51 protein-coding genes, 4 tRNA genes and 1 pseudogene (2 of these 56 running past the window's edge) are annotated in these 57,671 nt (G+C 69.3%); 33 read left to right on the top strand and 23 right to left on the bottom strand.

From position 1 onward, the window contains the following. Window positions 1-1,694, top strand: partial view of an FtsX-like permease family protein gene (locus F4559_RS20225; RefSeq protein ID WP_312865732.1) — the 3' portion only. It extends 832 nt beyond the left edge of the window; only the last 1,694 of its 2,526 coding nucleotides appear in the window; its start codon lies off the left edge, out of view; it ends in the stop codon at window positions 1,692-1,694. Between the two features lie 6 nt (window positions 1,695-1,700). Here the strand turns inward: F4559_RS20225 and F4559_RS20230 are convergent, their stop codons facing one another. Then, window positions 1,701-1,904 carry a hypothetical protein gene (locus F4559_RS20230; protein WP_184670961.1) on the bottom strand — a complete coding sequence of 68 codons (204 nt, stop codon included), beginning with the start codon at window positions 1,902-1,904 and terminating at the stop codon, window positions 1,701-1,703. 352 nt (window positions 1,905-2,256) lie between these two features. Here F4559_RS20230 and F4559_RS20235 point away from each other — a divergent pair, with 352 nt between their 5' ends. Continuing rightward, window positions 2,257-2,913 (top strand): response regulator, encoded by a 657-nt coding sequence (locus F4559_RS20235; protein WP_184670963.1) that lies wholly within the window; start codon window positions 2,257-2,259, stop codon window positions 2,911-2,913. 80 nt (window positions 2,914-2,993) lie between these two features. Here F4559_RS20235 and F4559_RS20240 read toward each other — a convergent pair whose 3' ends face one another. The 3 genes from F4559_RS20240 to F4559_RS35280 form a co-directional block, all read right to left on the bottom strand. Next, on the bottom strand, window positions 2,994-3,731 hold the full coding sequence (locus F4559_RS20240; protein WP_184670966.1) for a phosphatase PAP2 family protein: 738 nt from the start codon (window positions 3,729-3,731) through the stop codon (window positions 2,994-2,996). A 207-nt stretch (window positions 3,732-3,938) separates the two neighbouring features. Continuing rightward, a complete protein-coding gene (locus F4559_RS20245; protein WP_184670968.1) occupies window positions 3,939-4,436 on the bottom strand; it encodes a LuxR C-terminal-related transcriptional regulator in 498 nt (165 codons plus the stop codon). Next, a complete protein-coding gene (locus tag F4559_RS35280) occupies window positions 4,421-4,600 on the bottom strand; it encodes a histidine kinase (protein WP_246445276.1) in 180 nt (59 codons plus the stop codon). The genes F4559_RS20245 and F4559_RS35280 overlap by 16 nt, the downstream gene beginning before the upstream one ends. On the opposite strand from F4559_RS35280, the gene F4559_RS35285 reads away from it, so the two are divergent. From F4559_RS35285 to F4559_RS20275, 5 genes are all read left to right on the top strand, one after another. After that, on the top strand, window positions 4,592-5,470 hold the full coding sequence (locus F4559_RS35285) for a hypothetical protein (protein ID WP_184670971.1): 879 nt from the start codon (window positions 4,592-4,594) through the stop codon (window positions 5,468-5,470). The two genes, F4559_RS35280 and F4559_RS35285, sit on opposite strands and share 9 nt — an antisense overlap. A 497-nt stretch (window positions 5,471-5,967) precedes the next feature. Next, window positions 5,968-6,858, top strand: coding sequence for a 5'-methylthioadenosine/S-adenosylhomocysteine nucleosidase family protein (locus tag F4559_RS20260; RefSeq protein WP_312865733.1), 891 nt, complete (start codon window positions 5,968-5,970; stop codon window positions 6,856-6,858). Then, entirely contained in the window at window positions 6,855-8,942 is a 2,088-nt protein-coding gene (locus tag F4559_RS20265) for a hypothetical protein (protein ID WP_184670973.1), read from the top strand. Before F4559_RS20260 ends, F4559_RS20265 begins: the two co-directional genes overlap by 4 nt. A 69-nt stretch (window positions 8,943-9,011) precedes the next feature. Next, the gene (locus F4559_RS20270) at window positions 9,012-9,485 is read left to right on the top strand and encodes an NUDIX domain-containing protein (RefSeq protein WP_184670975.1); all 474 of its coding nucleotides are present in this window, start codon (window positions 9,012-9,014) and stop codon (window positions 9,483-9,485) included. Then, window positions 9,482-11,383: a hypothetical protein gene (locus F4559_RS20275; RefSeq protein WP_184670977.1), complete on the top strand. Its 1,902-nt coding sequence runs from the start codon at window positions 9,482-9,484 to the stop codon at window positions 11,381-11,383. The genes F4559_RS20270 and F4559_RS20275 overlap by 4 nt, the downstream gene beginning before the upstream one ends. A gap of 268 nt (window positions 11,384-11,651) precedes the next feature. On the opposite strand, the gene F4559_RS20280 is transcribed toward F4559_RS20275, so the two are convergent. Then, window positions 11,652-12,092, bottom strand: a complete 441-nt coding sequence (locus F4559_RS20280) for an RICIN domain-containing protein (protein WP_312865734.1) — start codon at window positions 12,090-12,092, stop codon at window positions 11,652-11,654. A 94-nt stretch (window positions 12,093-12,186) separates the two neighbouring features. Between F4559_RS20280 and F4559_RS20285 the strand changes: the two genes are divergently transcribed. The 3 genes from F4559_RS20285 to F4559_RS20295 all read left to right on the top strand — a co-directional run bounded on the left by F4559_RS20285 (window position 12,187) and on the right by F4559_RS20295 (window position 16,922). Next, on the top strand, window positions 12,187-14,928 hold the full coding sequence (locus tag F4559_RS20285) for an AfsR/SARP family transcriptional regulator (RefSeq protein WP_184670979.1): 2,742 nt from the start codon (window positions 12,187-12,189) through the stop codon (window positions 14,926-14,928). A 252-nt stretch (window positions 14,929-15,180) separates the two neighbouring features. Beyond that, window positions 15,181-16,119, top strand: coding sequence for an RICIN domain-containing protein (locus F4559_RS20290; RefSeq protein ID WP_184670981.1), 939 nt, complete (start codon window positions 15,181-15,183; stop codon window positions 16,117-16,119). A gap of 296 nt (window positions 16,120-16,415) precedes the next feature. Continuing rightward, window positions 16,416-16,922, top strand: coding sequence for an RICIN domain-containing protein (locus F4559_RS20295; protein WP_184670983.1), 507 nt, complete (start codon window positions 16,416-16,418; stop codon window positions 16,920-16,922). Window positions 16,923-17,040: 118 nt separating this feature from the next. Here F4559_RS20295 and F4559_RS20300 read toward each other — a convergent pair whose 3' ends face one another. Beyond that, entirely contained in the window at window positions 17,041-17,607 is a 567-nt protein-coding gene (locus F4559_RS20300; RefSeq protein ID WP_184670985.1) for a hypothetical protein, read from the bottom strand. A gap of 36 nt (window positions 17,608-17,643) precedes the next feature. Here F4559_RS20300 and F4559_RS20305 point away from each other — a divergent pair, with 36 nt between their 5' ends. Together F4559_RS20305 and F4559_RS20310 are read left to right on the top strand one after the other, a co-directional pair. Then, window positions 17,644-18,708, top strand: coding sequence for an AraC family transcriptional regulator (locus F4559_RS20305; protein ID WP_184670987.1), 1,065 nt, complete (start codon window positions 17,644-17,646; stop codon window positions 18,706-18,708). A gap of 116 nt (window positions 18,709-18,824) precedes the next feature. Further along, entirely contained in the window at window positions 18,825-19,430 is a 606-nt protein-coding gene (locus F4559_RS20310; RefSeq protein WP_184670989.1) for a hypothetical protein, read from the top strand. Between the two features lie 27 nt (window positions 19,431-19,457). On the opposite strand, the gene F4559_RS20315 is transcribed toward F4559_RS20310, so the two are convergent. Then, entirely contained in the window at window positions 19,458-19,814 is a 357-nt protein-coding gene (locus F4559_RS20315) for a toxin-antitoxin system YwqK family antitoxin (RefSeq protein ID WP_184670991.1), read from the bottom strand. Window positions 19,815-20,133: 319 nt separating this feature from the next. Between F4559_RS20315 and F4559_RS36910 the strand changes: the two genes are divergently transcribed. The 4 genes from F4559_RS36910 (at window position 20,134) to F4559_RS20335 (ending at window position 23,312) form a co-directional block, all read left to right on the top strand. Beyond that, window positions 20,134-21,054, top strand: coding sequence for a hypothetical protein (locus F4559_RS36910; protein ID WP_184670993.1), 921 nt, complete (start codon window positions 20,134-20,136; stop codon window positions 21,052-21,054). Continuing rightward, window positions 21,051-21,473, top strand: a complete 423-nt coding sequence (locus F4559_RS20325) for a hypothetical protein (RefSeq protein WP_184670995.1) — start codon at window positions 21,051-21,053, stop codon at window positions 21,471-21,473. The genes F4559_RS36910 and F4559_RS20325 overlap by 4 nt, the downstream gene beginning before the upstream one ends. A gap of 573 nt (window positions 21,474-22,046) precedes the next feature. Further along, window positions 22,047-22,661 carry a M23 family metallopeptidase gene (locus F4559_RS20330; RefSeq protein ID WP_184670997.1) on the top strand — a complete coding sequence of 205 codons (615 nt, stop codon included), beginning with the start codon at window positions 22,047-22,049 and terminating at the stop codon, window positions 22,659-22,661. 66 nt (window positions 22,662-22,727) lie between these two features. Continuing rightward, the gene (locus F4559_RS20335; RefSeq protein WP_184670999.1) at window positions 22,728-23,312 is read left to right on the top strand and encodes a VldE C-terminal domain-containing protein; all 585 of its coding nucleotides are present in this window, start codon (window positions 22,728-22,730) and stop codon (window positions 23,310-23,312) included. Window positions 23,313-23,370: 58 nt separating this feature from the next. Here F4559_RS20335 and F4559_RS20340 read toward each other — a convergent pair whose 3' ends face one another. Together F4559_RS20340 and F4559_RS20345 are read right to left on the bottom strand one after the other, a co-directional pair. Next, window positions 23,371-24,183, bottom strand: coding sequence for a MauE/DoxX family redox-associated membrane protein (locus F4559_RS20340; RefSeq protein ID WP_184671001.1), 813 nt, complete (start codon window positions 24,181-24,183; stop codon window positions 23,371-23,373). A 5-nt stretch (window positions 24,184-24,188) separates the two neighbouring features. Further along, window positions 24,189-25,178 (bottom strand): twin-arginine translocation signal domain-containing protein, encoded by a 990-nt coding sequence (locus F4559_RS20345; RefSeq protein WP_184671003.1) that lies wholly within the window; start codon window positions 25,176-25,178, stop codon window positions 24,189-24,191. Window positions 25,179-25,517: 339 nt separating this feature from the next. Between F4559_RS20345 and F4559_RS20350 the strand changes: the two genes are divergently transcribed. Beyond that, window positions 25,518-26,561 carry a Vgb family protein gene (locus F4559_RS20350; protein WP_184671005.1) on the top strand — a complete coding sequence of 348 codons (1,044 nt, stop codon included), beginning with the start codon at window positions 25,518-25,520 and terminating at the stop codon, window positions 26,559-26,561. A 262-nt stretch (window positions 26,562-26,823) separates the two neighbouring features. On the opposite strand, the gene F4559_RS20355 is transcribed toward F4559_RS20350, so the two are convergent. Both F4559_RS20355 and F4559_RS20360 read right to left on the bottom strand, forming a co-directional pair. Continuing rightward, window positions 26,824-28,695, bottom strand: coding sequence for an AfsR/SARP family transcriptional regulator (locus tag F4559_RS20355; protein ID WP_184671007.1), 1,872 nt, complete (start codon window positions 28,693-28,695; stop codon window positions 26,824-26,826). 259 nt (window positions 28,696-28,954) lie between these two features. Then, window positions 28,955-31,717 (bottom strand): AfsR/SARP family transcriptional regulator, encoded by a 2,763-nt coding sequence (locus tag F4559_RS20360; RefSeq protein WP_184671009.1) that lies wholly within the window; start codon window positions 31,715-31,717, stop codon window positions 28,955-28,957. Window positions 31,718-31,948: 231 nt separating this feature from the next. Here F4559_RS20360 and F4559_RS20365 point away from each other — a divergent pair. From F4559_RS20365 to F4559_RS20375, 4 genes and pseudogenes are all read left to right on the top strand, one after another. Next, window positions 31,949-33,147, top strand: a protein-coding gene (locus F4559_RS20365; RefSeq protein WP_184671011.1) for an IS3 family transposase whose coding sequence is annotated in 2 segments (ribosomal slippage) — window positions 31,949-32,237 and window positions 32,237-33,147 — 1,200 coding nt in all. Because the reading frame shifts where the segments join, the coding sequence is not laid out codon by codon here. 20 nt (window positions 33,148-33,167) lie between these two features. Continuing rightward, on the top strand, window positions 33,168-33,422 hold the full coding sequence (locus F4559_RS34530; RefSeq protein ID WP_221447302.1) for a hypothetical protein: 255 nt from the start codon (window positions 33,168-33,170) through the stop codon (window positions 33,420-33,422). A gap of 59 nt (window positions 33,423-33,481) precedes the next feature. Then, window positions 33,482-33,889: an integrase core domain-containing protein gene (locus F4559_RS34535; RefSeq protein ID WP_221447303.1), complete on the top strand. Its 408-nt coding sequence runs from the start codon at window positions 33,482-33,484 to the stop codon at window positions 33,887-33,889. A 33-nt stretch (window positions 33,890-33,922) separates the two neighbouring features. Next, window positions 33,923-34,225, top strand: a pseudogene (locus F4559_RS20375) (LOG family protein); the annotation flags it as partial. Between the two features lie 195 nt (window positions 34,226-34,420). Here F4559_RS20375 and F4559_RS20380 read toward each other — a convergent pair. From F4559_RS20380 to F4559_RS20395, 4 genes are all read right to left on the bottom strand, one after another. Beyond that, window positions 34,421-34,495: transfer RNA gene (locus tag F4559_RS20380), tRNA-Val, on the bottom strand. 1 nt (window position 34,496) lies between these two features. Further along, window positions 34,497-34,568 (bottom strand) — tRNA-Cys (locus F4559_RS20385). Between the two features lie 59 nt (window positions 34,569-34,627). After that, window positions 34,628-34,700 (bottom strand) — tRNA-Gly (locus F4559_RS20390). Between the two features lie 141 nt (window positions 34,701-34,841). Further along, window positions 34,842-35,267, bottom strand: a complete 426-nt coding sequence (locus tag F4559_RS20395) for an SsgA family sporulation/cell division regulator (RefSeq protein ID WP_184671013.1) — start codon at window positions 35,265-35,267, stop codon at window positions 34,842-34,844. Between the two features lie 243 nt (window positions 35,268-35,510). Between F4559_RS20395 and F4559_RS20400 the strand changes: the two genes are divergently transcribed. From F4559_RS20400 to F4559_RS20415, 4 genes are all read left to right on the top strand, one after another. Further along, window positions 35,511-36,158 carry an RNA polymerase sigma factor gene (locus F4559_RS20400; RefSeq protein WP_184671015.1) on the top strand — a complete coding sequence of 216 codons (648 nt, stop codon included), beginning with the start codon at window positions 35,511-35,513 and terminating at the stop codon, window positions 36,156-36,158. After that, window positions 36,155-36,931 (top strand): anti-sigma factor, encoded by a 777-nt coding sequence (locus F4559_RS20405; RefSeq protein WP_184671017.1) that lies wholly within the window; start codon window positions 36,155-36,157, stop codon window positions 36,929-36,931. Before F4559_RS20400 ends, F4559_RS20405 begins: the two co-directional genes overlap by 4 nt. A 14-nt stretch (window positions 36,932-36,945) precedes the next feature. Further along, the gene (locus tag F4559_RS20410) at window positions 36,946-37,362 is read left to right on the top strand and encodes a TIGR02611 family protein (protein ID WP_184671019.1); all 417 of its coding nucleotides are present in this window, start codon (window positions 36,946-36,948) and stop codon (window positions 37,360-37,362) included. Between the two features lie 56 nt (window positions 37,363-37,418). Further along, window positions 37,419-37,490: transfer RNA gene (locus F4559_RS20415), tRNA-Val, on the top strand. A gap of 116 nt (window positions 37,491-37,606) precedes the next feature. Here the strand turns inward: F4559_RS20415 and F4559_RS35300 are convergent. Next, window positions 37,607-38,677, bottom strand: a complete 1,071-nt coding sequence (locus F4559_RS35300) for a site-specific integrase (RefSeq protein WP_221447304.1) — start codon at window positions 38,675-38,677, stop codon at window positions 37,607-37,609. A 141-nt stretch (window positions 38,678-38,818) separates the two neighbouring features. Beyond that, window positions 38,819-39,106: a helix-turn-helix domain-containing protein gene (locus tag F4559_RS34540; protein ID WP_221447305.1), complete on the bottom strand. Its 288-nt coding sequence runs from the start codon at window positions 39,104-39,106 to the stop codon at window positions 38,819-38,821. 899 nt (window positions 39,107-40,005) lie between these two features. On the opposite strand from F4559_RS34540, the gene F4559_RS20430 reads away from it, so the two are divergent. The 4 genes from F4559_RS20430 to F4559_RS20445 all read left to right on the top strand — a co-directional run bounded on the left by F4559_RS20430 (window position 40,006) and on the right by F4559_RS20445 (window position 44,840). Beyond that, complete coding sequence (locus tag F4559_RS20430) at window positions 40,006-42,216, top strand: argonaute/piwi family protein (RefSeq protein ID WP_184671023.1); 2,211 nt, start codon at window positions 40,006-40,008, stop codon at window positions 42,214-42,216. Continuing rightward, window positions 42,213-43,490, top strand: coding sequence for a PD-(D/E)XK nuclease domain-containing protein (locus F4559_RS36455; protein ID WP_184671025.1), 1,278 nt, complete (start codon window positions 42,213-42,215; stop codon window positions 43,488-43,490). Before F4559_RS20430 ends, F4559_RS36455 begins: the two co-directional genes overlap by 4 nt. Window positions 43,491-43,634: 144 nt before the next feature. Further along, window positions 43,635-43,814: a hypothetical protein gene (locus F4559_RS20440; protein ID WP_184671027.1), complete on the top strand. Its 180-nt coding sequence runs from the start codon at window positions 43,635-43,637 to the stop codon at window positions 43,812-43,814. 174 nt (window positions 43,815-43,988) lie between these two features. After that, window positions 43,989-44,840, top strand: coding sequence for a hypothetical protein (locus tag F4559_RS20445; protein ID WP_184671028.1), 852 nt, complete (start codon window positions 43,989-43,991; stop codon window positions 44,838-44,840). Between the two features lie 275 nt (window positions 44,841-45,115). Here F4559_RS20445 and F4559_RS20450 read toward each other — a convergent pair whose 3' ends face one another. Continuing rightward, a complete protein-coding gene (locus F4559_RS20450; RefSeq protein WP_184671029.1) occupies window positions 45,116-45,310 on the bottom strand; it encodes a hypothetical protein in 195 nt (64 codons plus the stop codon). 419 nt (window positions 45,311-45,729) lie between these two features. On the opposite strand from F4559_RS20450, the gene F4559_RS36030 reads away from it, so the two are divergent. After that, window positions 45,730-45,852: a hypothetical protein gene (locus tag F4559_RS36030; protein ID WP_281386338.1), complete on the top strand. Its 123-nt coding sequence runs from the start codon at window positions 45,730-45,732 to the stop codon at window positions 45,850-45,852. 92 nt (window positions 45,853-45,944) lie between these two features. On the opposite strand, the gene F4559_RS20455 is transcribed toward F4559_RS36030, so the two are convergent. From F4559_RS20455 to F4559_RS20475, 5 genes are all read right to left on the bottom strand, one after another. After that, window positions 45,945-48,740, bottom strand: a complete 2,796-nt coding sequence (locus F4559_RS20455) for an RNaseH domain-containing protein (protein WP_184671031.1) — start codon at window positions 48,738-48,740, stop codon at window positions 45,945-45,947. 26 nt (window positions 48,741-48,766) lie between these two features. Continuing rightward, window positions 48,767-52,021: an ATP-dependent DNA helicase gene (locus F4559_RS20460; protein ID WP_221447306.1), complete on the bottom strand. Its 3,255-nt coding sequence runs from the start codon at window positions 52,019-52,021 to the stop codon at window positions 48,767-48,769. A 32-nt stretch (window positions 52,022-52,053) separates the two neighbouring features. Then, entirely contained in the window at window positions 52,054-53,298 is a 1,245-nt protein-coding gene (locus tag F4559_RS36460; RefSeq protein WP_221447307.1) for a restriction endonuclease-related protein, read from the bottom strand. 96 nt (window positions 53,299-53,394) lie between these two features. Next, window positions 53,395-54,063, bottom strand: coding sequence for a hypothetical protein (locus F4559_RS20470; RefSeq protein ID WP_184671034.1), 669 nt, complete (start codon window positions 54,061-54,063; stop codon window positions 53,395-53,397). A gap of 236 nt (window positions 54,064-54,299) precedes the next feature. After that, window positions 54,300-54,608, bottom strand: coding sequence for a hypothetical protein (locus F4559_RS20475; protein ID WP_184671036.1), 309 nt, complete (start codon window positions 54,606-54,608; stop codon window positions 54,300-54,302). Window positions 54,609-55,108: 500 nt separating this feature from the next. Here F4559_RS20475 and F4559_RS20480 point away from each other — a divergent pair, with 500 nt between their 5' ends. The 3 genes from F4559_RS20480 to F4559_RS20490 all read left to right on the top strand — a co-directional run. Then, window positions 55,109-56,377 carry a sigma-70 family RNA polymerase sigma factor gene (locus F4559_RS20480; protein WP_246445278.1) on the top strand — a complete coding sequence of 423 codons (1,269 nt, stop codon included), beginning with the start codon at window positions 55,109-55,111 and terminating at the stop codon, window positions 56,375-56,377. Window positions 56,378-56,629: 252 nt separating this feature from the next. Further along, window positions 56,630-57,496 (top strand): SAM-dependent methyltransferase, encoded by an 867-nt coding sequence (locus F4559_RS20485; protein WP_184671037.1) that lies wholly within the window; start codon window positions 56,630-56,632, stop codon window positions 57,494-57,496. Next, window positions 57,493-57,671 carry the beginning of a helix-turn-helix domain-containing protein gene (locus tag F4559_RS20490; protein WP_184671038.1) on the top strand. The gene runs 1,936 nt beyond the window's last position, so the window shows 179 of its 2,115 coding nt (coding positions 1-179); its start codon is at window positions 57,493-57,495; the stop codon falls past the right edge of the window. Before F4559_RS20485 ends, F4559_RS20490 begins: the two co-directional genes overlap by 4 nt.

Below are 57,671 nucleotides of genomic sequence, written 5' to 3' on the forward strand. Positions count from 1 at the left end.
CCGTCTTCGTGGTGGCCGGGACGCTCGCGTTGTCGATCGACCAGCGGCGACGCGAACTGGCGCTGCTGCGCGCGATCGCGGCCACGCCACGCCAGATCGGCCGGCTGATCGGCCTGGAGACCAGGGTCGTGGCGTCGGCCGCCGCCGCGCTGGGCGCCGCGGCCGGTGTCCTGGTCGCCGACCGGCTGCGGGACGGGTTCGCCGCCATCGGCGTCATCCCGCACGACCTCGCGCTCGCCGTCGGCCCGATCCCGCTCGTCGCCGCGTTCCTGCTGGGTCTGGGCGCGGCACAGCTCGCCGCCCGGGTCGCGGCCCGGCGGCCGGCCCGCATCCCGCCGACGGAGGCGCTGGTCGAGGCGGCCGTGGAACCGCGCGAGCCGGGCCGGTGGCGGGGTGTCACGGGGGCGGGGTTCCTGGTGTTCGGCGCGGCGCTCGCCGTCGTGCCGCTGTTCGCCCGCACCGAGGCGGCGCTGGCCATGACGGGCATGTCGGTGCTGTTGATGGTCGTCGGGGTGGGCGTGCTGGGTCCGCGCGTGGCGCAGCCGCTGGTCGGGCTGGTGGCCAGGCCGTTGGCCGCGTTCGGCATCGGCGGCTACCTGGCCGCGCACAACAGCCGGGCCAACGCCCGACGCCTGTCGGCCGCGCTCACGCCGTTGATGCTGTCCATCGCGTTCGCCGTGGTGAACTTCTACAGCCAGACCACGATCGGGACGGCGACCCGTCAGGAGGCCGACGCCGTCACGACGGCCGACCAGGTGCTCTCCGCTCCCGGCGGCCTGTCGCCGGAGGTCGCCGACGCGGCACGCCGGATCCCGGGCGTGGGTGCCGTCACGCCCCTGGTGCGCACGAACGTGATCACGGTAAGCGGGACGGGTGAGGCCGTGCACGTGACCCGGTCACCGGCGTCGGGCGTGGACTCGGTGTCCGGCAACCTGGACTTCGGCGTGGTGACCGGGTCGTTGGACGACCTGCGCGGCGACACGGTGGCCGTGGACGGAGAGTCGGGCGACGACGTGGGCGACGAGGTCGAGCTGTACCTGGACGACGGCACGCGGACCACGCTGCGGGTCGTGGCCACCTACGAACGCGGTCTCGCGTTCGGCAGGTACCTGCTCCCGGCCGACCTGGCCCGTGCGCACTCGTCGACGCGAACGGACACCTCGGTCCTGGTCCGCCTGTCCCCCGACGCCGACCACACGGCGACGACCCCGGCACTGGCCGCGCTGTCGGACCGCTACCCCGGCCTCACCGTCACCGACCGCTCGCAGCTCGCCCCGGCGGAACGCGCGGAGCAGCGGACGCAGTTCTGGGTCAACGTCCTGGCCATGGGCGTGATCCTCGGCTACATCGCGATCGCCGTCGCCAACACGCTCGTGCTCACCACGGCCCAACGCCGACGCGAGTTCGCACTGCTGCGCCTGATCGGCGCCACCCGACGACAGGTGGTGCGCACGATGCGGGCGGAGGCACTGCTGCTGGTCGGCATCGCGGTCGCGGCGGGCACGCTGCTCCCGGCCGTGCCCCTGGTCCTGCTGTCGATCGGCCTGACGGGCAGCCCGCTGGTGGCCGGACCACTCCCGGTGTACCTGGGCGTCGTCGGTTTCACGGCCCTGCTGGGCTTCCTGGCGATCGGCCTGCCGACCCGCCTGTCCCTGCGCGCCCGCCCGATCGACGCCATCGGCGTCCGGGAATGACCCGGCTCACGGACACTTCGACACGTCCGCGAGCCGGCGCCACCACAGGCCGGCGCCGCCTTCGATGCCGGGGTGCTCGGCCCGGAAGTTCTCCCGGTCGACGTCGAGCACGAAATCCCGGGTGAAGTCGTCGGCCTGGTGGCCCGTCTCGGGACGGATCAGGTCGCGGACGAGGTCGAGCGACACGCGGGTGTGTTCGGCGAGCAGCACGACGTCGTACAGGTCCCTGCCCTGCGGGGGTACAGGTTGAACACCAGGTCCACCGGTCCCCCGCACGGTCGTCGGCGGCGGGCAACAGCACCTTCACGTGGTGCTCGAAGTACAGCTCGTCGGAAGCGTCCGGTTCGGACGCGGGCACGCCCTCGCTCCACGGCGCGGCCTCGACCCCGACCCGCAGCGCGCGCGACCCCTCGGCGGCCAGGTCGTCCCGCCACCCGTCGGCGAGCCGGCGCAGGTCCTCCCCCGCCGACGCGACGAACCCATGACCGGCGCGGTGCCGCGAGCGCACGATCGTCGTCCGGGCCCACCACTAACATCGAAGAGGAGATCCCGAGGAGCCTTGATGATCCGTGTTGTGCTGGCCGACGACGAGGCGATGGTGCGGGCCGGGGTGAAGGCGATCCTGCTGGCGGATCCCGGGATCGAGGTCGTGGCCGAGGCGGGCGACGGGCACGAGGCGGTCGAACTGGTGCGGGAGCACCGCCCGGATGTCGCGGTCGTGGACATCCGCATGCCCGGACTGGACGGCTTCGACACGACCGAGGCCATTCGCCGGGCATGCGAGGGGACCGCCGTCATCATGCTCACCACGTTCCCCGAGAACGCGTACGTCACCAAGGCGTTGCGGGCGGGTGCCAACGGCTTCCTGCTCAAGTCGGGGGATCCCCGCGAACTGCTCACGGGCGTGCGTGCCGTGTCGGAAGGGGCCGCCTACCTGTCGCCCAAGGTGGCGGCCAGGGTGATCGACACGCTCGGGAGCGACCGGATGGCGCGCAGCGGCGAGGCGCGCGAGCAGGTCGACGGGCTGAGCCCGCGGGAACGGCAGGTGCTCGCCCTGCTCGGCGCCGGCCGCTCGAACCAGGAGATCGGCCGGGAACTCCACCTCGTCGAGGGAACGGTCAAGAGCTACGTCAGCGCGATCCTCGGTCGACTCGGCGTCCGCAACCGCGTCCAGGCCGCGATCATCGCCTTCGAGGCCGGCCTCGTGACGAGGGACTGACAGGCGGGGTCGTCCACCGGCTCGTCGGTTCTCTCCGAGCAGTGCACCCGGAACGAGTGGATTTCGCACCACCCGACCGCTCAGCGCCCACCGCCCTGACGGGGCTCGCGAAGAGTCGGACCGTCGATCGCACCCCGATCACCGGGGCGGCCAAGGTCCCGCTGCCGGGGCAACCGCCGGGTGGGCTCCTCACCGACGGGCGGCACGGCGAACAACAGCCTGCCCACGAAATCCCGCCGCGCACCGAGCTTGCCCACCAACGAAAACGCACGCTTCTCCAACGCCTTGATCGAGACCAAAGCGACCCCGGCGCCGAACAACAGACCCACCAACACGTCGTGCGGATAATGCACACCGACGAAAACCCGGGAGAACGCCATCAGCAGGGCGATCGCCACGACCCAGGGCAGCACCCGCCGCCACGCGACGGCCAGCCCCACCGCGGCGGCACCGGCGATAGCGGAGTGGTTGCTCGGAAACGACCAGTCGCCGATCTCCGGGCACTCGGCGATGATCGCGTCGACCGGCAGACCACGACAGGGCCGATCCTCGTGGATCACAAGCTTGAGCAGTTCGCTCGACACATACGCACCGACCGTGACCACAGGCGCCAGCAACGCCCGCGTCACGGCACGCACGCGACCGGTCGCCCTGGCCCGCCACCACGCCACCAAAAAGAACACCCCGAACAACAGCAGTCCGACCTCGGTATAAAGCTCCCCAAGCCCCTGGAACCACCCCGGAGTGGCACGCGCGAATCCAATGATGCCGTCATACAGCCCACTCCCCGAATCCGCGACCCGGATCAACCGCGTCATCTTCTTCCCCTCCCCCAGCCCTTGCGGGCACCCTCGGCGTGATCGCCAAGTTAGGGAGCGGAAAGGTCGCACCGCTGCGCACGATCGGCAACGATCAGGGCTTACTTCCGTTGGCGGAACCCCATCACTTTAGTAAGTTTCACCAGGTCGGAGTCGCCCGCCGACAATTCCCCCGATATCGACGACGCCACGGGACGACCCCGGACGTCACGACCGGTGGTCCAGGTAGAGCAGGACGGCCAGGACGCGACGGTGGTCCTCGTCGGAGTCGGCCAGGCCGAGCTTGGCCAGGATCGAGCCGATGCGGGTCTCCACGGTGCGGTCGGTGAGGCGTAACCGGCGGGAGGTGCCCACCTTCGTTCGTCCCTCCGCCATCAGTGCGAGCACTTCCCGTTCCCGGGTGGTGAGCCTGGACAGCGGATCGTCGCGCGGGCGCTTGGTCAGCGGTCGCGACAGGATCTCGGGATCGAGTGCCGATCCGCCGGCGGCCACCCGGTGCGACGCGTCGAGGAAGTCCTCCACGTCGAACGCGCGGTCCTCGAGCAGGTAGCCGAATCGGCCGGAGGTCACCAGTTCGACGGAGTGCCGGGTCTCGGTGTGCGGGGAGAGCAGGACGATGCCCAGTCGGGGGTGGCGCCGCCGGGGGTGGCGCCGTCGGATGTGCCGCGCGGCGCGGGCGCCGTCGTCGGTCAGGCCCGGCGGCATTCGGATTCGGCGACCGACTGGTCCAGCGGCCCGTCGACGGTCCCGTCGTCCAGGTGGCGCTGGGCGACCCGCAACGCCACGCCGAGCGACACCAGTCGCTGCTGGGCCCCGTCGTGGAGGTCGCGTTCGAGGCGACGCCGCTCCCGGTAGCCGGCGTGGAGCAACCGGCTCTGGCCGCCCGGATCTCGTCCAGGGCACGGTTGACCTCGCTGCACAGCCGGACGACTTCCACGAGCAGCGCGCCGGCGGCGGCCACTTCGGACAGCAGGCCCCGGCTGCCGCCGCCGATCACCCCGTCGATGTCCTGCCCACCCAGGCGGACGGCCGCGATGTGCTCGTCGAACGGTTCGACGGGACGGCCGGCCGCGTCGAAGTGGCCGTCCTGTCCCGGCAACCGTCGCACGTCCGTCGGGCGGCTGATCAAGGTGCCCGACGGAACACCTGTCACGGTGCGCGTACTGGGAGACGAAGTCGACTTCGGCGGAACCCTCCGCGTACCGACGGCCGCGATCGTCGGCGACCTGCCCGACCCGTCCGTGGTCCGATCGCCCCGACTGGACGACACCGGCCCCGTGATCGTCGCACCGGACGCGTGGCACGCCGCCTTCTACCCGGACGCGATCCCCACCCCGGTCGACGACCCGCTCACCGGCGGGCTCGCCCTGCTCGACCGGGAACGACCGGCGGCGGGCGCCGACGTCCGACGCGTCGTCAGCCAGGTCGCCCCGGTGCGCGAGTCGTACGGCACGGTTTCCGCGTTCCGCGGCCTGGTCCTGTGCCGACCCGGCACTCCCGAGGAGATCGCCCGGACGCTGTGCGTCGGGGCAGCGCGCACCAGGTTCGACACGATCACCGACCTGTTCGCGATCCCGGACGCGTACGGGGACCTGTTCGTGGCGATCAACGAACTCCACCTGACAGGTGGAAACCGAGCCGAGGCCACCAGGTCGCTGGACGTCCTGCGCCACGACACCACCACTGCGCACGCGGACCGACTCCTGGCAGGCCTCGCCGACGCCCTGGCCAACCGCTAGGTCCGGAGGCCAGGACGGGTACGTTCGGCTTGGTCGCGTCGCGTACCGGACTGTCGGTGCGCGACGCACGCACATCGTGGCCTCGCCCTCGCCGGCGGCCCACAGGTCGGCTGGTTCCGGACGTCCCCGCCGCCGTCCGCGTCCGCCGCGGACTCCCCTCGGCCGACGCGACCCCGGGATGTCGCCTCCGGCATTCCCGGAAAGGGGCGCCCTCCCCCGGACGCCCGCCCGCTGCCGCCGATGCCGCGCGCCCCGGCAGGTGACTTCCGGCCATCGGGACAAGTGGCCGCCCCCAACGTGTTCCGATTTGATGTCAGGCTGACAATAAGCTAGTGTGCCGGTCGCGCCCCTCGACGAGGTCGGGGCGTTCACGATCCCCGGGGAGCCGTGCCCACCACACGTGCTCCGGGAGGTTCGGGGCCTCCACCGCACCCGACCGGGCCGCGTCCGCGACGCCCGGTCGACCGTCCTTGGAACCGAGGGAAGCGGTAGTGGCCGTGACTGATGTCGACGGATCGATGAAGGTGTTCCTGACCGCGCTGGAGTGCGAGCGGGACGCCGTGCTCGCGCACCTGGTCGACGTGGAGACCCGTTCCCACGGGAACGGGACGGTGTTCGACGTGGGCCGATCGCCGTCGTGCCCGGGATTCTCGATCGCCGTGGGGTGCACCGGGACGGGCAACCTCAGGTCGGGGACCTTGACCGAGCGCGCACTCGCGATGTTCTCGCCGTCCTTCACGGTGTTCGTGGGCATCGCGGGCGGGTTGAAGGACCACTTGGAACTGGGCGATGTCGTCGCGGCGTCCAAGACCTACGCCGTACACGGCGGTCGCAGCCAGGACGACGGTTTCCGCGCCCGGCCGCAGTCGTGGGAGGTGCCGCACGTGGTCGAGCAGGTAGCGCGGCGGATCAAGCCCGCGCACTGGCACGGCCTGTTGTCGGACGAGGGCCGGGCGCTCGCGCCGCGCGCGTACCTCGCACCGATCGCATCGGGTGAGGTCGTGCTCAACTCGCGCACGTCGCCGCTGGCCCTTCAGATCGACCGGAACTACAACGACGCGGCGGCGGTCGAGATGGAGAGCGCCGGTTTCGCGAGCGCGGCCCATGCCAACCGCGGTGCCCTGGTCGCCACGGTCCGGGGCATCAGCGACCACGCGGACGGGGACAAGGAGCAGGCCGACGGCCAAGGTTCCCAGGAAACCGCCGCCGCCAACGCTGCGGCGTACGCGCTCGCCCTGACGGCCGCGCTGCACGTCAGCGAGGGCCATGCCGCCGAGTCCGCGCGCCGACGCCCCGAGTTGCCCGGCATCCGCAACACCAACGTGGCCAAGGGTCGCGCGCGGGTGGGTCAGCAGATCGGCGTCGTCCTGGACGGGTGGCCCAGGTGAACGTCGACAACACCAACTCGGCTTCCGACCAGGCGTGGGTCGGTCAGCAGATCGGCGCCAACTTCGGAACGACCGTGTTCCACCAAGGGCACGCGACCTACCGGCTGTCCGGCGACGACCGGCAGGAACGAATCGACGTAGCGATCAAGCAGGTCAAGGCCGGCATGCCCAGGCTGGCCGAGGAGGCATTGCGCCGGGTGATGCGCGATGGTCCGGTCACCGCCCGGGTGGCGTTCTACTATGCCCTCTCGCTGCTTGGCGACCGGGCGTACACCGAACTCGACAGCTCGGTGGACAGGGAGTTCCGGATGGCATGCGAGTCGGCGCGGAAAGCCCCTTCCGACCCGTGGACCGGCGCTCTGGCAGTGGTCGAGGAACTGATGGACGTGGTGTCCGCGCACCCCGGCGAGCGCCCGGTCGAGGCAGCGGCGGTCGAGCAGGTGCTCGACCGGCTGAAGTCCCTCGACGGGGAGATCCGGCTGGAGATCATGCTGAACGTCGACCGGATCGTCAGCGGCGCACTCCAGGACGCGCTGTACGAGGCCAACGCCAGGCTGGTCGTCGAGACACGGATGGATGGCGGGCGCGGGCAGCGCGCGTGGAAGTTCTTCGAGCCCGACCCCACCGAACCCCGGCTGCTGGACTGGGGCGTGGACAGGGTGCCCGGCGGGTGGCGACCGGTGGTGGCGGTCGTCGCGGCCCTGCTCGGACTGGTGGCGATGGCGGTCGCATCCGACGACTGGACGACGTGGCTCGCGCTGCCACTCCTCGCCGGCGGCGGGTACTTGGCGTTCGGCGCCGCGCTGGAACGAGGCATGTGCAACGCCAGGATGAAAAGGGCAGACCGGGAGCACGGTGTGCCCGCCGCGCCCGCGCCGCCGATGTCACCCGGACACTGGGTGTCCACCGCGTTCGTGGTCGAAGTGCATCGTCTGGTCGAGGAAGCTTTCCAGGCCGAACGACCACACGTCGTGGGCGACTGGATCTCGGCGACCTACGGTGTATGCGAGGAGCTGAAGCGGCGGTTCGTGCACCTGTACGGCAACGCGCAGCGCACACCGGCCGAGTTCCGCTGGCTGATCCGGTGGCACGTTCGGCAGGTCGCGGAGCGGTGGCGCTCAGGCGACTTCTACGCGTACCGACAGGCGCTGGCCGTGCCGAGAACCGTTGGACTCCGCTTCGGAAGCGGCGTGGCGACCGTGGCCGTCGGCCTCGTAGTGCTGTTGTGCGGCGACGGAGCTATCGCCGCACCGATGCTCGGCCTCGCTGGTTTCCTCGGTGGCACGTGGTTCGTCGCACGATCGGTCGCACCCAAGGACGCGGCCATCGCCCGCGACGAGGCACTGCGACTCCACCGGGCCGAACACGAGGAGTTCGAGCGGTGGCGCGCGGTGTTGGCGGACCGGCCGGAGGATGTCGAGATGGGGCGGTGGCTCGAACTCGACGCCGCATACTTCCGCGCTGTCGCGCTGCGCCGTTTCCTGTTGTCACCGAAAGACCTGGTGGAACACGTCGTGTTGACCGAGGGTGCGCCGGGCGCGGATCGGGCGCGGGTGCGCGGCGGTCCCACTCGATACTCGGCCTATCAGGTGCTGATCTTCCTGCTGACCAAGGGAGGAGTGCGGGAACTGGAGGTGCGCTTGGACTTCCTCGACGGCGTCGCGCACGACGAGCAGCGCAAGTCGTTCCGCTACGAGGCGCTCGCCTCGGCCCGAGTAGAAGAGGTGGGCGCGCGGACGGCGGCCGACGGCGAGGACGCGCGCGCCGGCGTGCCGGTCGCGTTCGACCGGCACCGGTTGCACCGGCGCAGATTCGTCCTGTCCCTGTTGGACGGTCATCCGATCTCGATGCTGGCGGAGTACTTCCGGGGTCCGTCGGCGACCGGTGTCGAGAGTGAGTTCGAGCTCTCGCGCCTCGCGCTGGGCAGCTCGGGCATCGAGGGTGCGCTGTACGTCCTCGAGTCGGTCGCTGCCGAAGGCCCGGCGTGGATCGGACGCGAGGAGGACCGACGTCGGCGTCGGCAGGACGTGTGGCGGCAGGGCAGGCCGTCGGGAGCTACGCCGGGCATCTCGGCACCAGGCTGACGATCCGGCTCTACCGAGCTTTGTCGCGATGCCGATTCGACTTCGACCGAAGGACCGAGGGTGGGAAACGTGGCGGACAGGGGTGGGCCGGAGCGGCTCACGGCGGACGTGGTGTTGTTCACGCAGCAAGGTGGGGTGTGGTCGGTGCTGACGGTCGAACGGGCGAAGGAGCCGTTCCTCGCGGCGTTGGCGTTGCCGGGCGGTTTCGTCGAGCCGGGCGAACGGGTCCCGGAGGCGGCCGTGCGGGAACTCGCGGAGGAGACCGGGATCGTGGTCCCGACCCGAAGGCTGCGCCGGTTGGGTCTCTACCGGAAGAGGGGACGCGACCCGCGCGGTCCGGTGGCGACCGTGGCGTTCCACTCCTACTCGCCCGGTGCGCCCGAGGCCACCGGCGGCAGCGACGCCCGCGCCGCCGGATGGATTCCGGTGACCGACCTGCTTTCCGAGGCTATGCGGGTCGCCTTCGACCACCGCGACATCGTCCGCGACGCGGTCATCAGGCGCTTCGGTCGTGTGCCGCAGCCGGTCGGGGCGGTGCTGTGACCGACGTGGAGAACCGCAACGTCGCATCCGGCGACGCGCACGTCGACCAGCAGATCGGCGTCCAGATCGGCGACACGGCGTTCCACAACCAGTTCACCTACCACGTGAACGAGGGTGACCCGCCGGAGCGTCGGCACGAGGTGGCGCTGAACTTCCTCGCCGGCGGCGCACCCCGGCTCGCCGAGCCGTTGTTGCACGACCTGGTGCGCGAAGGGCACCTCACCACCGAACGGGCGTACTACTACATCCTGTCCGCGCTCTCCGACCGGTCCTACGCGGATGTCGACTCGCGGTTGGCGGGCGAACTCGTGATGGTGCGGCAGATGTGCGGGACGCGGCCACGCGACCGGTGGAGTGACGCGCTGGACGTAGTGTGGAACCTGGTACGCGACGCACGGCGACAGGTCGAGGGCGGCGCGGACGAGCCGGCCGATTCCGGGTTCGAGCGGTTGCCGGCCGAACGCCGGGCGGAACTGTCCCTGTACCTGGGCATGATGCTGGACAGCGCGACGCAAGGTCGGCTCGACGCCGACCGCGACCGGATGATCGCGGCGGCCAGGGTTACGCCCGACCGGGTCGAGCGCGCCTGGAAGTTCTTCGAGGCGGACCCCGAGCCTCCCCGTCAGGACGCGCCCGTGGCGCCGACCACGAGGGCGTGGGACTGGACGCTGTCCCTGCTGGGCTGTGTCGGAGTGCTGCTCGGCCTGGTCCGGCTGGTCGACGACCCGTTCCGACTCGGCCTGCCGCTCGTGCTCGTCGGCGGGTACCTGCTGGTGTGGCATGGCGTGCGCGTCGAGGCGCACCGGATCAAGCTCGCCCTGGTCGACGTCGACTTGGCCGAGCGGGTCCACGACGCGTACGAGGCGAAGATGGCCAAGCTGGTCGACGGGAGGTTCCGCGAGGTCGCGGGAGAGGGATTCGACCGTGTCAGGGCGCGGTTGGCGGCGCGGTTCGTCCGGCAGTACCGGGGTCGCGCGGTGAAACCGTCGGCGCTGCGGTGGTTGGCGACGTGGCACGCGCGACGCGCGGTGGCCAGCGAGGAGCGGGTGCGACTCCCGCACCGACACGCGGTCCTGCGTGCGCTGGGCTTCCTGGTGGTCGTGGCCGGTGGCTACGCGCTGGTGGTGGAGGGCGAGTACGCGGCGCTCGCGTTGATCGGCGTGTGCGGGTGGCCGGTCGCGGTCCGGGTCCCGCGTGTCCTGGCGCCGAGACGGGCGAACGCCGAGACGCGGGCCGACGCGGAGGTACTGCTCGCGGAAGAGTGGCAGGAGCACGCGCGGTGGTCGGAGGTCCTCGCGGACCGGCCGACGGACGCGGAGATGGCGCGGTGGTCGGCGCTGGACAAGGCCTACCTGAAGGCGGACGCGATGCGGCGTGCCAGCTTGACGGCACGGGACCTGGTCCAGCACGTGGTCATGACGGAGGCGGCGCCCTTCGCCCGACGCGGATGGGTCCGACACGGTCCACCGCGTTACGAGGCCTACCGGGTACGGATCTTCCTCCTCACCGACGGCGGTGTCCGCACCGCGCAGGCGCACCTGAACGCGTTGACCGGCGAGGTCCACAACGAGAACCGGGACCTGTTCAGCTACCACTCCCTGGCGTCGGCGGGCGTCGCGGAGAAAGGGGTGCGCACGTCGACGGCGTCCGGGCCGGTCGAACGCCTGCGCCGGCGCGAGTTCCACCTGACCCTGGTCAACGGCGAGCGGGTGACGGTGGTGACCGAGCACTTCAAAGACCACGGTCCCGAGGAGTCGGACCTGGAGGAGTTGGCCTACCAGACCTCCGGAATGGAAACCGCCCTCCCAGTGCTGGAGGCGGTGGCCGCGGAACGCGATAATTGGATCACCCGCGACCGCGAACGCCGCCGCCGCTGGTCGCTGCGCTGGGACGACTGACACCCGGCCGCGAGGCAAAACCCGGCCGACAGCCTCGCCGGCGACGCATGACCCCACCCTCGACCATGCGTGGTTCGGCAACCGCCTCCGCCCCGAAGGCTCGACCACCGCCGTCGGCACGCATCCGCTCGACGACCACCGATCCGACCGACGTGGCCGATTCCGGACAGATGTCCACAGTGGCCGGTCACGGACCCGCCGATTCCCCGGGGAGTAGGGAATCGGCGGGTTGCGTCGCGCTACCGGACCTCGCCGCGGTGCGGCGGAGTCACTTCCACAGCTGGTAGCTCAAGCCGTTGCAGCCGACCGTGCGGATGCCGTAGGTGCTGTTGTCCAGGCAGCGGTGGTCCCACATGCTCACCAGCTCCCAGTTGCCGTTGCCCCAGTCGTTCATGTCCCAGCGCTGCCAGGCACCGTCGTTGCAGCCGAAGGCACGAACGCCGTACTCGCTGTTGTCCAGGCACAACTTGGTGGCCACGTTCATGAACCGGTAGGTCCCGTCGCTGTAGCGCTTGTACTCCCACAGCTGGTAGGGCCCGCCGTTCCACGGGCGGGTGTGGACCCCGTTGGTGGGGTTGTAGTCGAGGTAGCCGCTGTCCCATTGGCTCTGCCAGTGCCAGGCATCGGCCGCCGACGCCTGCGGGGCCATCACGCCCAGCATGCCCAGCACGACTGCGGCGAACACCGCCGCGACTCGTCCGAACTTCACCAGTCCCCCTCATGAGGTGCGTTTTCCGTTGCCAGGGCGACATTGCCGGCCACACCTGGCACAGACCTGTCACGGCGTGATGGATACTCGACCCATGGGGGCGGTGCGGTTCCGGTTGCTCGGCGAGGTCCGGACGTCGACGGCGGACGGGTTCTCCCCGATCCGGCACGCGCGGGTGCGATGCGTGCTCGCGGCGTTGTTGGTGGACGCGAACCGGGTGGTGGACGTCGACGTGCTGGCCGACCGGGTGTGGGGCGAGCGGTTGCCGAAGCGACCCCGGGACGCGGTCTACAGCTACGTGTCACGGCTCCGGCAGGCACTCGTGGACGTGCCGGGTGCCGGACTGGGCAAGCGGTCCGGCGGGTACGTGCTCGACGTCGACCCGCGGGCGGTGGACCTGCACCGGTTCCGGGAACTGGTGGCGCGCGGCGGTGACGACCGGGACCGCGCGGCCTCGCTCGGGTCGGCGTTGGACCTCGTGGTCGGCACACCGCTGACCGGTATCGACTCGCCGTGGGCCACGTCGGTGCGCGAGGCGGTGGAGAGCGAGGTGTTCGCGGCACGCCTGGACGGGCACGAGGTCGGGTTGCGGCTGGGCCAGCACGTGCAGGCGGTGACGCCCGTGACCGCGTTGGCCGCCGAACACCCGCTGGACGAGCGGGTGGCCCGACTGGCGCTGCTCGCGTTGGCGGGAAGCGGGCTGTACGCCGAAGCGTTGGCGCACTACGAGGCGTTGCGACAGCGGCTCGCCGACGAGTTGGGCGTCGACCCGAACCCGGAACTGCGGGAGATCCACCGGCGGGTGCTCGCCGAAGACCGGGCATCCGCCGCGTCGCACCCGGTACCCCGGCAACTGCCCGCCGCGCCGCGCTGGTTCACCGGCCGCGTGGACGAGTCCGCCGCGTTGGACGGCCTGGCCGAGCGCCCGGGAACGGCGGTGGTCTCCGGCAGCGGCGGCATCGGCAAGACCACACTCGCGTTGCGCTGGGCGCACCGGCACGCCGAGCGCTTCCCCGACGGCCTGCTGTCCGTGAACCTGCGTGGGTTCGACCCCTCGGGCAGCCCGGTGCCGCCGACGACCGCACTGCTCGGCTTCCTCGAAGCGTTAGGGGTAGAACGCGACGCCGTACCGGCCGATCCCGACGCGCGGGCCGCGTTGTTCCGCAGCCTCACCACCGGCCGCCGGGTCCTCGTCGTGCTCGACAACGCCGCCGACGCCGACCAGGTGACGCCGCTGCTGCCCGGCAGCGGGTGCGTCACGCTCGTCACCAGCCGACACCGCCTGCCCGCGCTGGTCGCCGCGCACGGGGCGATCCCGGTGCGACTGGAGGCGTTGCCGGCCGCCGACGCCCGCGTGCTGCTGGCCGAGCGGGTCGGGGCCGCACGCGTCGCCGCCGAACCCGCCGCCGTCGACGACCTGGTCGGGCACTGCGGGGGCCTGCCGCTCGCGCTGGGCATCGTGGCCGGCCGGGCCCAGGAGCACCCGACGTTCCCGCTGGCCGCTTTCGCCGCCCAGCTGCACGACGTGACGACCAGGCTCAGCGAGCTGGACGACGACCCGGTGGTGGGCGTGCGGACGGTCCTGTCGTGGTCGACCGGGGCGCTGGACGAAGAGCAGGCCCGGATGTTCGCCCTGCTCGGCACCACGCCCGGACCCGACTGCAGCGTCGTGGCCGCGGCTTGTCTCGCCGACCTGCCGCTTTCCCGGGCCATGGTAGTGCTGCGCGCATTGGAACGGGTCTCGCTGACGCAGGAGCACCGGGCAGGCCGCTACCGCATGGACGACCTGGTCCGCCTGCACGCCGCCGAGCAGGACCTCCAGCCACGCGAGCGGGACGACGCCGTGCGCCGCGTGGTGGACCTGCACACGCACACCGCGGCGGCGGCCACCGCACGGGTGTGGCCGTTCCGCCGGGCCAGTCCGCTCGGCCCCGTCACACCGGGCCCGCACACCTGGGAGCCCGAGGATCCGGACTCCGCGATGGCTTGGTTCCACGACGAGCGCGCGTGCTTGGCCGCGACCGTTCGGGCGGCGGCGGACCTCGGGCTGCACGGCCGGGTGTGGCAGCTGGCACGGCACCTTACGCCCCTCTACGACCGGGCGGGCTTTCTCCAGGACGTGGTCGACGCGTGGCGGCTCGCGGTGCCGGCTTCCCATGCCCTCGGCCGTGACGACCTGCTGGCCGACGCCCTGCTGGCGTTGGGCTACGCCCAGGGCCAGCTCGGCCGGCTGGACGACGGGCTGGACCACCTGCACCGCGCGCTCGCCCTCGCGCGACGGGTCGGGGACGAGATGGTCGAGGCCATCGCCGAGAACTCCCTGTCGATCCTGGTCGAGTGGAGCGGCGACCTCGCCGGGGCGATGCGGCACGCGAAACGTTCGCACGAACTGCTGAGCAGGCAGGGCAACGAGGTGTTCGAAGCGCAGTCACTCAGTCAGCTCGGCTGGTTGGCGGCACGCCTGGGCGACCACGGGATCGCACTCGACGCGTGCCGGACCGCCGTAGCGGTGTTCCGGTCCCGAGGCGACCGGGACAGTCAGGCCATCTCCACCAGCGCACTCGGCTACGTCGCCCACGCGACCGGCCGCCTCGACGACGCGCGCGCCCTCTACCAGGAGGCGTGCGACCTGCTCCGCGACGTGGGCAACGTACGCCGGGAGGCGAAGGCCGCCGAGATGTTCGCCGAGGTGCTCGTGGAGATCGGCGACCACGCCGCGGCACATGCCGCGTGGGCACGAGCCCGCGGCCTTTTCCTTGCCCAGCACCGCTTCGCGGACGTCGAACGCGTCGAAGCGCGCCTGGGAACACTCGACGGCGACCGTCCAGGCGACTGAAACCGCGTTGTCCGCGAGTCGCGCGGCCACCGCGGAGCGCGACAGCGCATAAATGGATGGCAATGCGACACAATTCCATGCCGACAGTGCCTCCCGAATGCATGCGAGCAGCTCTCGGCATGCCGCCGAAAATACCGTCCGGAATTCAACGGCACGACCCTGGGCAGCACGTCGGCGCGGCGGGCAGACTGTCTTCCGGCATCGAAACGATTGTCCCGGACGTCCGGTGCCCACGGAGAGCGGGGTCACGGCATGATCAGGACTGCGCGCCGGCTCGGTACGGCGCTGCTCGCGTCCGCGTTCGCAGTCGGGTTCACGCCCGCACCGACGGCGTCCGCGGTGCCGGCGGCACCCGCCACGCTCGTCGCCCGGCACAGCGGCCAGTGCCTCGGGATCGTCCCCGGCTCCCCACCTCCGGTGCTGTGGGCCGCGCAGGGGCCCTGCGCGGGCACGTCGAACCAGCTGTGGTCGGAGGCCGCACAGGCAAGCGGGTCGGTCGTTCTCGTGTCCGCCCTGAACGGGCAGTGCCTGGAGGTCGACCACGCGGGTCTCGCCGACGGTGTCCCGGTGAACCCGGCGCCCTGTGACGGCGGCACCCACCAGCGTTGGCGCAAGGTCACGCTCACGGCGGGCTTCGTGCGGTACGTCGCCGAGCACAGCGGCAAGTGCCTCACCGTCGACGGCGCCGGCCAGGCCCCGGGCACCCGGGCCGTCCAGTGGCGATGCGACAGCGGGTACCACCACCAGCAGTGGAACCTCGCCCCGGGCAGGCCGGCGGCGCCCGGCGAGATCGTCGTGCTGCACAGCGGCCAATGCCTCACCGCGGAACCCGCCGACACGCGGCCGTCACCGTGGATCTCGCAGCGGCCCTGCACCGGAGGCGGCGACCAGCAGTGGAGTGTGGTCGAGCGAAGCCCCGGAGTGGTCGCGATCGTGTCCAGGCGCAACGGGACGTGCGCCGAGGTCGACGGAGCCGCGCTTCAGGACGGCGCCCGAACGGCCCTGCGGCAGTGCGGCGGGTACTCGCACCAGTCGTGGCGTCGGACGGTTCTGCCGGGTGGCTACTCCCAGTTGCTCGCGCTGCACAGCGGCAGGTGCATGTCGGTCAAGGATGCCGACGTCATTCCGGGCGCCTGGGTCGTCCAGGCGGAATGCGGACGCGCCGCCCACCAGCTCTGGTTCGTCGGGTGACGTGCCGGCGGACGCCGCAGGCCCCGATTCCACATTCGACAGAAAGAGATTCCGCGCCACCCGGCAGATTTAGCGGAAAATTCCCGGACCGAATCCGGACTGGTACCGACGCCGCGCCGGGCACGACGCTCGCGTTCATCGAGTCGTAAACCGATGGTGAACCACACCCGTTCGACACCGCGCCACGGAACCGGATTCCATGTGCGCGATTCACGTGGAAACCCACCCTTCCGCCGACAAGCCGCCGCCCGGACAAACGTCGCCACGTTCCGCCGATCAAGGAGGATGGCCGCAACATGGTCAAGACAGTGCGCCGTCTCGCGACCGCCCTGGCCGCAACGGTGTTGGTGCTCGGCTTCACCCCCGCGGTGTCCGAGGCGACACCGGCCTACGCGAGCAGGATCGTCTCCCGGCACAGCGGCAAGTGCATGGAGGTCGACCACGGCAGCCTCGACTCGGGGAGGCGAGTCCTGCAGTGGCACTGCCACGGCGGGCAACACCAGCTGTGGCGGGCGGTCGACATGAAAACCGGCTACGTCCAACTGAGGGTCGAGCACAGCGACAAGTGCCTCGAGGTCGACCACGGTTACCTGCACGCCGGTGCCGCCGTCCTCCAGTGGGACTGCCACGGGGGCACCCACCAGCAGTGGCAGCAGATCCCCCTGGGTGACGGCTCCTACGCCTACCGGGCCCGGCACAGCGGGCGGTGCCTGGAGATCGAAGGCGCCGGCCTCGACGCCGGGGCCTGGCTCCTCCAGTGGGAGTGCCACTACCACCAGCACCAGAGGTGGGCCTTCGGCTGAGGTCCTCCGACGACCACCCTCACCACCGGACGCCGGCGGCGCCCGCCGAGCGGGAGCGGCCGGAACCTCGTCCATGTGCCACGCATCCCCCTTCGCCGGACGTCGGCCAACCCGGTCTTCACGATCGATTCGTGACGTGACGCTTCGAGGTCCTACCACCGCGCACCGCATCGACCGCCCAGGCGGCGAGCAGGACGGCGAGGCCACACCAGCCCGCGATGAAGAACACCGTCTTCCCAAGCGTGCAGCACGATTGCAGGAAGTTGAGCCAGTCCGGATTCCGGTCCCGGAAGGCGATCAGCGCGAGCATGGAGGCGTTCTCCAACGCGTCCATCGCAGGCGCCAGGACGAAGGCGACCGTGGTGAGCCGACCCAGTCGACGTACCCGGGCTCCCGCGTCCCGACGACCGGCGGCGAGCAGCGTCAACGCGGTGAACACCAGCAGCGTGCCGACGATGATGGTGACGTCAAGGGCCTGGACGAGGACGAACTGACCGAGGAACCCGTTGCGTTCCACCGTGTCAAGGGCTTCGTACTTGCGCTGGAGGTCGAAGCTGAGCGGCACGCCGCCGAACCCGGCACCCGGGTAGCGGACCCGGGCGAACACCTGCTCGGTGAGCATGCCGCCGGGCACCATGATCAGCAGGCCAAGGACAAGGCGGGCGAAGGGCCTTCTCGTTCTCATGATCCGAAACTAGGAGCCGGCCGCGGCCGGTAACATGTGCTGCGGTTACAGCATTCTGGCATCTGGTACCGGAACCGGACGGCGACGGTGACACCCCCTGCGACGATCTGCGCGGCGCTGATCGGCAACACGGTCGCATCGCTGTCCGCCGCCGGCGCCGACCCGGCGGCGATCGAGCGCACGCTCGGGTTCGGCCTCGAAAGGCTGGCCGACCCGGACGAGCAACTGCCGTTGGGTCATCAGGCCCGGTTGGAACGGGAGTCGCCAAGACTCACCGGCGACCCCGCCATCGCGCTGCACCTGGCCGCGCGATGCCGGGGAAACGGCGGCGACGTCGGGATCGTCGGTCACCTGGCCGCGCACAGCCCCACTGTCGGCGACGGCTTCCACCAGGTGATCCGGTACGCCAACCTGCTCGGGACGGGGATCGTCCTCACGCTGCGACGGCGAGATCCCACCGCGGAATTGTTCTACGTCAGGACCGATCCCACCACGGCAACCGTGCAGGGCGCCGAGAGGGCGTTGGCCGAGACCGTCATGACGCTCCGGCAACTGGCCGGCGACGCCCTCGACCCGGTGATCGCACGGTTCCGCCACCCATCGCCTGCGTACGCCGCCGAATACCGGGCGGTTTTCGGCGATGCCGTGCGCTTTGGCCAGACGGACGACAGCGTGACGTTTCCGTCGGCGGTACTGGACCTGCCCTCACCGCAAGCGCAGCCCTACATCAACCGTGTCCTGACCGAGCACGCCAACGCGTTGCTGGAGCGTGCCGACGCCACCAGGCCGTACCGTCGACGGGTCGAGGAGAGCATCCTGCTCCAGCTCCCCCACGGACCGGCCGGCATCGACCGAACCGCCCGCGCCCTCGGCATGAGCCGCCAGACCTTGTACCGCCGCTTGAAGGACGAAGGCACCTCGTTCCAGGCTTTGCTCGACGACATCCGCCGCCGGTCAGCCGCCCGATACCTGGCCGAGCCCGACCGTGCGCTCGGTGACGTGGCGTTCCTGCTTGGCTTCAACGACTACAGCGCTTTCCACCGCGCGGTACGGCGTTGGTTCGGCGTGAGCCCGCACGCCTACCGACAGCAATCACGTTGACCCCGGTCGGGCGGCACCGCAGTCGACCGGCCCCCGAAACTTCCCGGAATCGGTTGCCACATCGGACATCCGGATCCCGTTGGCTGGAACCGGGCCGGGTGGTGCACGATCGCACCGTGACTGGTTCAGCGGCGTTCACCGCGGCAGGCAACTGGGATGGCGGCTTCTACGAGCTGGCCCTGGAACTCGGACCCGGCGGCGACGCGCGATTGGGGCGCGCGTTGACAGCGCTGGGGAAGGCCGCCGCGGTTCCGAACTGGTACGGAAGCCGAGACCGCGAGCCGCACGAGCAGGTCCCCGTAGGCTGCACGCTCGACTCCTTGCGGCGGTATCGGCACTTGCGCGGAATCGCCACACTGCCCGCTGGCACGCCGGTGGTGTGCGGCCTGGTCGCGATCCGCGAGGAAAGCGGGATCGACTGGCTGGCGTTCCACCTGCCGCTGGGCGCGTTGGGAAGCGCTGATCCACGAGTGGGCGGTTTCCCGTTCGAAGACGACGGCACCTTCACGCACTTGGCCTGGCGGCAGCCGATCGACAACTGGCTCGCCGACATCGGCAGGCAGGTATTCGCCGACGTCGGCTACTCGCTCGGACTGATCGGATTGGAGGCGTCCGGCGAGGCTTACGCCACCGACGTCACCGATGGCCCACCCGGGCACCGCGGCGTCGGCTACCTCATCCCGACCGACGACGAGATCCGCTACTGGCCGGCCACGCGATAGCGACCCTGCCGAACTGCTCGTCGGGAGTCACGTCTTGTCGCGATCGTCGATCACGGTGCCGTCCGCGGCCCAGCGCAGCCGGCGCAGCAATCTTCCGGCGTCGTCGAACTCGTCGCGGCCCGCGAGACCACCGTCGCGGTGCCAGGACTCGTGCACGCCGACCGCGGTGCCGTAGCGAACGGTGCCCGCGGCCTTGGGCTCGCCAGTCGGGTACCACTCCGCGTAGGGGCCGTCCTCCATCCCGTCGAAGTACGTCGTCAACGCGACGATCCGCCCGTCGGGCGCGTGCTCGACGACCTCACCGGTGAACGGCACGCCCTGGTGCGTGACGCGCAGGTCGTCCTGGATGTCGACCTCGTCGAACCCGACTCGCATGGTGATCACTCCGGGGTGCCTTCGTCGTCGGAATGGCCGCAGGGCGACATCAGCCGATCATCCACCCCGACCGCCGCTCCCCCACCCCAGGACAGTGCGGACACAATGGCAGGTTCCCGAGACTCGGCCATGCCACCGCCTACCGCCAGGCCGAGGCGAACCTGCTGCCGGTCAAGCGGTTCGGACGCCGCGTCCACGTCGAAATGTCCACTGGGGCGGAACGAAACACCCCTCGCGCTGCCCCTTCTCGTTCATCTCCCGACACGAATCACGTGACCGAGGTCGGCGGACGTACGTCGAGGCGGCTCACGCCGAAGAACAGGTCGGTGTGCGGGTTCACCAATCCGGGCCAAGCCGCTCGACCGGCGACCTGGTGCCCGGCCAGTCGTGGGATGCCAACCACCGGCTGGTCGGGCAGGCGCTGCTCACCGGCGGCCGGCAGGTGGCGCACCGCCGGTACCACTACCAGGCCGACGACAGCCTCGTCGCGATCCACGACTCGGCCGGCCCGTCGCGGAACTACCGCGTCGACCCCCTGGGACGGGTCACCGGTGTCGACGGACCCGGATGGCGTGAGCGGTACGCCTACGACGCGGCAGGCGATGTCACCGCATCCGACACTGCCCACGCGGGCACCCTGGTACGCACTTCGGGCGACGCGCGCTACGAACACGACGCGCAGGGCCGCGTCGTGCCGCGGCAGCGCAAGCGGCTGTCCGCAAACCCGATACCCGGCACTACCGGCGGGACGCCGACGACCGCCTCGTCGCGGTCACCACACCGGACGGCACCAACTGGTCCTACCGGCACGACCCGCTGGGGCACCGCGTGGAGCGACGCGCTCGGCCTCACCGAGTCCCGCGACATCGAGTTCCTCGACCCCGGCGACATCAACTTCTCCCAGCGCAGCGTCACCCGGAACGACTACGCGATGCGCAACGGCCAGTGGGACCGGAACCGTTCACCGGTGCACGTCATGGAGATCGACGGGCAGCTCGTCAGCTACGATGACCGCCGCCTCGACGCCGCACGGGAGGCGGGCGTGCCGGTCGGTGTCCAGCGAGTCGACCCCACCGCACCGCACCCCGAGTCGACCACCGGCAAGACCTGGGCCGAGAAGTTCCAGGAACGCTTCCGCGACCCGCTCACCAGGCTCAACGGCGAGCCGGTTCCCGACACCGGCCCGAACGAACGACCGACCGCCCTGCCTCCGGGCTGTGGCGGAGGACGGCGCAGGAGACGCAGATGAGCGACATCACCGCCCTCTGGTCCTCCGCCCGCCTGCCCATCGAGGACGGTCTCTACTTCGCCGACGGTCGTTCCTACGCCGTCGAAGTCGACGAGCGCGGACTGCGCCTGGTCGAATCGTTCGACCTGGGCGACCTGCTCGCCGAAGACCCCGAGCGGCTGACGTCGATCGACATCACCGGGGAGATCCGCGTTCCCGACGGCTACGCGTGCGCGGGCGAAGGCGCGCACGGCTCCGAGGGCTTCTTCGCCCGACTGGACGAAGACCACTCGCTGATCTGGGTCTGCTACCTGTCCGCGTCCAACCCGTTCGGCGAACTCACGGTCAAGGCATCGACCCTGACCGCGATCTCGACGTCCGGCCTGTCGATCACCCTCCCCCTCGACGACCCGGACAAAGCACTGCCCGCCGGGAACTGACCCGAGCATCGCTCTCAGCCGGCGACGACAGCGCACCGAGCCCCACTTCGCCAGGGCGCGCTCGCGGCCACCTGCCCTGTCCCGCACGACCGACAGCCCGAGCCGCACGAAGCCCGCACCCTCGCCACCACACGGCCTACACCATGCCGGAAGCTCCCCGCCCACCCGTTCGACCGAAGATGCCGCTGATCGCCACCGGATCCGCTGCTACGGCTGTCGAGCGAGGGTCGACACCCGACATGTCATCGCGACGGATACTTCGACCAGGCCGCCCGGCAGGTTGACGTCCGCGCCTGACGCTCGACGGCATCCGTCCCGAATCCGCCGCGCCTCCACGCCCTCCCGACTCTACTCAGCACGGCTATCCGGCCCGTGCCGGTTCTATGCGTCTCCTGCGCGAAAAGTGGGCGTGGTGCGCGAAACCATTTGCTCAGACCAAGGCGACGGCCGAACGCCGGTCGTTCCGTCCGAGGCCAAGGGTGCACGACAACATCCACGACGAGTCGAAAGTGGACTGAACAGAGGGGGAATACGATGGACAACCGGGCTTTCCGCCCCAGGATCCTGGGATTGATGGTCGGGGTCACGATGGCGACGGTGTTGGTCGGCGGCGTCGGCAACGCCACTCCGGTCGACGAGTTCGCCGACCTCGACGCGACGGCGGCACTGGTCGACGACTTCGAGGCGACCGAGGGCCTTGAGGACACCGAACTGGACGAGGTGACCTTGGCCAAGGCGCCGAAGTTCCAACTGCCGTTCAAGTGCGGCCAGGTCTGGCTTGGCACGACCTACAACGGCCACTGGCCGTCCAAGGAGTCCGCGCGGGACTTCTGGCGCGACGGCGGCAAGACCAAGGGCCAGCCCATCCTTGCCGCCGCCGGCGGCAAGGTGATCAGCGCGAAGTACGGCTCGCGACAGGGCTGGGGCGTCTCCCTGAACAACGGCGACGGCTACCGGACCTACTACTTCCACATGACGAGCAAGCCCAAGGTCAAGAACGGCCAGAAGGTCAAGCAGGGCGACCTGCTCGGCTACGTCGGCGACACGGGGCAGGCCAAGGGAAATCCGCACATGCACTACAGCGTCACCAAGGTGACCGGCGGCAAGGAGAAGGGCATCAAGCCCTACTTCGACGGCAAGTTCCACAAGCCCGGCACCAAGGCGAAGAGCAAGAACAAGTGCCGCTAGTCCGCTGACGGTCGACGGGGAACCGTTCACGGTTCCCCGTCGCCACCGGGAAAAGGAGTCCGCCCGATGACCAACCACCTGTCCAGACCGATCGTCTTCCTCTTGTCCGTCGTGGTCGCGCTCGGCCTGACGTCCTTCGGCGGCAACGCCCGTGCGGACCAGGCTCCCGGCGAGTGGAGCGTCGACCTGGTCGCCGAGTCGTCCGGCGAATCGGGCGTCACCGACGGCATGGCCGACGAGGCGACCGACGACGTCGCCCTCGCCGCGGTCGGCTGCCCATCCGGGGTCACGAAGAAGATGTGCAGGCTCTACAAGTCGATGTACGACTCGGCCAAGAAGGGGAAGTACCTCTGGGACAAGCGGGGCCGCTGCAAGGGCCCGGACCGGCTCCCGTACCACCCGGAAGGGCGGGCCTGCGACCTGGTCTACGGCAAGATCGGCAAGCCTGCCGGGGGTGACGCGCTCAAGCGGGGCAACCGGCTGAAGGACTGGCTGGTCGCCAACCACCGCCGGTTCCAGCTGCACCACGTCATCTGGAACGGCAAGATCTACTCCTCGCGGACGAACTGGCGTGCTTCCGGCCGCCCGTACAGCTGCTCCGGTACCACCGACTGCCACCGCGACCACATCCACGTCGCGGTGAACCGCTAGCTCCCAGGTATGAAGTGGAGCCCGCCGCTGTACTGCCGGCGGGCTCCACTTCGTACCGTCACACTCCGGCAACGACCGATTCCCCGGTGTCGGCGGCGGTCACGACGGCCACCCGGACCTCCGGCCCGCGACCGTCCAGGTGCACCGCGAACACGACGTCGACGTCCAGGCCGTCCCGACAGCCGGGAAAGGCGAACATCTGCCAGCACAGGTCACGCCACTCGTCGAACGGTTCGGCGGCGGTCAGCAGCTCCGCGTACCGGTGCCATTCCGCGTGTGCACGCAGCTTGCCCAGCGCGTGCGCGGAAGGAACCCGACGGTACGCGCAGGGCACCGAGCGACCACGCAGCCTCACCCACCACAGGGCGAGTTCCGGCGACAGTGCGGCGATCACGCCCACCTCGATCACCATCGTGGTGACATGCACGGCGGTGAGGTCGGTCAGCGTTGCGGACACCGGAGCCCGTCCGCCGAGGGCGATGCCGGCGAGCACGGCGACTACGCACGTGCGGACCAGTGTCCTGGCACCGACGCGCTCGCCGCTGAGGTCGCCGAAGCACCCGCAACCCGCTTCCGGCTTGCGCCGCCACAGAAAGCCCACGACGAGGACCGCGGCAGCGAACGAAGCGGCGACCGCCAGCCGCACGGACAATGCCGGGATGCACAGCAGGGCGATCCCCAGGGTCACCTCCGCGCAGGCCAGCGTCGTCGATGCCGCGCCGCGGTAGCGCCGCGGAACCAGGGCGAGTACCCCGGTCGGGGCGATACCCGACCCCCGCACCACCGGGAGCAGCTTCGCGGCGCCGGCCACCACGAGCAGCAGCGCGAGCAGCGGCGGTTGCGCTTCGGCGAACTCCGTCAGCGCGTTCACCGGGGTCACACCTTGGCCCAGCCGGTGAAGCAGCCCGCGTTCAGGCTGCCGCCGATGCGGACGTAGGTCGGTTTGGTCAGATCGGCGATCCGCCCCTTGGGGCTCCTGCCGCACTTCGTGCAGCTGTCGCAGAACCTCTTGTTGTCGGGCCCGCAGTCGATCACCTCGACGCTGAGCGACTTCTTGTTGCACTTGTTGTGCACGGTGATCTTCCGACCGCACGACAAGACCGGGATCCGCCGGCAGCGGGCGGGCATGAAGTCGCATTTGTCCACCCGGGACCACGACGCGTGTGCGTTGTGGCCCCGGCACCGGGACTTGCACTTGCATTCCGCGTCGTCGAACCAGGTGATCTTCCCGTCGAACTGCCTGGCTGCCGCGTCGGACAGGTCGGGGTAGCCGGCCGCGGCGCCGAACTCCGGCATCTCGTCGACGTGGTAGCCCGGCTGGGGTGCGGCGGCCTGCACGGCCACCGCGCTGTCGTCGCGCCGCAGGCCGATGATGTCGACCAGGTACCCGTTCTCCCACCGGGTGTAGTCACCGCGCAGAGCCGCGCGTGCCGTGTCCGGCAGGTGCAGTACCCGCGGGTGCCCGCCGTTGCCGGGGTCCACCTCGAAGTCGTTGCCGGACACCGACGTGATCACACCCTTGATCCTGGTGATGTCCGCCCACAGCCGGTCGCCGAAACCGGTTTCGTCGAGTCCGATGGTGATGTCCTGGCCGGGCCGCAGCGCGTCGAGCGACGACTGGCCGCCGAACCACGTGGACGTGCGGTGGGAAACCGGAATGACCAGTTCCCCCTCCATCGGCGTGACCATGATCAGCCGGTCGCCGCGGACCGCCACCAGGTCGCCCTCGTAGGCGGGCGGCAATTCGGCGGAGGGGTCGGCCTGGGCCGCGACCCCGTTCAGGCCGCCTACTGCCGCGGCTGTCCCGCCGATGGCAGCCGCGGTGAGGAACGTCCTGCGGGAAACGGAGTGACGCTCGTCGGACATGGTCTGGTCCTCTCCATCGCTGGGTGACTACCGGAGCACCGTTGGCGCTCCGGCGAGCGTTCCGGCGAGGACGCCCGATTTCCGCCCAGTGGCGCTGGGCACGATCTGTGCGCGACGGGCGGTGTCATTGGGACGAGCCCGAATCCGAGTCGAGGAGGAGAGGCACAGGTCGCGCGGCCAGGTCGGCCGCGGCCGGATCGACAGGGGATCCGGCATCTCGGCGGCGTCGACCTCCGCGACAACCGACCGGCGGGCTCCCCGAACAGACACTCCACTCAGGACGTTCATCCGCGGCGAGGATCCGCATTCCCCTCCGCGGAATCGGAAGGAGAACACGTCATGGCACATCGCCTTGGCAAAGTCGTCGGCGGTGCCGGGTTGATCGCCGTGGTGGCCGCGCTGGTCACCACGACGACGGCCACCGGTGCCCCGCCCGACGCCGTCAAGCAGTTCCCGCTGCCCACCCCGGACGCCGCTCCCGGCGACATCACCACGGGCCCGGACGGCAACCTGTGGCTCACCGAGGCGGGCACGAGTCCGGGCAGGATCGCGAAGGTGACCCCGGACGGGCGGGTCACCGAGTATCCGCTGCCGGCGGCGGACGCCATCCCGACGAGCATCACCGCGGGTCCGGACGGCAAGGTCTGGTTCACCCAGTCGATCGGCGAGACCAGCACGGGCAAGATCGGGACCATCACCCCGACGGGGCAGATCACCGAGTACACCCTGCCCACCGCGGACACCACCCCGATCGACCTGGTGACGGGGCGCGACCGCAACGTGTGGTTCATCGAGTCGATCGGCGAGTCCGGCGACCACAGGATCGGGAAGATCACGAAGGACGGCAGGGTCACCGAGTACGCCCTGCCCTCGGCGTCCACCTTCGTCGGCGACATCGCCCTCGGCCCCGACGGCAACGTCTGGTTCACCGAGTCGGTCGGCACGGAGGAATCCACCGGCAGGATCGCGAAGATCACCCCGGCGGGGCAGATCACCGAGTACGCCCTGCCCGCCGGAGCGGACGCGGCCGGCCTCGCCCCCGGCGCCGACGGCAACGTCTGGTTCGCGGAGTCCTTCCTCGACGCCGGCACGAAGCTCGCCAAGATCACGCCAGCCGGGCAGATCACCGAGTACGCCCTGCCCTCGGCCGACGTGTTCGTGAACCAGGTCGCGTCCGGCCCGGACAGCGCCGTGTGGTTCAGCGAGGTGACGGGCGAGAACCCGGTCACCAAGTTGGCCAAGATCACGAAGGACGGCAAGGTGACCGAGTACGCCCTGCCCTCGGCCGACTCGGACGTGGCCGGTTTGACCGCCGGCCCGGACCGGAAGGTGTGGTTCACCGACCCCACCACCAACACCGTGGGCACGGTCGTCAACCCCTGACCGTCGGACGTCGGGATCGGAGCAGGCAGTCCCCGCCGCGCTGACCCGAACCACTCGACACCCGCCCGGACCCGGTGCGACCCACCCGCGGCGCACCGGGTCCGGGCCGGCACTCCCGTCGTGCGGCGACCCGGCCGAGCCGTCCTCGGCCGGACGGCCGCGGCCGGCGTCGCTTCCACCGAGTGATCGACACGTGGACCTTGTCGGAAGTTCCGAGGGGCCACGCGGCGCCGTTCTCCGGGCGATTCCACCCGATGGACGTTCAGGAAGTGGCGTCGCACATCGTGACCGCCTTCTCCCGCGCGTACAGCCGAACCAGAACGGGCATGCGATAGCGGATACCGTCGCGCGCGGGCGTGGCCTCGATGAGCTGGGCGTCCACCAGCGCCTCCAGCAGATCGGTCGCCTTGCCGACCGGAACTTCCAGCAGCGGTGCCGCCGCGCAGGCCCGGAATTCGTCAGACTCCATCAGGCTTACCAGGCAGAAGGCACGTTGCGTGGTGGCGTCGAGGCTGCCGTAGCTCGCCGCGAGCCGGGCCCGCACCGTCAAGTCGCCGATGTCCAACCGATCGAGTCGGTGGTGTTCGTCGGACAGCCGGAACACGAGTTGCCCGATCGGCCAGTGCGGTTTGGCGGCGAGCCGGGCGCCCGCGGCGCGAACCGCCAACGGCAGCGCGTCGCACAGCCGCACCAGCTCGACCGCGTCGTCGTACCCGCTCCGCAGCCGGTGCGCGCCGGCGACCTCGCCGAGCAGTTCGACCGCATCGGTTTCCGTCAGCGGTGGCAGCCGCACCCTGACCGTCGCGGGCAGGTCCGTCAACCGGGACTGCGACGTGATGATCACACCGCATCGCGCGTCGCCCGGGAGCAACGGCCGGACCTGCTCGGCGCGCACCGCGTCGTCCAGCACGATCAGCACACGCCGGCCGGCCAGCCCGGCCCGGAACAAGCCGCTGAGGTCCGCGAGATCGACCGCCGGGTCCGACACCACGATGCCCAGCGAACGCAGCAGTTGGGTCAACAGGCTTCTGGCGTCCCGCGGCACCGATCCGGAACCCCCCAGGTCCAGGTACAGCTGCCCGTCGGGGTAGTGGCAGCGCAACCGGTGCGCCACGTGGACCGCCAACGTGGTCTTGCCGATGCCGCGTTGCCCGGACAGCACCGCGACCGGCAACACCATGGTGTCGTCCTCGTGGGTGAGCCGGTCGATCACCTGGCGCAGCTCCGGCTCCCGGCCCACGAAGTCGCCGATGTCCGGGGGCAACTGGCTCGGGGCCGGGTCGGACGCGGTGGCCGACGGCACCCCGCGGCGCCCACCCCCGGTGACCGCGGTCCGGCCGTCATCCGGCGCCGCGCCCACCAGGATTCGCGCGGACACCGGCGGCGCCGGTTCGATTTCGCCGCGCAGGATCCGCTGGTGCAACTCCCCCAGCTCCGGCCCCGGATCGACCCCCAACTCCTCGTCCAACATCCGGCGGGCGTCGTGAAAGGCGCGCAACGCCTCGGCCTGCCGCCCGGCGAGGTTCAGCGCGAGCATCAACTGTGCCCACAGCCGCTCCCGGAACGGGTAGTCCTCGACCAATAACCGCAGGTTCGCGATCAGACCCTCGTGCCGTCCCAGGCCGATCGCCGCCTCACCGTGCCGCTCGACGACGGTCAGCCGGCGCTCCTCGAGGCGAGAGAGTTCCGCCCGCAGCGGCGTGCCCACCGACAAGCCCTCCAGAGGCTTGCCCCTCCACTGCCCCAGGCTCTCCTCGAATCGCTGCACAGCCCGATGGAGGTCCCCGGACAGCATGGCCCTCTCACCCTGGCCGGCGAGTTCCTCGAAGACCGTCAGGTCCAGCTCGGCCGGGGCGACGCGCAACACGTACCCACCGGGGCGGGTGAGCAGGCGCTCGCCCGATCCGGGTCCGTCCCCCAACCGCCGGCGCAAGCCGGAGATGTAGGTGCGGACGTTGGAGTGGGGCTTGGCCGGCAGCACCTCCCAAGCCGCGTCCGCGAGGTAACCGACGCTCGCCACTTCGTTCGCCCGCAGGAGCAACGCGGCGAGGATCGCACGCTGTCGGGGGCCGACGAACACGACGGCACCCGTGGCGTCCCGAACGTCCAACGCACCCAGCAGTCGGAATCTCATCCGCCCATCCCCTCGCACGGTGTTCGCCCTCGCGTCGACCTCCGGTGGAATCCCAGGGAAACCGCGGGAGCACGCCGACCCCGTGTACATCCGCCGGACCGGGTCCGTGCGCATACGGTGCGGTGCTTGCGGTCATCGGGCCGGCGTCTCCCTCGCTCATGGGCCGGTACGAGGACCACCGTGCCGGGCCGACCGTCGACAACCCTTGCGAACTACCTTGAACCCGCAGGCCACACCGGGTTTCACGGCCTGTCCCGGATCAGTGGTCTCGGGCGAGGCGGTCCTGGAGACGGGCATGGCGGAACTGGTAGACGGCACCGACCTGTCGCAGGACACCCCTGCGGTGGGCGTCGTCGAGGAAGCGGGTCAGGCGCGCGGGCGTCCGGCCCAGGCACCACAGCCACGCCCGCACCACCACGAACGCGCCCCACGGCCTGGACACCAGGACGCTGAGGCCGATCGTGACCGCGAACAAGACCCCGCAGACCACGGCACCCGGCAGGTCGGGGAGGACGGCCTCGTACCGCACCTGACCGCCGATCGCGGCTCCGGGCAGGGCGTAGACGACGCTCCCCAGCCGCCCGAACAGGAAGTACCCGAACAGTGCCGCGGTCAGGAGGCACGCCGTACCCCGGACGGGGTCGAAGAGGTCATCGGGTTCGTTGGCGGGAGCTTCGCCGTTGAACCAGAAGACCACCCCGAAGAACAACCCGAGCGACACGGCGAACGACACGGCGTAGGCGAGCACGGCCGCCCGGTCCTGTCTCAACACGGTTCGCGGACTGGACACCCTGGTCGCGTCGACCGGCACGTCCAGCCACACGTGCACACCGAGCGAGAGCCCGAACACCACGGCGAGCACGGCGACGACGCCAGGGGTCAGCGACCAGCCGAACGAGAGCCCGATGGCGATCGCCACACCCAGCCCGAAACGCCACAGGAATCCCTTGCGCGTCCCGCGGAACCTCGGTTCGACCCGACGAGGCCCCGAGCGGCGGCCCAGCGCATTGGTGAGGCAACCCGCCACCGTGTAGGTCGCCCCGCTCACCACACCGACGGTGACCCCGCCGGCCAGCCAGCTTGTCAGGGCGCACAGCAACCCGGGCGGCAGGCCGAGAAGCAGGGCCCGGGTGGGCGGGGATACCGCCGACACGAGATGCCACCACGCGAAGTCCCGGGACCTGCCGTCGCGGAGGTGCCGCGCGAGGAAGGTCAACCACTGCTGCGCCTGCTCGGGTTGGTGCCGTGCCGCCGGCCTGGTGTCCGGTGGTGCCGGGCGCTGCGCGTAGACGGCGGGCAGGAAGGCGTCGAGCAGGTGTTCCTCGACCAGCGTGGCGTCCGGGAAGCGGGAGTCGTCGCACAACTCGCCCGGGTCGGCGGCGGGGTCGGCGTGGGCGACGCGGGCCAGGTCCACCATCAGCGGGGTCGACAGCGCCCGCGCCAGCGGTCCGCCGGGCCGATGGCGCAGGTGTTCGGCGACCGGTTGCCACCGGGTGTCGCCCTGGCGCTGCCGGGCGGTGAGGAACTCGATCGCGTCGTCGGGTCCGACCGGGTCGATCTCCACGACGGCCGCCCGCGCCAGGATGGCCCCGCTGTCGCGGACCGCGTCCTCGTACTCGTCGCCGCGACAGGTCACGACCAGCGGACGGGCACCGGCCATCGCCTGGTCCAGGGCGTCGATCGCCACCGCGTGCAGGGCGGGCGGAATCTCGTCGAGGCCGTCGAGCACCGGGACGACCCGGCCCTCCGCCACCAGGCGGGTCGCGGCGTCACGCCCGTACACCGCCCTGTTGCCCAGGCCGGGGTACTCCTCCAGCAGTTTGCCCGCCAGCCAGGTGTGCAGGTGCTGTCGTACCGGGTCCCACGAGGACAACGGCAGGACCACGGGGACCGGTTCGCCTTTACCGGCGTCCGCCAACAGGCCCAGCGCGAGCAGGATGGCCAACACGGTCTTGCCCGCTCCGGGCTCGCCCAGCACGACCAACTGCCGTGCCGGGAGCCGTCGGAACCCGCTGACCAGATCCGTGAGCCCGCCGCGCAGGTCCAGCCGCTGCACACCGTCGCGTCGACCGCCCAACACGGCCGAGTCCGACGCCGCGACGGGTCGACCGGTGCCGGCCCAGCGCACCTGGACGGGCTCCGGCCGTTGCAGGGAACGCAACTCGACTTCCGCCGTCCACTGCCGGAACACAGCGGTCGCCAGTTCCTCCGCCGCCCGGTCGAGTTCGTCGGGGGCCGGTCTCTCCGGCGGCGGGTCGGCCGCCGTGACGGGTCGGGGCGACGCTTCCAGTCCGGCGTCGTCGCGCAGGATCCGCCTGTGCAGTTCGCGCAGTTCCGGGCCGGGCTCGGCGCCGAGTTCGTCGACCAGCCGGGTACGCAGTCGTCGGTAGTGCTCCAACGCGTCGGCCTGGCGGCCGTTGCGGTACAACGCCAGCATCAACTGCGCGGTGCCACGTTCGTCCAACGGGTGGCGCCGCGCCCGGGCGGACATCAACGGCAGCATCTCGGCGTGCCGCCCCAGGCGCAGGGCGATGTCGATGTAGTCCAGCTCGGCTGCCAGGAACTCGCCCTCGAAGGTCGCGCGTACCTCGGCCGCCCACAGGGTGTCGAGGCCGGCCAGCGGCTCGCCTCTCCACAACGCCAATGCCCGTTCGAACAACACCGACGCCCGATCGTCGTCCGCCGCCCGGGCCTCGGCCACCAACCGGTGGAAGCGGTGCACGTCCACGCACTGCTTGTCCAGGGTCAGTTGGTACCCGCCGGATCGGCGGTCCAGGCTCACCCCGTCGACCGACTCCAAAGCCAGGCGAAGGCGCGACAGGTAGCTGTAGAGCGTATTCCGCCCCCTCACCGGTTGGTGTTCACCCCACACGCAGTCCAGCAGGTGCCCGGTGGTGACGAAGCAGTTCGCCTCCACCAGCAACACCGCCAACACGCCTCGCTGTCGCGGATGGCCCAGGTCCAGAGGTCTGCCTCCCACGTACGCCTCGATCGCACCCAGGAGCCGGAACTCGACAGTCATCGCACTCCCCCGCTCGCCATCACCGCGTCCGGAATAGCAGAGCGACGGCCACCTGTCGGGTTGTACGGCCGGTTTCCCACGATCGTCCGACGGCGACCACGAGACACACGGGCCCATCCCGTGATCGGTATCCGGCGTTGTCGATCAATAGGTCCCGGGACTTGACCCTGGATGTTGGACACCAGACACACTTGGATCCTGACGATCCGGGTGGACAGGAGTCCCGTTCGGATGGTGATGAAGCACTACCCGCCGGAGTTCCGGGCCGAGGCGGTCGCGCTCTACCGGTCCCGGCCGGGAGCGACGATCAAGTCGGTGGCCCAGGACCTGGGCGTCAACCACGAGACGCTGCGCAACCGGATCCAGCTCGACGACGCACAGCGCACCGGGGCACCCACCACCGCGAGCGCCTCGGTGCCGGCCTCGCCGGAGAACGAGAACGCCGCGCTGCGCAGGCGGGTCCGCGAGTTGGAGGAGGAGCGCGACATCCTGCGCAAGGCGGCCCGGTATTTCGCCGGGGAGACGCGCTGGTGAACCGCTTCCAGTTCGTCGACGATCATCAGCGCCACCACGGCGTGAAGCGGTTGTGCCACGTCATCGGAGTTGCCCGGTCCAGCTACCACCACTGGAAGGCCACAGCGCCCTATCGGGCCGCCCGGGCTGCGGACGACGTGCGCCTGGCCGCCCGCATCCGGGTGATCCACCGCGAGTCGGCCGGCACCTACGGCGTCCCGCGGATCACCGCCGAACTGCACGACACGGGGCAGGTGGTCAACCACAAGCGCGTCGCCCGGGTCATGCGCGAGGTCGGGCCGGCCGGGGTGCGGCTGCGTCGCCGGCACCGCACCACCCTCGCCGACCCGACGACGGCCAAGGCGCCCGACCTGCTCGGACGCGACTTCGCCGCGCAGACACCGAACACCCGCCACGTCGGCGACATCACCTACCTGCCGATCGTCGACGGTACCTTCCTCTACCTGGCCACGGTGATGGACCTGTGCTCGCGCCGCCTGGTCGGCTGGGCCGTCGCCGACCACATGCGCACGGACCTGGTGGTCGGCGCCCTGCACGCGGCGGAGCGGACACGAGGCAGCCTGGCCGGGGCGATCTTCCACGGCGACCACGGGGCGCAATACGGTGCCGGATCCTTCGTCGACGCCTGCCGCGAAGCCGGAGTGACCCGGTCCATGGGCGCCGTCGGCAGCTCGGCCGACAACGCCGCCGCTGAAAGCCTCAACGCCTCCTTCAAACGCGAAACCCTCCAGGGCGCTCAAAGTTGGGGAACTGCAATGGAAGCACGCCTGGCGGTGTTCGGTTGGGCACACCGCTACAACACCCGACGCCGCCACTCCCACCTCGGCCGGACGTCCCCAATCGACTACGAGAACAGCCTTCTACCAACACCGGCTACGCTGACCCACGCCGCATAACCCCGTGTCCAACATCCGGGGTGAAGTCCCATCGACGTATCCACGGTGAGCTCACGCTGCTTGGTGTCGCGGTCGCTGCGTCGACGGTGTGGGAGATTCTCAAGACCGCCAGCATCGATCCGGCCCCGTGTCGAACGACCGTTACCCGGGCGGACTTCCTGCGGTCGCAGGCGGAGGCGATCCTGGCGATGGACTTCATCGAGACGGTCACGCTGACCGGGCAGCGCCAGTACATCTCGCCGTCATCCACCACGCCAGTCGGCGTGTATGGATAGCCGGTACGACCGCACACCCCACCCATGCCTGGGTCACCCAGGCGATCCGCAACTTGCTCATGGACCTCGAGGACACCGGACACGTCGCGCGGATCAGGTTCCTTATTCGCGACCGCGACGGCAAGTACCCGGCACTGATCGACGAGATCCTCGGCGGCGCCGGGATCGCGACGATTCTGACCGGCGTGCGGATGCCCCGCATGAACGCGATCATGGAACGCTGGGTCAAGTCGCTGCGCGGCGAGCTCTTGGACCGCACGCTGATCTGGAACGAGGCCCATCTTCGGCACGCGTTGCGTGAGTACGAGCGGCACTACAACGAGCACCGTACCCACCGATCCCTCGCCGCGGCAGCACCCTTGCGGGCCCGGCCCCAGTCCCTTGGACCTGACCGGATCGAACGCCTTGCGGTACTCCGACGGGACCGTCTCGGTGGAGTCCTCCACGAGTATCGGCATGCCGCTTGACCTGTGCGGACGTAATTTTCGGCACGCACAGGGTCCTCCGCCGCCTCGCCGCGGTTCCTCGGCGCCGCCGCCGCGGTCGGTCGGACGTTGGCCGAACGCGGGATCGGCGTGGTGTACGGGGGCGCCCGAATCGGGACCATGGGGGCGGTCGCGGACGCCGCGTTGGCGGCCGGCGGCGAGGTTGTCGGGGTGATCCCCGGGTTCCTGGTCGACCTGGAGATCGCCCACACGGGGCTGACCGAACTGCGGGTGGTCGGGACGTTGCACGAACGCAAGGCGTTGATGTTGGAGCTGTCTGACGCGGTGGTGGCGTTGCCCGGCGGGACGGGGACACTATTTGCATGTGACCGACGTCATGATCAACCGAATGCGCGGCGGCCGGCAGGCACGGTGGCGAACGCCGCCTGAGCCGGCGACCACCTACGGAGATGGTGATCACACCAGGACACGGTGCTCCCGATCCGCTCCCACAACAGGCGGAAGGCCCGTCAGTGATCATCACTGACGGGCCTTCCGACCTGCGTACTTCGCTGGTGGACGATACTGGGATTGAACCAGTGACCCCTACCGTGTCAAGGTAGTGCTCTCCCGCTGAGCTAATCGTCCGAGGCGGAGACGGGAATCGAACCCGTGTACAAGGCTTTGCAGGCCTTTGCCTAAGCCACTCGGCCACTCCGCCAGAGTGATCCCGAGCTTAGCACCCGAGGGTCTGGCCTGAGCCCAAGGGGCCCTCTGCCGAGCGGATGACGAGACTCGAACTCGCGACCCTCACCTTGGCAAGGTGATGCGCTACCAACTGCGCTACATCCGCACGTCCCAAGGATTTCGGGAACTCTTCCCTTTCGGGCCGCGTTCCTGTCTTCCTCGGTACGGGAGGAACTTTATTACACACCCCGCAGCCGAATCAAATCGGGGGTCCCGTTCGTCGACTGCGGGCCCGCTACCTGGGCTTTCAGGTCAGGTCGTTGGAGATGAGGTGGGTCAACGCCTCGTCCACGTCGACCCACAGGTGCTCGTTGCCCGGCACCACGACGTCGTACGTGCGGTCGAGGAAGTCGGCCAGTTCCTGGGCCGACGCCTCGAACATGGCGTGACCCGACGGCGAACTGAGCTCGATCACCACGACCTCCGGGTCGTCGGTGGCCGGTCGGATGCGCACGTCACCGTCGCCGGCGTCGGCGATGAGGCCGTCGGCGAGCAGATCACGGGCGAACACCCATTCCACCCAGCCCGCGCGGCCGGTGCGGAACGCGGCCACCACCGCGTACGGGTCTTTGGTGTCATACCTGAGTTCGACCTGGACCGGAACAGCGGGAGTCCGGGGAGCCAGCAGGTCGAACACCGCTGTAGAGCGGAGCGTCACGTGGTCGTTGCGCATCGTCGTTACCCTCTTCTCCCTTCCCGGTCTCAGGAAACGACCGAGGTCTCCAGTTGTGACGGGTTTGTGGCGAGGAACGCTCGGGAACTCGGGTTTTATCACCCGTCCGGGCCAGTTGAACTTCGCTGGGCGACCGGATCGCTGCGTTCCGTGTCCACGGGGGACCCCTCGACCCATCTTGCTGGGTTTAACCTGAACCCGGTACCGGCTGTTGCGCGAATGTTGGACGTGAGGACTTCTCTCGTGGCTGACTCACCCGCCCCGGCGCCCCGACGTACTCCCGGCGACAGACCGTCCGACGTGGACCTGGTCGCACGGGTGACAGCGGGCGATCGCGGCGCGTTCGGCGAACTTTACGACCGTTATGCCAGACCGGCCTATTCCCTGGCCCGTCGCATCTGCGTCGACCAGGGCCTGGCGGAGGACGTCGTCCAAGAGGCGTTCCTCTCGTTGTGGCGCAATCCCGGCGGCTACGACCGGTCACGCGGCGGTTTCGGCACGTGGCTGATGACGGTGGTGCACCACCGCGCCGTCGACGCGGTGCGACGGGAGGAGACACGACGGCGGCGGAGCGTCCCGCTCACCGACGACGAGTCGGAACGCACCACAGAGCCTGCCGCAGGCGCAGACCAGGACGCGCTCGCGAGCGTGGTGGGTGCGGAAGTCCGAGAGGCGTTGAAGCGGCTTCCCGAAGACCAGCGACGGGTGATCGCGTTGGCTTACCTCGGCGGTTACACGCAGATAGAGGTCGCGGCGTTGACCGGGATACCGCTGGGCACGGTCAAGTCGCGCACGTTCGCCGCGATCAGGAGGTTGAGGACCACGCTGCGCTCGGTGTGGTCGGGTGAGACCGGCGAGACGCCGGGCACGACGACGGGAGCACACCGGTGACCGGGGAGCGGCGGGACGCGTGGTGCCCGCAGGAGGAACTCGCCGTCGGGTGGGCCATGCACACACTCGAGCCGGACGAGGAGGCGTTCTTCTCCGCGCACCTGTCGGGCTGCGCGTTGTGCGCACGCACGGTGCGGTCGACGCAGGAGGTCACCGCCGTGATCGGCGGCTCGGTCCCGCAGTACGACCCGCCGCCGCGCCTCCGGGGAAGGCTGATGGAGGCGATCGGACACACGCCGCAGCAACACGTCGTGGCCGCACCTGTGCCCGAGGTCGTCGTGGCGCTGCGCCCGCGGCAGCCGAAGACGAGGCGGAACGTGCTCGTCGCCGCGGCGGCCGTGGTGCTCGTGGCGGCGGTCGGGATCGTCGGCGTGCGGTTCGGGCAGATGAGCGACCAGCTGGCGGACCAGGACCGGCTCCGGTCGGCGCTGGAAGTCGCGGTGGCGCCGGGGACGGACCGGGCCGTGCTGCGCGCGGAATCGGGTGAACCGATCGCGGTGCTGTTGTCGGGCGATCGCGAAGCCGCCGTGATGCCGATGGACCTCAAGTCGAACGACGTCGCCACCCAGACCTACGTCGTGTGGGGTACCAGTGCGCCGATCCCCGTGCCGCTGGCGACGTTCGACGTGGGGTCGACAAGGGATGTGAGGCTGCTCACATGGTCGCCTGACGCGCACAAGCACCGCGGCTTCGCGATCTCCCTGGAACCTGGCCGGGCCGCGCCGTCCGCGCCCACCGACGTCGTGGCAAAGGGTGCGGTCGACCAGCAGTGAGCGATGATGTGCGCATGACCACCGAACAGCGCGACCAGGCAGGGCCGAGGAAGTGGTTCAGCCGCCACCCGGCCCTGCTGCTCACCTATCGCATCGGCGTCGGTGTGATCGGCGGCCTGGTGCTGGTGGCCGGCGTGCTGATGATCCCGTATCCCGGTCCCGGGTGGCTCGTCGTGTTCGCCGGCCTGGCGATCCTGGCGACGGAGTTCGCCTGGGCCGGGCGGGTGCTGAAGTTCGCCAAGCGCTACTACGACGCGTGGGTCGAGTGGTTGAAGCGCCAGAGCCTCTTGGTGAAGGGGCTGGTGATCGCGGGGACGTGTGCGATCGTGCTCGTGACGTGCTGGCTCCTGGGAGCGTTTTCGCTGGTCGGCAGTTGGGTAGGGCTGGACTGGGCGTGGTTGGAGAGCCCGATTTTTGGTGGGCGCGGGTGATGTTGTAGGCTATGGTCACACCGCGAGAGCGGGGCAGGAAAACAGAACAGCACCAAGGGCGTTTAGCTCAGCGGGAGAGCGCTTCGTTCACACCGAAGAGGTCACAGGTTCGATCCCTGTATCGCCCACAGTGTGTTTTTGCAGGTCAACGGCTCGTAGACGATCATCGTCTGCGGGCTGTTGGTCGTGTGTGGGAGCAAATTGGGAGCAAGTGATCTTGACCCTAATTCCTGCTCCGAAGAGGTCACGCCATTCTGCTCCCATACTGCTCCCACCTGGCCTGTAGTCCTTGGAGCATGGTGTCGATCATGGGGCGGGTGACGTGGGAGTAGACGCCCATGACGCCGCGGAACTTGTGGCCGATCCGTTTGTGTTGGAGGACTTCGGGGACGTGGTCTTCGATGAGCCAGGTCTTGTGGGTGTGGCGCAGGTCGTGGAAGTGCATGTGGGGCTTGATGGGCGTCCATCCGAGGGTGGTGTCGCCGTGGAGTGCGGGCAGCCAGAACCGGCGGCGGAAGTTGGACCGGCGGTGCAGGCCGCCGTCGATGCCGGTGAACACGAACTTCCTGGCCGGTGTGTCGCAGCGGTGTTCGGCGAGCAGTTCGGTCAGGAACGTCGGCAGGTGGACGGTGCGGACGCTGGCCGGTGTCTTGGGCGGTCCGAGTTCGAGTCGGCCGCGTAGTTCGTGCAGTGCCCCGTCCTTGGCGTCGATGCGGATCTCCTGCTTGTCCAGGTCGACCCGGTCCCACTGGAGCCCGGCCAGTTCGCCCCACCGCATCCCGGTGTAGGCGGCGGTGACGACCAGGGCGGCATTCGCGGGCGACGTCATGCGGCCGGCGATGGCGGTCACCTCGTCGGCGTCGGCGTGCGGCCGTTCGGGTTGGTCACCGGCGTTGAGCCTCAGCTTGCGGCAGGGGTTGGAGCCGATGAGCCCCTCGTCCACCGCCTCGCCGAGAATCATGGACAGCAGTCCGACCACGTCGGCGACGCTGCGGTCGCTCAACGACCGCCGCAACGTCTTCGCCCATGCCTTGATCGTCATCCGGGACAGCTCGCCCAACTCGGTCGCGGCGAACCGGGGCAGGATGTGGTTGCGCAGATGGGAGTCGTAGGTCGCCTCGGTGACCCCGCTGACGTCGTGCGCGTCGACCCACTGCGTCACCCACTCGCCGACCGACGTCTGCGCCAGACGCGGATCGACGAACCGGCCACGCCGCTGGTCGGACTCGATGTCCGCGGCCCGGTCTTCGGCATCGCCGCGTGTGGCGAAGCCTGTCTCGGACCGCAGCGAGCCGTCCGAAAGTCGGTACCGCACCCGGAATCCATCGCCGTGTTTCTCCGCCCAGGCCATTATGGCCACCGCCTTTCGTGGACACTTTCCGCCCGTGATTCGGACGGACGTACAGTGACGCTCGATACGTAGAGAAATGCAACAATCATTTGTTCGGGGAGCGGGTCACCGGGCCGGGCGGGCGCCCCGAAGGACGATGAGTTCCAGGTCCTTGTCGGAGAAGCGCAGATGCTTGCCAAGGAGGGTGCAGGGAATCCGCTGCTGTCCGGCCATGCGACGGAGCCAGGACTCCCGCACCGCCAGCAGGTGGGCGGCCTGGGCCGGGGTGTGCAGCAAGCGGGCCCGAGCCGCGTGGCGAGCCTCCGCTGGCGCGGGTTCGGGTGATCCGGTCGGGTCGGCGTCGAGTTGCACGGGGGAGACGCGGGTGGTTTGCCGATCGCGGTGGTGATGCACGACTGCCCTCCGGGAGGTGGCCGGCGTTGGTGTGGGACGCCGTGGACACCCCTGAACTCCGGAAAAAGGGCCGGCGGGGGACACGTAGTAGAGGAGGTTCTTGCTTGACCGGTCGAGAAGCCGAGGGCGCGAGGGCGCGTCGAGACAAGCCTGTTACTGGGGGTCAAGGGGTCGCAGGTTCAAATCCTGTCGTCCCGACGGTCTGAGAAAGCCCGCTGTATCGGCGCGATAAGCGCAGGTCAGCGGGCTTTTTCGTGCGTTTGGAATGATCTTGGCAGTGGTTACGGGGTGGTAACGAAACGATCTTTGAGGGTGCTTTGAAGGAGCGGATCAGGAGCGACTCGCTCCTGATTTTTTGCCAGCACCATGTGGGGTCGCCACCCGTTCAGGTGAATTCGTCGAACCTGCCCGGACCGTGCCCGACCTGCGCCAACCGGCGTTTACCGACGTTGACGGGCGGACCTGCGGGGTCAGCTGGTCGTAGGGTCGTGGGTGGTCGAGCGTGGCGGGTGTGGCTTCGTTTCAAGTGACCGTCGAGATGCTGGTCGACGTGGCGGCGCTGGGGTCGATCGCCGAGTCCGGGATGTGTTCGGTGACGGTTCCGGCATGACGGTGGAGCAGTTCCGTCAGGACGAGCCCGATGGTGTGCGCGGTGATGCGGTGGCTGTGTGGCCGCCCCGGACGCAGTCGACTGCGCAGGTGCGGAGGTCCTCGACACGCAGTACTCCGCCCGGAGACCGGCGGGCAATGGCGCGAGTTGCCCCGGAATTGTCGGGGTGACGTCGTAGCCTCAGGTGATGGGGTACTCCGGAGATCGTCCAGCGTCGGCGGGCCGTGGGGGTCCGTTGTTGTTCACTAACTTCCTGCCGGTCCGGTTCGCAGGTCAGGTGGGTGCCGGTGTGCTGCCCTACGAGTCTGCGGGCCATCTTGAGGATCTCCGCAGTCGGCTCCGCGAGTCTCATGTGGTCGTCCGGGATCGAAACGACGTCGTGTGCGTTCCACTGGCAGAGGGTGTCGAGCAGGTCGGTGAGCGCAGGGTGATCGCCTCCGCCGTGCGTGACGTGCTGCTGCAGACCCGGCTGCTCGAAGAGTGCCTCAGGCGCATCCTTACGTTGGAGTGGAAATACCTGCTCAGGCTTGAGCGTCCAGTGCGCTTCGTTTCGAGGCTGGGCGGCAAGGATCTCGTGGAGCGGGCGTTGGGCCGGGGCATCGACGGGTTGCACGTGTATCCGGAGTATTCGCTGGACGTCCGCCGCAGCGGACCGCGTGAGTACCCCGGCGTGGTGATCGGGAGAAAGACCCGCTACGAGATTGATCTTCCCGTGGAAGTCCTGTTGCGACGTGGTGTTCCGATGGTCGGGGTCTACGTGCTGGCGGAGTCGGAGTCGGCGCGTGCCTGGCCGTCCCAGGACTCGCACGCGCGGCGCAAGCTGGTCGGCCGGGTGGCCGATGTGGTCGACGGCAAGCTGCTCGTGCAGTCGCGGGAGGGTGAGGTGAAGCTCGACGCTGCGCGCACGTGGATCGAGTCCAGTCTGGCCAACTTCCAGACAGTGCTCCGGAAGGCGTGCGGGCGGTCGTTCGAGCGTGATCTGGCCGCGCTGGACGACACGATCGCCGCGTTCAACAACGCCGAGCGGCGCATCGCGGACACGGATAGGATCGCTACCGCATTGCTGGAGCGCGGACCGCTCGACGTCGCGGCCGGGATGACGGCGTACCTGGCCAGGCCGCTGCGGTTGAAGGGCAACCAGCATCCGCACGTGCGCACCTTGAGCGAGCCGACCTTCGTGTTCGACCAGTCCGGGGACAAGACGGATCGGTACCCGGAAGCCGGGCTGAACAGGTTCGGTCCTTTCGACACGGAGTCGTTCACCCCGAAAGCGCCCACGATCGCCGTCGTGGTCCCCCGCCGGTTCCAAGGCCGCGTGGAGACCTTCCTCACCAGGTTCCGCGACGGTGTCCGCGGTTCATCCGCCTTCCCCGAAGGGTTCGTCCGAAAGTTTCGCCTGACCGACTGCACCTTCACCCTCACTGCCTTCGACGGCGATGTGCAGGACGCGAGCGCCTACAAGCGCGCCTGTCTGAACGCGCTGGATACCAAGGAGAAGATCGACCTCGCGTTCGTCTTCACCAGCGCTGCCCAGGAGCACCTGACGGGCAACGAGAGTCCATACCTGGTGTCCAAGTCGACCTTCATGAGCCAGTCGATCGCGGTCCAGGAGTTCCAGGTCGAGAACATCACGGACAGCCCCGGCATCGCCTACCCGCTGAGCACGATGGCGCTCGCCGTCTACGCCAAACTGGGAGGGACGCCGTTCGCGATCAAGGACAACGGCCGGCCGACCAGGCGAGAGCTGATCTTCGGCATCGGCAGCGCGCAGGTGTTCGAGGACCGGTTGGGAAAGGGGGAGCGCGTCGTCGGGATCACCACCGTCTTCAACGCCGACGGCACCTACCTCGTGTCGAACGCGACCAGGGAGGCGCCGTACGAGCAGTATCCGAAGGCGCTGCAGGACGCCTTGCGGGCGTGCCTCAACGAGATCAAGGGGCGTCAGGGGTGGAAGTCCAACGACTTCATCCGACTGGTCTTCCACGTCTTCAAACTCCTGAAAGACGAAGAGGCCCAAGCCATCAAGGAGCTCGTGGAGGGTCTCACGGCGGACTTCGCCGGCGTCGAGTTCGCGTTCGTGACCGTCGTCGACGACCACCCGTGGATGATCCTCGACGAGAACGCCAGAGGGATCAGCGCGGGGAAGGGGAGCAAGGGGAAGTACGTGGCACGACGAGGTTTCGCCGTGTCGATCAGCAGGAGTGAGATGCTGGTGACGGTCAAGGGGCCCCGAGAGATGAAGAGCGAGTTGCAGGGCGCGCCGAAGCCTTTGCAGCTCAAGCTGCACCGCGAGTCCACGTTCACCGACATCGACTACCTGGCCGGACAGCTCTTCAGGCTCACGGCGATGTCATGGCGGAGGCCGTACCCCTCGACGAAGCCGGTGACCATCCTGTACTCCGACCTCATCGCCGGCCTGCTGGGCAAGCTGCGCCACGTGACGAACTGGAACTCCGACGTAATCTTCGGGAAGCTGCGCTACAGCAGGTGGTTCTTGTGACCGTACCCGATGACGCGACCACCGGGCAGTTGCTCTTCAGCTCCCAGCTCGGAGTGTTCCATCGCCGGATCGACACCGAGAACACGCCTGGCAGCCTGCACGGCATGTTCGCCCGGCAGGTCCTCGGCGACGGCACGTCGATTCGATGGCGCGTCGAACCGGACCTCGACGCTTGGCTCAGGACGAACGTGAGCCGATTGGAAGACGCGCCGGCGCTCGCCGTGCTGGGATATGTCGCGACGGCCCAGCCGACGCGGCTTCCGGTCTTCGCCGACGTGCTGGTGCACGGGCTTGAAGGTCTGGCCGGGCGTGATCCGTACCCTGGCGACCGCGTGACCCCGCTGTACTCGGCAGGAATCGTTCTCGGGCTGCATCTCGCCGCGCGGGCGGTGCAGGACCGCGTGCCGCAGTTCCTGACCTGGCTGCGGAAGGCGCTCAGCCACCCGATGAGGGAACCCAACGACCCGTGGCTCGATCTGATGCATCAGCACGTCCTCGCCGAGCTGACCGGTGAACCGGCTTCGTTGCCGGTGTTGGCGGGGCTGGCCGACCATGCGCTCGTCGCGGCGTTCTACCTTCTCGCCTCCGGTACCGGGGTGGCCAGGGACACCCCGGAGGAGCTGCGCGCCGCACAGCACCGGGCCATGCACGTATTCCTGCGCACCGATCCCGCTCATCTGGAGGTGCGGCATGCCGCTTTGTGGCTGAACTTCGCCGAAGCGGTGGCTACGGCCAGCGCGGACCAGTTGGTGATCAGCGTTCCCCAGGTGAGCCAGGTGCTCAGGCGTTTTCCTCCCGCGATGAAGCGATGGGTGTGGGACTCCGCCGAGCGTAAGGACCCCAAGTGGTGGCGGGTCGACGCCGAACGCGAGGTACAGGCGATCCTGTGGATCATGCTCCGCGCGGTCTTCGATGACGTGGTCGACGAGGAGAACCTGCCGAAGCTCGGCCACAGCGCCTATCGCGCGGACTTCGCGCTGCCCAGCTTGGGGCTGTTCATCGAGGTCAAGTTCGTGCGCAGCAAAAGCGACTTCAAGGACGTGGAGCAGGAGGTGATCATCGACTCGATCGGCTACCTCAAGGACAACGAGCGCTACCGGGAGATCATCGTCTTTATCTACGACGACTCGTGTTCTACGGAACATCATGACGAGACACGGCGCGCGTTGATCGATCTTCCCGGGATCGCCGACGTAATCATCGTGTCGCGCCCAGGGGTGCTTCCACCAGCCGATGAACGGAAAGCCGTGTTGTCTCCGGGCGCTGCCATGTGACCCGCGCCACGGCTTCACTGACTACGGTCCTGCTGACGCCACGAACACGGCCGTGCGCACGATCCGGGTCGGCATCGTGGGCACACCCTCATCCATTCAGGGACTGCGGTGCTGGCTGGACAACTGCCGTTAGTCAGGGCCCACGTGTCGGCGTCCAATGAGGGCCGTATCGACCACGACCTGCTCGCCTACATCTCCCCGGCCGTGATGGAGCACGTCAACCCCTACGGCACTTACGAGTTCCCCGTCGAGCAGGAGTACGCCCGCCAGGGCGACCGATCTCTGCGCGCACCTGGTGACACTCCCGGTGAGCCCATCCAGTGACCCGCCGACCGCCACCGGACAGCAGGACCATGGTGGCGGCGTGTCGCCCGGTCGGGTGGACTCATGCGGCCGTACGAGCGACCGGTGCGTCAAATGACGTGGAACACGTTCGCGTCGGTCGGTAGAACCGTGGTTCATCGGCGCACCACGCGGTTCTGTCCTCGGAGGGTCGGCATGGCGGGTACGGGTCGGCACGCGGTCCACCGGACGATGGTCCTGGTCGACGTGGAGGGCTACAGCGCTGCGGCCCGGACACTGCCGCACCAGTTGGACACCCGGGCCGGGATGTACGCGGTGTTGGCCGAGGCGCTGGCGGCGGCCGGGGTGCCTATGCGGGCGTGCTGGCAGGGGGACGCGGGGGACGGGGTGGTGGTGCTGGTGCCGCCGGAGTACCCGAAGGGCCCGTTGGTGGAGGTGTTGCCCGAGGCGTTGGCGCGGGCGGTGCGCGGCCACAACAGCACCAGCCCCGACGCGGCTCGGGCCCGGTTGCGGCTGGCCGTGCACGCCGGGGAGGTGGCCTTCGACGAGCACGGCGCGACCTCGCCAGCGATGGTCGCGGCGTTCCGGCTACTGGATGCTGCCCCGGTCCGCGAGGCCCTGATCGGTTCACCGGGCGTGCTGGCGATGATCGTGTCCGGACTGGTCTTTGACGAGGTCGTGCGCAACTCCATGACTCTGGACCCGGCGACGTTCCGGCCGGTCGAGGTGTCGGTGAAAGCCTTCCACGAGCTCGCCTGGATCTCCCTGCCCGACCAGCCCTATCCACCGGACCCCACCGTCCTGACCACCCCGTCGCCTGCCCCCGAAACGCCCGAGGCCGCACCCCGCCACCGTGCGCCCGACTCCGCACCGCACTGCGGAACCTGCGAGAGCGACGGTGTCGGGCCGCGTGGGGTGCGCATCGCTGGCGATGTGCACGGCAGCGGGCCCGGCATCACCATCGGCGCGGCCACCGGCGACCACGTCACCATCGGCACACCGCCACCGCCGCCCAGAGAGTCCGGGGAGCCGGGACGCCCCCGCTAGCCGGCGCGGGCACTGGGCACACCGCGACGGCGACCAGCCCCGCCCACCCCTCCGGCACCTCGACGCCCGCCGGGCCGACGACTTGGATCCAGGGAGGACTCACCGCGGCGGACAAGGGGGCCGCTGTCGGTCATCTCGTCGGGCAGTTCCACGTGCACCACACGACGACGCCGATGACGGTCCCGGCCATGGAGTCGTTGCCGGCCGTGTCGTGGCTGGGACGTGTGCCGGTCGTGCCGGACAGCGACGTGGTCAGCAGAGGCCTGGGCCCATCCTCATTGATCTTCCTTGCGCTTCATGGTTGCACGGCAACGGTCGGCAATGCTTCCTCCCACGGCGGCCCCGGTGAGCGAGCCGAGCACGAGCGCACCCGTTGACCGCCAGTGCGGCGTGTCGGTGCGTCGCCCGTCGACCAGGTTGCGCAGCAGAACGCTAAGGATTCCACCGGCCAGCATCGCGATCGCGCTCAAGGCACACCCCTACCCGTGAGCGTGTGGATCTTCATCGGGTAGGGACTTTTGGCGCCCACCCGGCCGCGGTTGGGGTGCGGCGGTGGGGCTCGCCGCACCGCCGCGACGCCTGCGCGCCGCCGTACACCTTGGCGGCTCGCCGGGCGGGTGTGATCACCCTGTGCGGTGCTTGACCCGGTTGACGGCCTGGAGGTCTACTCGACCTGGGTGATGGATCCCGCCTGGGCCGCGCGGCCCGAACCGCCTCGACAGCGGGGCTACGTCCAGATCGAGAACGCTCCAAGCGGCACCGGAACGGGTGGCCGAAGCAGCGGCAGTTCGTCAGCGGTGAAGTACGGGGCCGACACCGTCGCGAGCCAGCGTGCGGGCGCGCCCGTCGATCACCTCCTCTGAATACTCAGCTCGCGGCCAGGCCGGACGTGCTGGTTCTCGACCTCAGCGGGGTCGACTTCTTCGGATTGTCCCGTGTCAACGCGCTCATCGCGGTCCAGGCCGAGGCCGACGAACGCAGCAGTGGCCAGTTGCGGTTGTGCGTGGTTTGAGAGTTTTGTGAGAGTCAGTCGGGCTCCTTCGCCCGGCGCCCGGCGACAGATCGACGCCCCTGTCGCCGAGCGTGGTGGTCACGGCAGCCGGTTCACGGCAGCTCGCCGGATCCGGTCGACAGGTCGTCGGGGGTGCCGGTGTCGGTTGAGTCGGTGGGCAGTGCGGTGCGGCGGTATTGAGGGTGGTCGAGGTCCATTTTCGAGGCGGCGTGAAGGTGCGCGGGGTAGGTGGTGCGTTCAGCCCAGGCCAGGGCCTGGTGGCACAGCCTGGCGGTCATGAGGGCGAGCTTGTCAGGTTTGATCTCGTCCTTGACGGCGACGGGAAAGATGCCCAACGTCGTCATGGAGTACCAGTTGTCCTTCATCTCGTTGCGCCGCAACTCGCCCTCGACGTCGGAGCCGTGGTCGGCGGACCACCGTGTCTTGTCGCTGCCCAGCCTGCCCGCACCCTGTCCGTCGTACTGGTGGGGGACGGTGATCAAGGCGAAGGAGTCCGCCCCGAAGTCGGACTTGACGCGGAACAGGCTGTTGGTCGTCCTGTCCCCATCGCTGATCTTCTCGCCGTTCTCGTCGAGGAGCGTGATTCCCAGGGCGCGGAACATCTCGTCGGCATTCTTGTTGACGCGGACGATGGCGCGGGGTCGGTCGGAGGGGTGGATGGTGGAGCCGGGAAGCCAGGTGCCGGGCCGTTCGGATTCCCCCTGCTTGTTGTTGTTTAGGCCGCTCCACAGGCGTCGGGAGCCGAAGGCGTCGACGGTGATGGTGTAGGGCATGCCGCCGAGGTAGCGGACAAGCTCGGCCAGGGCGTCATCGACCCGGGTGGCGACCTTCTTGTATCCGGCGTTGTCGTCCTGCAGTTCGGTCATCTTGCCGGTCGGGTAGTCCTTCGCGTGGAACGCAGCCTGGGCCTGGTTGTATGGGCGCCAGGTCGGGTCGGTGTAGCTCCAGCCGTGCAAAGTCCACGCCTGACCATCGTGTGCGGGCGGTTTGAGCACGGTGGCGGTGATGCAGATCTTGGCGGTGCGGTCCTTGCCCCGCCTGCTCTGGCGGCGGATGTGGACGGCGCAGTGGGCGACACCGGTCGGAGCGTGTGTGCCGAGTCGGTCGACCATGACGTCGGTGATGCGCTGGTCGATGATGCCCAGGCTGCGGTGCAGATCCAGCAGCGAGTGGATCACCGGGTAGTCGCGGACTTTCTTGCCCTTGCGAGGTTTCCGCGGCTTGCGGTGGACGATGAACTGGGAGTTGACGCCCTTGAGGGCGAGGGTGCGGCGGGCGCGGAACTTGGCGTCTTCGTCCTCCTTGACACCGGCCGTCTGCTCGGCGGCGGCGTCCTCGATCCCGTCCTCGTCGTCCTCCTCATAGCCCTCATCTTCGTCGTCGCCACGGCGGGTGAACTCGGTCTCTGCCCAGACCCCGACCAGCGTGTCGGGGCCGCAGTCCAACTGGACATGCGCGATGGCCTCGGCGCTGCCGGCGTCGGGACCGTGTTCGAGGAAGCCGGGCACACGGTGGAAGACCGCGCTGATCGCCTCGCCGTTCAACGCCACCGGCACTCCGTCCACGGGGTCGAGAGGCTGACCGCCTGGGACCTGATCGTCGGCGGGGCGGCCGTTGGCGGAGTAGGCGTGGCGTAGTCCGTCGAGCATGCGGTGGCGCACTTCATCGGTGTTCCACAGGCACACGATCCGCAGATGGCGGTAACCCATGGTGGTCAGGGAACGGACGACGTCCTCGGGGGTAGGCAGGAGACGGTCGGTGTCGACCTGCTTGAAGTTGCGGCCCTCGAAGTAGACCGGGAGCCTGGTCGTCTTGACCAGGGCGTCGCCGAGTACCTCGTCGATGTGACGGCGCAGCTCCCTGTGGTGGTGCATGCCCACACCGCGGCCGATCGGGAACCGGAAGTTCTTGCTCTGCACCGGCCGGATCACCGGCGCGGGCGTGGAGTCTGGTGCCCAGATGTCCTCTTGTTCCGGGGCTTCGTCCTGTTCGTTTTGTATCCGGTTCTCGAGTACGACGCGGTTCTGCACGTGGCGCAGGATCGACTGTTCCACGCCGAGCTTGGCCAGCACGTCCAGTGCCATGGCGCTGACGCGTCGGACGCTGGAACGTCCGGCCATGGCGACTTCGACGATGGGCCGTGCCGGGTCGTCCTGTTCGACCAGAACGGTGCGTGCCCAGGCCATCCGGGACTGGATGCGGGTGACCGTCGGACTGACGAGCAGAATGGGGTCGGCGATGTTGGGCAGGGTCTTCATGTCGATAGAGGCTCGGGACAGAGCCTCGGCGGTGCCGGACCTGTTGGTCCACGGATCCTGCCAGGCGACCAGGCCGCCGCGGCTGTCGACGCGCAAGGCGATCTCCTGGCCGTCGACGCGCCACGGCTGTTCGGCGATGCGTCGGGACAGGTCCCAGGCGACGGTCTTGTAGACCCACGTCGGGGCGTCGGGCTGTCCGGTTTCGGTGGTGCGCAGGTAGTCGGCCAGCAGGCGTCGTTCCTGCTTGGTCTCGGCGATGCGCTCGGCGAGCCGGGGCGGCTCTTTCAAGTCGATGTCGTCGATCGGTGTGCCCAGGACGCGCCCGTGCATGAGGGTGAACGCGGCGAGCAGGGTGTCGTCGTCGATCTCTTCGCGGGTGACGAGGAAACCCTCGTCGGGGTCGAAGGCCGCGTAGCCGCCGGTCAGGCAGCGCAGTGCGTTGACCACCACACTGTGCGGCGCCTGCGCCTCGTCGGCCTTGACGTAGTCGCGGTAGTCGCGGTCGAACAGCCTCCACAGCGAGGTGACACCATTGTCGAACTCGCGGATGTGCACGGCGGCGTCGCCGAGCAGGTCGGGGGTGCCCCGGTAAGCCAGCACGTCGAGCCGGCTTCGGGTGTTGAGGGCCATCGGTGTCGGTTCTCCTGTGACTGCCGTCAGACGGTGTCTGCGTCGGTGGTGTCGATGCCTGCGTAGGCGAGGAATGCGGCGAGTGCTTCGCGGTAGATCTGGTTCATGCGCTGCCGGACGTCGGAAGACCAGGCGGCGTGCATGCGGCGCAGGATGTTGCCCAGGTCGGCCTGCCAGGCGTCCTCGTGGAAAGCATGGTCGACCAGGTGCAACGTCATGTCGGTTCCGCCGCGGCGGGCGCGGCCGGCGAGCTGCACCATGTCCACGACCATGCCCGCGACGATCTCCTCCTGAAGTTCGGGACTGGTGCTGGTGAACCCGGCGGCGGATCGCATGATCAGCCCGAGGCGTTTCCACGCGGCCTCGCGACCGAGTTCCAGAGCGTGCAACGGATCGTCGGAGCCCGAGCGGGGCATGGCGTTGAGTCCGGCGACGTGCACGCTGCCGTACATCTCGGCCGCGTCGGACATCAACGCCAATGGCCTTGTGCACAGGTAGACCGGTGTGATGGCGGACTTGGTGCCGATGACGATGTTGAGGCCGCGGGCGATGCGGGCCATGGGCACCACCAGCACGTTGCCGCGGTTCGGGAAGTCCTCGAACTCCTCGGGTGTCAGTTCGATGATCCCCGGTGGCAGCGGGGGCAGTTTATCTCGGCGTGCGCGGTCGCCGGGCACCGCCACGCACAGCCCTTCGGTGTAGAGGCCGGCGGAGTAGATGCCCAGAGCGAGGTAGCGGCAGTGTTCGTAGGAGTTGACCACGACGGCGGCGTGGGCGCGGGCAGGGTCGTCGTTGTCGCGGATGCGCTGGAGTTCGGGGTGGATTTCGGTGTCGTAGAGCCGGTCGCCCAGGTTCATCAGCGCGTCGCGTTTGAGTGCTTGGGGCAGCCCGGAGATCCGGATGGGGGTGTCGCCGTCGGTGCTGGTGGTGATGGAGTGGCGTTGGGCACGGATGCTGTCGGGGGCGGCGTCGGTCATCCACCACTTGACCTCGCTGTGGATGTGTTCGCGTACGGCCTGGGGGAAATAGGCGGTCGCCGACAGGCCCATCACGGGGCGTTCCACCCCGGCGAGTACCAGGGACACGATGCTGCCCAGTTGGGCTGTGTAGGTGTGCGGGTCGCCGGTGACGCTCTGGGCGGTGAGCTCGGCGGACTTGTCGGGCTCGTCCAGGCCGGTGATGCGGTAGCCGACGATGGCTTTGCCGAGCATGCCGTAGGGCAGGATGTCCGAGGCGATGGAGGAGCCGAGCCGTTCGGCGACCTTGCGGGCTGAGTCCAGTCCGGCGGCGCGCAGTTGGGCGGTTTTGTGCCGCAGGAGGTCCAGGGCGTCGTCGAGTTCGGCGAGCCAGGTGCGCACGATGAGCAGTTCGGCGGCCTCGGCGCGTTCGTGGGCGTCCTTGACCGTCCGCGACAGCGCGTCGTCGAGCTCCAGTTGGACGTGGGCCAGCAGGTCCTCGCCGCGCGGCGCGAGGATCTTCTCCAAGATGTCGCGCACGGCCAGCAGATGAGCCGGTAGGGCGACAGCCTGGATGTCGCCCGTGGGCTTTCCGGTTCCCAATGGTGGTTCGGGTCGCAGGGCGTTGAGGCGGTCGAACAGTTCGGCGGGGATCTCCTTGTCGTCGTCGACCTGATCATGGGGGAACAGCAGGCCGATCAGCCGCCGGTCGCGGCTGCCGACCAGATGCCACCCGGTGCTGTTGACCCCCGGCGCCTCGCCGGCGGGGTTACGTCCGGAGTAGTGGCGCAGGTGGATCTGCTGCTGGCAGATCCCGGCGAGCAGGAACTCCGAGAGGTAGCGGGCGTGGCTGATGGTGGGCAGCAGGTCCTTAATCGCCTCGCTACCCAGCGAGGCGATGTCGGCGTCCAGTTCCCGCAGCGGCACCTTGGCGGTGCGGCGGGAGGCCAGGACCAGGTCGCTGGTGCACATGTCCAGCGCGGTGGACTGGAACTGGTCGACCTCGTCGATCATCACGGCGTGGGAGCGCCGCAGGACCAACTCTGCGACTGAGACATGAGCGGTCGCGCGGCCGTCGAGGTTCACGCCGATCTTGAGGCGACCGGCCATGAAGTTGTGGTGGTTGGTGACGATGACCGAGGCGGTGCACGCCTGGCGCTGCTGTTCGTACTTGCCGCAGGTCGGCATCCAGGGGCAGGTGCGGATTCCCTGTTCCGGCGGCAGGGGTGTCAAACGGTGACAGGACTCCTGCCCGCTGGGGTAAGGGGCGGTGGCCTTGGTGTGGTGGGCCAGGGCACAGCCGTAGGACATCTGGTCGAGCTTCCACAGCGCCTTGTCCGACTGGCTCAGCAGGTTGCCTTCAAGGCGGGTAACGGCTTTGGCGGCGCGCTCCAGCAGGCCGTCGGGGGACATCAAAGCGGCACACCGGCGGTCGTGCCGCAGACGTCCGATCTTCTTGAGGTGCGTGAGGTCGGCGGTGATATCCCAAGCCGCGGAGAGGGTGGCCTCGACGTTGGGCAGCACGATGGTGACGGTCAGGTCGTTGAGGGCGAACCAACTCGCGGCGACACGGACGAGCACACTCTTGCCTGTACCGGTGGGGGCGTTGAACACCTCCGTCGGGCCCGCCAGCAACCGCAGCATCGTCATCGGTGCCACCGTGTCGGTCGTCTTCAGCTCCGTGAACAGTCCGCTGAGGACTTTGTGCAGATAGCGGTCCTTCGGCTTGTAACGGCCGTCGATGTCCTTGGCGAGGGTGAGCAGGTCGGAGGTGGGGATGTCCTGCTGCGGGCAGTACGGCACCGTGGTGACGGTCGGAAGGTCGGCGATCGGGTCGTCGGTGTCGTATTCGGGGATGGTGGCCGTGCCCTGGATCGCGCCGACGGTCGGTGAGTACCGGACGTGGGTGTGCCAGATCCCCGGGGTGGCCGGTTTCACCGCTCGCGTGCGGCGGTGGTCCTTGTTCACGCGGTCGATGAGGCGGTCGACGTAGCCGAGCGGGTCGCCGCCGACCAACGGAACCGCGCCGACCGCCGTGCCCGCCGACTCGCCTGCGGCCTGCAACGGCAGTGCGTTGTCATCATTGCCTGCCAGCAGGGTTCGTGCGCGGAAGGTGAACGCGGCCGGGTTGGCCAACTCCTCGGGAGCGAAGCTCAGGACCGCTGCGATGCGCTGCTTGTCGGCCTGCGGCATCGGCGACCACCCCGACCAGGCGTCCAGGTGGCCGCTCATGAGGAACGCCGCGTGCCGGAACGTGCCCACCGGGCGACCGGTGCCGTCCCTGGCAGGGAAGTAGTGGGCGGCCAACGCGATGGCGGCGCACACGGCCGCGTTCGACTTTGAGATTCGCGGGCGTTTCACAGCCATGACGTCCCAGCCTCCTCGCAGATTCGGGCACCGAGATCGGACGCGTGGGCCACGCGCAGCCCGAACTGGCCGCACACCGCCGAGAGCATCGACACGGTTGCGCGCCGGTAGTCGGGCACGACCAGCCACTGCGCGCCGCCGGCGTCGCCCTCATCGGCGCGGATCTTGTCCGCGAGCAGCAGAGCGGAGGTGAAGTCCTTGACGTCGATCCGGTACGAGGTGTCGGTTCCGTTCGATACGGGCACCTTGACGAGCAGGTCGTAGCTGTCCAGATCCGGCCACAACTTGCACGCCAGCCCACGGGCAGTCAACGCGTCGTACAGCGCGACCTCCACCAGGCCGGGGATCGTGGTCGACCGCCACACGCCACGAGTCAACGCCTTGTGTCCGGCCACCGGCAGCGCTTCGGGCACCCGGCCCGTCACGTCGGGGAACAGCACTCGTTCCACACCGGTGGGCGCCGTCGGCGGCGGTGCGGGCACCAGAACCGGCGGTTTGCCCGTGTCGGGGATCCGAAAGTTGTAGGAGGCGCCGAACTCCACATGTGGACGGTGGTGACAGCGCGCCGTGCCGGTCGCCGCCTTACCCGCGCCCCGGACGGTGATCCGCATCGGCCACTTGCACAGCGGGCAGGCGAACCACCACTGCCCGAACGAACTGGGCGTGGGAATCGCCCGGTAATGGTCGGTGACGGTGCTGGGCAGGTTCAACTCGCGCACCTCGGCATCGCTTCCCGCAGGGGTATCGATCAACGCCCGCCGACCGCGTTCATAGGCGCCCTGGTTCTGACGCTTGCGCAGTGCCGTGTACACGGTGTCCTGGTCCAGCTCGCCTTGGAGGATCTCCGAGCTGGTGGACTTTCCCCTGCGCGTGGTGGAAGCCAACGCCCGCAACACCGCCCGCTGCTCCTGCTCCAGGTCCCAGACGTCGTCGTCGAACTCCCCGTCAGCGGTGATCAGCCGCCAGCCGGCCATCTCGGCGGGCGCAACCCCGTCGGGAAGCAGCTCCGCCAAGTCGCCGGACAACATCCGGCGGAACTCGTCGAAGGGCAGCGTGACGCCCACACCGCGTGCCGCCAGCACCGCACCGTGCGCGTCCCACAGCGACCGCAACCGCGCCACCGGCTCCTGCTCGGTGTCGGTGAGCGCGTGGGCGGCGATCGCCGCAGCCTTCATGACCTTGTGCCGCACAGCGGCGTCGTCCCTCGTGTCGTTCCCGACACCGGTCTCAATCACGCTGCGCACCGTAGGGCAGGGCACCGACAATTCCTGAAGCGTCCGCGGACGCCTTTCCTGGGCTTATCGCAATCTGTCACGAAGACGGCTGCGGATTCACTCCTTCGATACCGCGCTGTCTGTCGCCTGGTACAGCGAGACATACTCAGAGTGGTGCTCCGCGAGGTGTGCCCGACCCGAATCGGTCAACACCCACCGGCGTTCCGCGACGAGACCATGACCGGCTTCAAGGTCCTCGGCGACGATCAAGTCGATGTAGCCCCGGCTGGGGCGGCCCTGCGGCCGGTAGCCGGTTCCCAGGTAGAAGCGAGCCCTGGCTGCGAGGCTGTCGGCGGGAAGCCCTCCATCTCCAGCGTTGGCCACCGCCAGCATGCTGCGCCACAACCACTCCGACAACAGATGAGACGGGCGCCGCGCCTCGACCGGTACCCCGACCCCAGTGCGCGCCACCGACCGCCCCAATCTGGTCAACTCCACCAGCGTGCGCGGCACGAACCCCAACGGAGCCACCTGCACTTGATCCACCCACACCACCACCAACGACCGGCGTGCCAGGGCGCGCAACGTCGCACCCGCACCGGAATCGAGGTGCCCGCCGTCCCGCAGCACCTCCTGCAGTTCGGTGTAACCGGTGAACACCGGATCGGCATGCACGGTGAACGGAATCCGGCGCCACGCCGCCGCTCCACCTACGCGTCGCGACCTCGCTGGCCCTGAACGTGCGTCATGCTCGCGTCGCTGATCCTCATGGAAGATCGCGGCCATGTAGGAGCGCTGCCTCGGGTTCAACTGCTCCCACACCGACCGCGCAGCAGCCCGGCCGGTCAAGCTTCAGTCCGTTGATTGGTGACCGCGCTCGGAGCACGTGGGCAGCCGCGGCGGTGGAACACGCTGCACCTCCGAGTCGACACTGCGTTGATCGGAACATGTCCAAGCCTAGGCAGGGCATCGAAGCGACGCCTGCCGTTAGCCTTGGGATAACCCATACGGCGTGCGGTGCGCTATTTCCGTTCGCACAGCGCGGTGAACGGCACGAACTGGTCGACCAAGTGGAGCTTGTCACGGCGGCCGTCGGCGTAGCCGACCTCGTAGTTGACGATCCCGTACCAGTCGCCCTCCACGCTGGGGAAGCGGCCATGAAGCCGTCCAGGCACCACACCTGTGAGGTCCAGACCGGTCACGATGACGTGCCGCGGTGCGTCCGCCGGCCGGGGGAAGAGGATGTCCAGGTTCACCCACACCGCGGTGAGGACCGGCCGGCGTCCGTGGACGTCATCACCCTCCCAGCGCGTGAACGGACTGTTGATCACGACACGCCCGCCTACCTTGCGCCGGTCGCCGCCCGCACGCGGTGGATGAGGTCGCCGTACGGCTGGTCGTCCAGTTCGGCGCGGTCGGGGCTGGCGTGACTGCTGGTCAACCGCCAGCTCGCGTCGACACCAGGCGTGGCTGCGCAGGCGGGGCACTCCACGCGCACCTCGCCCCCGGCAGAGATAGCTCTGCTGACTCCTGGGACGACGATGTGCCGTCCACCTTTGCAGGTGGCAGGAAGGACGGCGATCGTCGTGCCGGTCTGATCGACTCGGTAGCGCAGTGCGCCGTCCGGCGCGGGGGGTGAAGGCGGCGGAGTCACCTCGGCAAACTACCACCATGCTCGCACATATGTTCGACTCGCCTGGAATCTGGTGGCTCGCCGCAGAGCGTCCGCATCGCGCGTGCCCGGCTATCTTCGTCGGTCACGCCGGAGGCAAGAAGCACTCGGGCCGGGCGTGTCCGGAACGAATCCGGCGGAGACTGTCGTGATGGAGGTATGACTCAGATCGACGAGCGGACCGGTCAAGGCATGGAGCAGCAGGTGGCGGACGGTGAGGTGTGCGGCGACCAGGAGCCGACTCCTGCCGAGGTGCTGGCGTGGCGCCGCGATGACGTGTTCCTCCCGGAGGCGGACGCTTGCCCGGACGAGTACCCGCACCTGCGGAACATCTCGGCCGGGTTCATCTTCGGCGGGGTGGTCCGGCCGCTCGAACCGGCTCCGCCGGAGTACGTGACGCTCCCGGCCGCCTACACCTCGCCTCAAGAGTTTCTGGCGATCGCGCAGTGGAACATGTTGTGGGAGGCAGCCCAGTTCCGGCGGCGCTTCTTCGACCTGGACGACCTGCCGGAGCCGATGGCCAGGATCGCCGACCTCGGCGACGTCAACGTCACCTTCGTGCCGCGGACACGGGCGCGCTACTTCGAGTACGCGCCGCTGTTCCACCTGCTGCCCAAGCGCGTGCTGGATATGTTCGGGCTGCCGTTGCTGCGGGGCGGCCAGTGGCCGTTCATGGCCGACTGGTCGGGTATCGACGACTTCCTGCCGCCCGATTTCGAGGAACGGCTGGCCCGTGCCTGGGCGTGGACAGTGTGGCCGCACCTGGTGTCGGGGTCGAAGATGAAGGCGTTCTCGGCCGACGACCCGATCCGGCTGCTGGCTCACAACCTGGACTTCTGGGTGCCCGCCGTCACCGCCACCATCCAGGAGCGCTTGCGGGACTTCCCCGAGGTGGACAAGGGCAAGACGCCCGGCCCGGTCACCTTGGAGGACGGCAGCGTGCTCGCCGCTGCCGTGGCCGGCAACCCGCGGATGGGCGGACAGGTCTGGTTCGGCGAGGACGACGCCCGCGACGCCGTGGTCGAGACCGTGGAGGCCGCCGACCGGACCGGCCGGCTGCGCGGCATCCTCGACGCGGTTCGTTCCCACCGGATCGAGGACGACTTCTCCAGCCACTGGTCGTACGCCCGCGAAGACTTCGAACGCAAGCTGCACGGGAAGCGCCGCAAGGTGACGGTGAAGTTCGTCGAACTGACCGACACCGTCCCCGTCCAGGGACCGGAGAGCGAGGTGCTGGGCAACCTGATCACCAACGACTTCCTCACGCTCCTGGATGGCCGGAACCGGCAGATCGTCGTGCTGCTGAACAGCGGCGTCACCAGCAAAACCGAGATCGCCGACGTCCTCGGGTACGCCAACCACAGCGCCGTGTCGAAACGACTCGCACAGATCCGCCGCGCCGCCGAGGAGTACTTCGACGAGGACTGACCTGCCCAGTCCTTCCAGCCGCGTTCGGCGCCACCCATGCGAGTGATCATGGCGGTGGCGGAAGACGTGCTCAGACGGGGTGGCGCCCCACCAACGCCTCATCAGCGCCTCGGTCCCGCTCTGGTTCAGATCTTCGGGCCGCCGGTCTAATCGCCGACACCAATCGACCCAGCTGACGTCGGGCAAAGCGGGCAAACCGCTACCCGTCGGCCTGCCGGAGTCGTTCAGGGTGCGCAGCGAGTCGGGCTCGTGATGACGAGCCGGGGCGGGGAGAACAACACGGTGATGGCGACGCAGGAGGCTGCGCACGAGTGGGGCGCGCCGGTCGATGTCGACGTACCGTCGCTGTCCCGGATCTATGACCACCTGCTCGGCGGCGGACACAATTTCGCCTCCGACCGTGCGGTGGCCGACGCGATCATGGCCTTGGCGCCGGGCTACGACGTGTTCGTCCGCGAGAGCCGCGCCTTCGTGCGTCGCGCGGTGCTGCACATGCTCACCGCCGGAATCGAGCAGTTCCTCGACCTGGGGGCGGGCCTGGGTGGCGTTCGCCATGTGCACGAACTCGCCCAGGCCGAGCAGCCTCGAGCCTGTGTTGTCTACGTCGACCACGATCCGGTAGCCGTTGCCGGTCTCGAGCTGATCATCCACGGAGCCGATTCGAGCACCGGGGTGATCGAGGCCGACCTGCGGCACGTCGACGAGGTTCTCAACCATGCCGTGACGACTCGGCTGCTCGACTTGACTCGCCCGGTGGGCGTGGTGGCTGGGTCGGTGCTGCATTGCCTGCCCGACGCCGAAGAGGTGGCCGCCACCTTGGCCGGGTACCACGACCGGCTGGCACCCGGCTCGCTGTTGGCCGCCTCGCACGCCGATGGCATCCTCCTCGGGCTGGAGACGGCCGCCGCGGTCGAGGACCGTTTCTCCAAGTCCGGGATCACGTTCGTGCACCGGAGTCGGCGGGAGTTCGCCGACCTGCTGGGACCGTGGCAGCCGCACCCGGACGGCGTGGCGCCGGTCGGCTTGTGGCGACCGGAAGGGCTCGCCCTGCCTGTGCGCGAGTGCTTGTGGGGCAACGCCGTGCTCGCCGGCCGCCGCAAGCCAACGGGCCGTGCATGAGGAAGGCCGAGTACGTCAACACCGTGTCCGGGTCGGTGCACGGCCAGGTTCTGCAAGCCCACACGGTCACCGCAGACACGATCGTCCTTCATGCTCCCGAGCACCGGGTGCCGGTGCCCCGGCAGCTTCCGCCGCCCGCGCGCATCTGGGTCGACCGCGCAGGTGAATGGGAGCG

Source organism: Saccharothrix violaceirubra (assembly GCF_014203755.1).
Lineage (GTDB): Bacteria > Actinomycetota > Actinomycetes > Mycobacteriales > Pseudonocardiaceae > Actinosynnema > Actinosynnema violaceirubrum.

Bases quoted from the DNA above. Each gene is read 5' to 3' on its own strand.
- F4559_RS20235 (WP_184670963.1), top strand. From the start codon at position 2,257: ATGATCCGTGTTGTGCTGGCCGACGACGAGGCGATGGTGCGGGCCGGG.
- F4559_RS20240 (WP_184670966.1), bottom strand. From the start codon at position 3,731: ATGACGCGGTTGATCCGGGTCGCGGATTCGGGGAGTGGGCTGTATGAC.
- F4559_RS20245 (WP_184670968.1), bottom strand. From the start codon at position 4,436: ATGCCGCCGGGCCTGACCGACGACGGCGCCCGCGCCGCGCGGCACATC.
- F4559_RS20285 (WP_184670979.1), top strand. From the start codon at position 12,187: ATGGGGGCGGTGCGGTTCCGGTTGCTCGGCGAGGTCCGGACGTCGACG.
- F4559_RS20290 (WP_184670981.1), top strand. From the start codon at position 15,181: ATGATCAGGACTGCGCGCCGGCTCGGTACGGCGCTGCTCGCGTCCGCG.
- F4559_RS20295 (WP_184670983.1), top strand. From the start codon at position 16,416: ATGGTCAAGACAGTGCGCCGTCTCGCGACCGCCCTGGCCGCAACGGTG.
- F4559_RS20300 (WP_184670985.1), bottom strand. From the start codon at position 17,607: ATGAGAACGAGAAGGCCCTTCGCCCGCCTTGTCCTTGGCCTGCTGATC.
- F4559_RS20325 (WP_184670995.1), top strand. From the start codon at position 21,051: ATGAGCGACATCACCGCCCTCTGGTCCTCCGCCCGCCTGCCCATCGAG.
- F4559_RS20330 (WP_184670997.1), top strand. From the start codon at position 22,047: ATGGTCGGGGTCACGATGGCGACGGTGTTGGTCGGCGGCGTCGGCAAC.
- F4559_RS20335 (WP_184670999.1), top strand. From the start codon at position 22,728: ATGACCAACCACCTGTCCAGACCGATCGTCTTCCTCTTGTCCGTCGTG.
- F4559_RS20345 (WP_184671003.1), bottom strand. From the start codon at position 25,178: ATGTCCGACGAGCGTCACTCCGTTTCCCGCAGGACGTTCCTCACCGCG.
- F4559_RS20350 (WP_184671005.1), top strand. From the start codon at position 25,518: ATGGCACATCGCCTTGGCAAAGTCGTCGGCGGTGCCGGGTTGATCGCC.
- F4559_RS20355 (WP_184671007.1), bottom strand. From the start codon at position 28,695: ATGAGATTCCGACTGCTGGGTGCGTTGGACGTTCGGGACGCCACGGGT.
- F4559_RS20360 (WP_184671009.1), bottom strand. From the start codon at position 31,717: ATGACTGTCGAGTTCCGGCTCCTGGGTGCGATCGAGGCGTACGTGGGA.
- F4559_RS34535 (WP_221447303.1), top strand. From the start codon at position 33,482: ATGGACCTCGAGGACACCGGACACGTCGCGCGGATCAGGTTCCTTATT.
- F4559_RS20395 (WP_184671013.1), bottom strand. From the start codon at position 35,267: ATGCGCAACGACCACGTGACGCTCCGCTCTACAGCGGTGTTCGACCTG.
- F4559_RS20410 (WP_184671019.1), top strand. From the start codon at position 36,946: ATGACCACCGAACAGCGCGACCAGGCAGGGCCGAGGAAGTGGTTCAGC.
- F4559_RS20445 (WP_184671028.1), top strand. From the start codon at position 43,989: ATGGCGGGTACGGGTCGGCACGCGGTCCACCGGACGATGGTCCTGGTC.
- F4559_RS20455 (WP_184671031.1), bottom strand. From the start codon at position 48,740: ATGGCCCTCAACACCCGAAGCCGGCTCGACGTGCTGGCTTACCGGGGC.
- F4559_RS20470 (WP_184671034.1), bottom strand. From the start codon at position 54,063: ATGGCCGCGATCTTCCATGAGGATCAGCGACGCGAGCATGACGCACGT.
- F4559_RS20480 (WP_246445278.1), top strand. From the start codon at position 55,109: ATGACTCAGATCGACGAGCGGACCGGTCAAGGCATGGAGCAGCAGGTG.
- F4559_RS20485 (WP_184671037.1), top strand. From the start codon at position 56,630: ATGACGAGCCGGGGCGGGGAGAACAACACGGTGATGGCGACGCAGGAG.